The sequence below is a fragment of the Sphingorhabdus sp. genome (genome assembly GCF_044338195.1).
Lineage (GTDB): Bacteria > Pseudomonadota > Alphaproteobacteria > Sphingomonadales > Sphingomonadaceae > Sphingorhabdus_B.
This window is the reverse complement of record NZ_JBIIMC010000017.1, coordinates 1-44,211: the sequence shown is the minus strand read 5'-3', so window position 1 is coordinate 44,211 and position 44,211 is coordinate 1. Positions and strand designations below refer to the sequence as shown.

Below are 44,211 nucleotides of genomic sequence, written 5' to 3'. Positions count from 1 at the left end.
TAAGGCGCTCAGGCTGATCATACCCGCCACCTCGGCAGGTGAAGGCGTGTCTTTACGCGATGACAAGCTCGTCGCGCTCATCGCCGAATCTAGAGCAATCATGGCTCAAATTGTTAAAAACCCTGATAAATCAGTGCCGACCCTTGCAGCCGAACAAGGTCGCTGCCGTGTTCGAATGATGAAGGTTGCAAAGCTTGTTTGCCTAGACCCCTTTATCGTTACTGCAATTGTGGAAGGGCGACAGCCTCTAAAGCTAACCCCAAGCAGACTTCTTGCCGCCGATTTACCGCTGGCATGGGCGGATCAGAGGCAGCTCCTCGGGTTCGGCTAATACCTGCGATATGTTAGAAGAAGTCTGTTTTTGGGGCCCGTGAGACGGGCCCTATTTTTTGGCTAAACGGTCTCACAACAGAGACAAGTTTGGCTTCTGCACGAATTTAGGAACCGGCAAGGCCCGCAAAACTCCGCCGTTCATAGCACCCGACGACAGAAGTCTCTGGAAAGGTGTGATTTTGTGGACTGCGTGGCGCGCCCTACAGGAGTCGAACCTGTGGCCTCAAGATTAGAAGTCTCGCGCTCTATCCAGCTGAGCTAAGGGCGCGCGCTGAAAGGCGCAATAACGGCTTTGCCTGCGAACGCAAAGCTGCTTATGTCATTTTATGCAAGATGCTCCTGTTGTAACCGAAAGCGCAAGTGCCGTCGCCGGACGCCAGTTCCGCTATTATGATTTCGTCATGGCCGCATTCGTGGCCATTTTGCTGCTGTCCAACATCATTGGCGCGGCAAAGCCCGCTGCCGTGACCATAAGCGGGGAGCAATGGATATTCGGGGCAGGGATATTATTTTTTCCGCTTGGCTACGTCATCGGCGACGTCCTGACCGAAGTGTATGGCTATGCCCGCGCACGGCGCGTCATATGGGCTGGCTTTGCTGCCCTGTTGTTTATGGCGTTCATGAGCTGGGTTGTCGTTGCCTTGCCACCAGCCCCGGGCTGGGAGGACCAAGCCGCCTATGAAAGCGTATTCGGGCAAGTATGGCGGATCGTGATTGCGTCCATCACCGCTTTTTGGGCGGGTGAGTTTGTGAACAGCTATGTTATGGCGCGCATGAAAATATGGACAGGCGGCAAGCATCTGTGGTCGCGCACGATTGGATCGACCGTGGTGGGGCAGGGTGTCGATAGCATCATATTTTACCCGCTCGCCTTTTGGGGTGAATGGAGCCAAGAGCAGGTGATCAGCGTTATGATTACCAACTGGCTGCTGAAAGTGGGCTGGGAAGTTGTGCTGACGCCGGTAACATATATCGTCGTGGGCTGGTTAAAGCGCAAAGAGGGCGTCGATATTTTCGACGAGGGCACGAATTTTTCGCCCTTCAAAACCAAAGTTTAGGACGTCATGCAGGATTATGTGCAGCAGTTGGCCGAATATTGGATCGGCCATAAAATCCGTTTGCTTGACGCGGTCGGTCTCACCAACGATGCCATGCACATCCATGGTTCATTGTTGATATTATTTGGTTCAGCAATGATTTTGCGCCGCAGGCCCGACAGTCTTTGGTGTTGGTTGATCGTGCTCGTCGCCGAATTGTTCAACGAATATGCTGATTTACACGGTCAGGGGCCGGGCAAAGCGACAATCAACGCGGCGATGCATGACCTTTACAACACCATGTTTTGGCCGACGATAATCCTGCTGTTGGGTCGGTTTATGTTTCCGCGCGCCAAAGAATCTGACGCAAAAACCGACAGATCAGGCGATTTCGCGGATCAGCCCTTCAAACAATCTGCGGCCGTCTGAACCACCCTGCATGGCCTCAATCATCCGTTCGGGATGCGGCATCATGCCGAGAACATTGCCTGCGTCATTGAGAACACCCGCAATATTGCGCGCTGAACCATTGACGGGTTCGGCATAGCGAAACGCAACGCGGCCTTCGCCTTCCAAGCGATCAAGCGTCGCATCATCCGCAAAGAAATTGCCGTCATGATGGGCCACCGGGATGTGGATTTTTTCACCGGCTGAATAACCGCTGGTGAACATGGATTGGCTGTTTTCGACCGTCAGATCGACCGTGCGGCAGACGAAACGGATTCCCGCATTGCGCATCAATGCGCCGGGCAACAGGCCTGCTTCAGTCAAGATCTGGAAGCCATTGCAGACGCCGAGCACCGGGACGCCGCGACCAGCAGCAGCAATGACCGCCTGCATCACGGGTGAACGCGCCGCCATCGCGCCTGAACGCAGATAATCCCCATAAGAAAAACCACCGGGGATTGCGATCAGGTCTAGTCCGGATGGCAGCTCGCTCTCGCGGTGCCATATGAGGCTTGTATCCGCGCCGGTGATGTCACGAATGGCAACCGCCATGTCACGGTCGCAATTCGATCCGGGAAATTGAATGACGGCAGCGCGCATCATGCTTGCTCGATTTCGAAATTCTCAATGACCATATTGGCCAACAATTTCGTGCACATGGATTCCAGATCAGCCTTGGACAGACCAGGCTCATGTTCGATCTCAATCAGGCGGCCCGCCCGCACATCATGAACGCCCGAAAACCCAAGGCCTTCGATCGCGTGGTGAATGGCTTTCCCTTGCGGATCGAGCACGCCGTTCTTCAGGGTGACAAAAATACGGGTTTTCATGTGGGCCCTATCTGCTTGGTTGTTCGCCTTTCTTATAGAAGGCGCGCCGCGCGATTCAAGGGTAAGCTCGCGCCCAACAGGATTTTACACGCGTTCCGTACGGCGCTTTTACGGATTGGAGGGCGCCATGATGGGTTTGGCAATTGCCGCGTCAGGTAAGGCGCGGAATGTGAACTGTGCGGGTTTGCTGAGATACTGCTTGGCCAGTGCCCATAAATCCTGCGCAGTGATCGAATTGAACATTTTTTCGCTCTGCCGGAACCGGTTCAGCTTGTCGGGATTGGTTTGCGCTTCTGCCGCAACACCCAGCCATGTCGGGTTGCGCTTTTTCCAGTCGGCATAGCTTTCGAGCACAGGTTTGCGTGCGCGTTCAAACAGGTCGTTGTCAATGGGCGCTTTCACGATTTCGGCCATGACCTGGTCAACCGTATTTTCGATGGCGGCGAGGTCCTTGGGATCGCCTGCTGTCGAAATCGAAAATGCACCACGGTCGCGATAGAACTCCGCCATTTCTGATCCTGCCTGCACGCCATATGTCGCGCCCAGCTTTTCCCGCAATTCGTCGGTAAGGCGAAGGGTTACGACACGTGCCAACAGATCCATCGACTGCGTCCGCTTCTGATCGCTGTCACCCGTGGTGGGCCAAACCCGGCGCCATCCCAACTGATTGGCTTCACCCTTGTGCGGAATATCGAAATTCCCGCTCGCGGTGCTCCAGCGTGCGTCCTGAGGTGTCATATCTGCCGCGCCGGTTCGGGTGGGCATAGCACCAAAAGTGCGGGCAACAGCAGCAATCGTAGCGGTTTCATCGAGATCGCCGACGATTGCGATTTCCAACCTGTTTTGGGTCAAGGCATCACCCAACGCAGATTTCAGTTGCGAAAAATCGGCCGCTTGAATGTCTTCAAGCGGTGCCAGCGCAAAGCGGGGGTCATTGTCGGTCATGATTCTGGCCATGGCGACGCTCAATGCCGAACCCGGAGTTGCGTCCAGCCGCGCGAAGATTTCGGGCAATGGGCGGCGGAACAAGCGAAGGGCACTGTCGGCATAGCCGGGATATTTGGTGTACGCCGCCATCACCTGCAACTGGCGCTCCAAGTCCACAGGCGCGACAGCGCCAGTGCCGCCGAAATGGTCTTCAGCTATCCCGAGCGCGGGTGTGACGGTTGTCCCGGCAAGCAAGGAGCGCAGGTCTTCAAAATCATGCGCCGCAAGACCACCGGAAACATAAGCCCCGTACATCAGCCAAGCCAATACCGCCTCATCCTTCGCAAAAAAATGCAATTGTCCGCCATCGATCCGCAGGGAATAGCGGACGCGATTATCCTCAAAATCGGTTTTTTTGAGGTTCAGCAAAACGCCATTGGCAAAGCGGATCGTGCGAATGCCAAGGTCGGGGATGACTGTATCTGCAACGACGGTGCCGGCGGGGCCAAAGTCCGTGTAGGCAAATACGGTCGTTGCGCGCGCAACGGGTGCCGCCACCGCAACGGCGCGGCTTGCGGCATAGGCGGCCAAGATATCATCGGAAGACGTCCCTGACGTCTGCTTCGTGGACAGAAAAATTTGCGGGGCCGTCATCTGGCCAAACCATTTTGCGAATTCCGCATTGACGGCAGCTTTCGTCATGAACGGCCGCAATTGGCGCCATAGCAGCAACCGGTAGGCGTCTGAATTATAGACGTCATCGTCAAGTCCGACCAATGCGTTGGCGATCGAAGCGCTTTGCTCTGTGCCCTCTGCCTTGGCGTTATTTTCATAAGAGGTGTCGAGGCGCTTTATCTGCTCGGCAACTTCGGTGTCGTCAAAACCATGTTGCAGGGCTTGCCGGACTGCCTGTTCTGTAAATGGCAGCAATGCCCGCCAACTGCCGTCTTTGCCGGCTGCGGCAAAGCTGACTGCGGCATAATTGTCGCAGATGCCTAAGGTAAAGTTTACACCACCACCCAGAAAGGGGATGTCCTCTGAACGCGACCGGCGGCTTATCCGCTGGGAAATGATGGCCGATGCAATTTGCATCTTGAGTTCAATCATCGCCCGTTCGACGGTGTCGGGCCGGGGTTTGTCCTTGAAAAACTGTTGAACGGCAATGACTTCATTGATTTCAGGATGGGTAAAACTTGCGGCAGACACGCCACGTGTCGTATCGAGTTCACAGCGGTCAAGGTTGCCCAATGGCGGCGCTGTGACTTGCCAATCGGCGAATTTGTTCGCCAATTCGCGTTCAATCGCGACAGGGTCCACTGGCCCGACAATGATGATTTTGATCCGGTCTGGCCGATAATATGTGCGATACAGCGCCTTCAACCGTTCCGCAGTTGCGGTTTCGATAATCTCGGATAGCCCAATCGGGTAGCGCGTCGAAAAATAGGTGTTGGGGTAATAGAGATTGTTGGCAGCCCGGCCACTTTGAAACGCGAAATTTTCGCGCTCGCGTCGTTCAGCCAATATGATCCCACGCTCACGATCAACCGATGCCGGATTAAACGAGATATTACTCGCGGTCTCGCGCATCAGGAACAAGGCGCGCTCAATCAGGTGCGGGTCGGCTTTCGGCAAATCAAGCTTATATTGGGTCTGCGTATAGCCCGTTGACGCGTTCGTATCGGCGCCAAAGGATAGGCCAAGCCGCTCAAGCATTTTGACCATCTCGCCCTCGGGCACATTGGTGGTGCCGTTAAAGGCCATATGCTCGATGAAATGCGCGAGACCCTGCTCGTCATCAGCCTCTGCTGCCGACCCGAAGTCGATGGCCATGCGCACAAGCACCTGATTCTGGGGGCGCTGGTTCGGGCGAATGGCATAGCGCAGACCATTGGCCAGCCGCCCGTAAATGATACTGGCGTCCGGTTCGAGGTCAGATGTCTCGGCATTCCACGGTGCGGTGCGTTCCGTACCGTGGACTTTCGTTCTCTCTTGCGGCGCTGCGGACAAAGCGGTTGTGCCTACAAAACAGGCAGCCGCCGCCAATACAACTAAAAGTCTCTTGTTCATCGATGGACTTTGTCCAGAGAAAGCGACCGTTAGCAAGATGCAAAGATGTAAATTCTTGTGTTACTTGCCTTTACGTAGCCTGTGGCTAACCATATCGAGCACCGCGCCTTCGCTTTCATCTGGCATCAGGCCCAGACGACGCGCCACTTCTTGATAGGCTTCGGCTTCACCACCCAAATCACGGCGGAAACGATCCTTATCAAGCTTTTCGCCGGTTTCGATGTCCCAAAGGCGGCATCCATCCGGGCTGATTTCGTCCGCCAAAATGATGCGCGAAAAATCGCCGTCAAACAGTCGGCCAAACTCCAGTTTGAAGTCCACCAATCGAATGCCAATCGCCGCGAACATGCCGCACAAGAAATCGTTGATGCGGATCGCCATCGCAGAAATGTCCTGCATTTCCTCCTGCGTGGCCCAGCCAAAACATGCAATATGCTCTTCGGCGACAAGCGGATCGCCCAAGCTGTCGTCTTTGTAGCAATATTCCAGCAATGTGTGGGGCAGGGGTGTGCCTTCTTCGATGCCAAGCCGTTTGGACAATGTGCCCGCAGCGACATTGCGCACAATCACTTCGATCGGCACGATTTCAACTTGCCGGATGAGCTGTTCACGCATGTTCAGACGGCGGATGAAGTGGGTGGGAATGCCAATATGGCTCAGGCGCGTAAAGACATGCTCTGACACGCGATTGTTAATGACGCCCTTGCCAGAAATCGTTCCCTTTTTCTGGGCGTTAAAGGCGGTCGCATCATCCTTGAAATATTGGATCAAGGTGCCGGGTTCAGGGCCTTCATACAGAATCTTGGCCTTGCCTTCGTATATTTTGCGGCGGCGGGTCATATGCGGTCCCTGACTTTGCTTAAAATGACGTGCCCCGGCGGGACCGGTCGTAAAGTGACCAGACGCTGCCGGGGCATTTAGATCGCTATAATCCATTGCATGCGGCGGCGCAATTCGAGATAGGCCCCTTGAAGGACAGGAAAGGACAGATTTTTGCCCATCGATCTGGATTTGCTGCTGCAGGCCTACGCCAACGGCATATTTCCGATGTCCGACGCCCGTGATGACCCCGATACTTTTTGGATTGAACCGGAATATCGCGCGATTTTGCCGCTGGAGGGGTTTCGGCTGTCCAAATCATTGGCGAAAACCATCCGGCAGGGGCGGTTTACAGTCACGGCGGATACCGCCTTTGCCCAAATTATCGCAACATGCGCCGAGTCGCAGGATGATCGACGCGAGACGTGGATAAACCCCGATATCGAAGAATCCTTTTGCCAGCTGCATGCACAAGGCCGCGCGCACAGTGTGGAATGTTGGCTCGACGGCCGATTGGTCGGCGGGCTTTACGGGCTCGCCATGGGCCGCGCATTCTTTGGCGAAAGCATGTTCTCGCGGGAGACCGATGCGTCAAAGGTGGCACTGGCATGGCTTGTCGCGCGTCTTAAAATTGGTGGCTTCGAACTGCTGGATTGTCAGTTCATGACGGACCATCTGGCCAGCCTTGGCGCCATTGAAATCACCCAAGGCGCCTATCTGAAATTACTCGAATCGGCGTTGAGGACGACTGGTCAGCCTTCGTCGGGCTTAACGCCTTCCGTTGACGGAGGGGCAGGCTCGGCAGGCGCAGTCTGGGGTGCACTGGGCGATGCGTTATCGGCAGGCGCTGCTGCTTCTTCCGATGGTTTTTCTTCGACCGGTGTCTCTTCGCCGGGGAAGCTCATCCTGCAGCTTTTGACCCAGACATCGTAAACCGGGTGTTCAACAACATTTGCGGCCGGGTTTTCTTTGAAAAGCCAGCCTGAAAACACGCTGCGCCATTTTTCAGCATCGTTTGTGCCCGGCGGGCGTTCCTGCACCAGCAGTTGAACAAAGGCACCTTCATCGGGGTAATTTTCCCATGGCGCTGTTTTCTCGCAGGCACGCAATCTTACGACAACTTTGCCAAAGCGAATGGCTTCGCCGGGTTTGAGTTCAATGTCGCGCGTCTGTCCGTTGCGCTTGTTCAACAGGCCCAGAACGGCAACACGTTCGGCCATGGGTGTGCCAAGTGAATTGTCAGAACCCGCAACAATCCGGTCTCCGGTCGCTTGGGCTTTGCCGGATTTTTCGGGTGCCAGCTTTTCTTCGTCAGTGGGTCCGCACGCCGCGAGCGTTGCCAGCAACGGCAGCAGCATCAGGCTGTGCCGGCGAATCATGATGCGTCGGGACTCCACGCCTCATAATCACCAGTGGCGCGGGCACGATGGCCGCCACGCTGTATCGATCCTGCTGGCCGATAGGCACGGTCCGTGCCCGTCAAATTGGCCTCGGGCAGTGTTTCATAGCCACGTACGGGCGGCAAATAGCTCTCCGGGTCGCCGTCATGGGTGCCATGCAGCCATCCGTGCCAGTCGGGCGCAACGCGGCTTGCATCGTTCGCGCCATTGTAGATGACCCAGCGACGCTTACCGTCGGACGACTGGTAATATTTATTTCCCTCGGCATCGCTGCCCACAGCTTTGCCCTTTCGCCAGCTGTAGATCGCCGTACCGATGGTGGCACCGTCCCACCAAGTGAAGATTTTACCGAGAATACCCATGGACCCGCGATTAGGAGCAAGCACGTTTCGGTGCAATCCCTATTTGCCTTACTTTGCGGTCCATTTAACGGTGTCACCCGCTGAAATACCCAACTCGGCGGATAACCCCCCGCGCAGTTCCAATACCGCTCCAACGGGTTCACCCGATTCAACCGGTATTGTGGAGTACGGAATTGCGTTTTCGGCGATGCTCTCAATCGTGCCGTCTGTCCGAACAAAGATGATGTCGAGCGGGATCACCGTGTTCTTCATCCAAAAGCTTGCCATGCGGGGTTCAGGAAAGGGGAAGACCATGCCGGCATTGTCCGCAAGCGCGGTACGGAACATCATTCCCCTAGCCTGCTCCATCGGCGTCTGCGCAAGTTCGACAGTGAACGCCCGCGTTTTTGCGCCACTGGTGACGCACAATGTCACTTGTTCAAGCCCGGCGGCAGACCGACCTGCCCCCGTTCCGGGTTTGCACCCTGCGGTTTGGTTTCCGCCATTGGCAGGCATTGTGCACGCGGCCAGCGAAAGGGCAGTGGCGTAAAGACCCATTTTGCCAAGCTTACTTAAGTTCATTTAGGCGATCCTTTTTCGATTCTGGCACAGTTTATAGCGGCACTGCCGGCCTGTTTCACAAAACAACTGCCGTTTCCACCTACATGGATCGATCCGGTTCCGCGATTGAAGATATTGGCCGCTTCGTCGACATGCACGCGGGATTCCCCATTGCCGATATGTTCGAGCCGTAAATTGCGCATGGGTACATTGGCTGCGTCAAAATGACCGGTGCCATTCAATGTGACGCGCCCGTCACGGACTTTGCCGGCCTTTATATCAATCCGTCCGTTTCCGTCGATATCGGCCGAAAATTGGTCGGTGAGTAGCCGGTCCACCGCAATGGAGCCATTGCCCGCCAATAGCATGCGGGCGGCGTCTTGTTGCTTCACCTCGGAAATGTGCAGGCTTCCATTGCCGCTGACCGTCATGTCTTTAATCTCCTGGGTCGATAGCATAACCTCAAGCGGCTGCGTCATCGGGACGCCCTTTTCGTTGTTCACAGCACCCTGAAGACGCACACGCAAGGTCATCCCGACCCGCTCAAGTTTCAGGGCGTCGAGCACCCTTTTGTCGCCTTTGGCTATGGCAGATGGCGCTTTGCCCGTTTGCACCTGTACTTTGATGTCGCCGATGACTTGAATATTTTCAAAGCTGGCGACGAGGATTTTGCGTTCGTCGGCCATCGCAGGCCGCCCAGCAAAAAATCCGACGGACAGCGCGATGGCAACAATTAATGTGCCAATGTCGCCTCGCCCCATTCCACCCAGCCAAGCCATTTTGGTGTCCTTTTCATATAATGACCCTGCGGCGCATCACACGCAAAGCCAGCATTCGATATGGCCCCAGTTACGGGTCGGGTCAAATGGCATCCGCCTGCAATATGCTTCCAAACAGGCTCAATCCGATTTTGCCATATGGCCGCAGCAGGGTCTGGCGCTTTGCCATGCTCCAAAAATATCAGCCGCCCGCCAGGACGCAGGACGCGCCGGACTTCCGACAGCGCGGCGGTGGGATCTTGAACCGAACATAATGTGAAAGTGGTGACGACTGAGTCAAAGCTGTTGTTTTCAAAGGGCAGCGCCTCTGCAATGCCGTTTGCGAAGTTTGCGCTTCGGCCTGATTGCAAGAGCGCATCTTGCGCGCGGCCAAGCAACTCCGGCGATGGATCAACGCCCGATAGGGAGCGCACCTGCGACCAATCGTAAAACTGCAGATTGGTTCCGCCGCCGCAGCCCAGTTCCAGAATGTCCCCCGATGCACGCGGAACGACCTTTGCGCGATCGCGCATCACCGCAGGTTGCGTGCAGGCGCAACCAATGAGGCGGGGCATGACGTGCCGGTCCCACCAACCGTTCATGTGATGGGGCTCTGCAATTTTAAGAACAATTGATGCTTCCCGAGCCCATGGATTTTGAGACGCAGTTGGCGCCGCCTGTAACATTGATATCGCCGCTGCCCGCAACCTTTGCTTCGACCTTGCCGGTTGCATTAATGCTCACGTCGCCCGAACCTGCGATCGACAGCTCGGCATTTGTTGCATTGAGTTTTTGGCCATTGATGCTGCCTGAACCAAGAACCGAAAATTCGGCACTTTCAGTCGTACCGGCAATAATAGCATCGCCCGATCCGGCAATTTTTGTTTCCAATGTTTTGGCGGCGACTTGGGCGACTTTTAGGCTGCCTGAGCCTGCGATTTTGACCTTAACAGTATCGCCCTCCATTGTGTCCGCAGTGAAATCGCCAGAGCCAGCCAGCGACGCGGCCGATAATCTGGGAGCCGTGATCGTTATGGTTACAGCCTTGCCTTCGTCTCCGAACCAATTGCCCTTGGCCCTGCCAAGTTTGATGGTGCCGCCGTCCAATTTGTAACGCAGGGTAGCGACTGCCTTCGCATTGCCCTCAGCCTTAATGGTAAAAGAGTCGCCAGTTATGAAGATGATATTGTCCGGGCCAAGTGCCTTGACCATCGTGAACGCTTCAGTCGTTTCTGCGGTTGAAGAAATAGTCTTGCCATCTTCAAATGCGCTCGTATCTGAACTTCTAACTTCATCGATTGCGTCCGAAACGGAATATCCACACGCGGGGAGGGCGAGCGCGGCCAGCGGCAGGAAGAATGTGATTTTCAGCATAGGTCAATCTCCTTGTGTATTGTTGTTATAATACACTTGGGGAATGCAACTCAAGAGCAAATCGCAAGCCGTCCTAAGAAACCATTTCACCCAAAATCTTCGGGATTTTTTCTTTGAAGGGAAAAAAGCCCTTGGTCGCATGTGGCCAGAATTTCTCGTCCCAGCTTCGGCGGATTTGGACGAGCGGTATGCCTTCTTGTTCCAGACGCGGAGCGATTTCGGCGAAAAGGTCCGCAACCGGACCCACCGGCGCATAAGCGGTGATAATCTGTTCGGCGCCCGCTTGCTTTGCCTGTGTGATCAAGGTTTCGATATCGAGTGTATTGAGAATATCTGCGGGACATTGAAACGCAGTGCTGACCCGTTCAGCTGCGTCACGTGAAGCGCTTGCGACGAAACCACGCGCATTGTCGCCCCATAAGGTGGTGGCATCGGCGGCGACAAATGCCGCCTTGATTGACGTCGAAGGCGTAAAGAGCGACTCTGGGTTCAGGTCATCCGGCGTTACCAACAACAATGCCGGCTTTTGCCTGTCCCATTGCGCTGCGAACGGCACAGGCCGGGGATTTGCGACGGTCAAATTGGGTGGGATTATAGCCGTCGTTGCCAGCCCTTTTGGTGCAAATCGCGCATTGGTATAGCGTGCAATATTGTCCGTCGTCGCAAGGTAGGTTTTGCCAGCGGTTTGCAATCCAGCCACCCAACGCCATGATAATGTGTTGCTCGCTGCGTCGGCGTCAACCAAATGGCGCAGGAAGAAGTCGGCGCCCAACGCCCATGGCAGGCGCAGCGTGAAAATCCAGATTGAGGCAAACCACATTCTCGCGTGATTGTGCAGATAGCCGGTTTCCACCAGCTCGCGTGCCCAATCGTCAAAGCCTTCGATGCCGGTCTGCCCAGCCTCAGCGTTGTAGATTGCGCGCGCGTTCGGGAAACTATCGCGCTGCCGGTCGCGCTCTTCTTGAAACTGCGTCCACACCGACGGGCGCATTTCCAGCCACCCCTTCCAATAAGTGCGCCACAATATTTCCTGAATGAACTTTTCGGCTGCTGCTAGGCTGTGCTGCTCCAAAACAGCTTGGACGACTTCCTGCTCTGTAATCATCCGATAGCGCAGATAAGGCGACAGTTTCGATACGGCGCTGGGCTGCGCTGGCCCCGGATCCGTGTTGCGGCCAAAGGCATAGTTCTGCCCTGCGCCGGGTATGAACTCGGCAAGGCGTGCGCGCGCGGCGTTCCGCGAGGCGGGAAAAATAATGTTCATCATCGTTATGCCAGCCACTTTTGCAAATAAGGGCGGATGTTCAGGAAGCGGATATAAAGCCGCTCGAATATGTCCAGAATAACCGGATTTCGCGCAAGCCAGCCAAGCGGCTTAAGCAGGGGAATATGCCGCCACATCGCCGCAAATGCCGCCGCACCCGATAGCATCACGCCATTTTCGCAGGCGTGAAGACGGTCAAGCATCAGCTGCCGGTCTAGCGGGCATATGGCCGTTTCTGGCGCGATATCTTGGAAGTCGATTTTGCGCTGCCAATCGAGACGCCGCATCAGCGCGATTTCACGCACACACAGCGGACATGCGCCGTCATACCAGATGATGAGATTGAACATGCCTTTGTTTAGACGTGCCACAAGACGACGTCAGGCTGGGCATAACATGGTATAAAAATGCCAAAAAAAGGGCGCCGTTGCCAGCGCCCTTCTGAATTTCCGGTAAGGAAAGGGGTTATTCCGCTTTTTCGTAATATTGCGGTGCCGCTTCATTCAAAATAGCCAAAATCTTCTGGAGAGCCGCTTTTTCGTCGGTCTTTTCCATTGCCGCGAGCTCGCGCGCCAAACGGCTTGATGCCGCTTCAAAAATCTGACGCTCCGAATAGCTCTGCTCTGGCTGGTCATCGGGGCGGAACAGGTCGCGGGTCACTTCGGCGATCGAAACCAGGTCGCCCGAGTTGATCTTCGCTTCATATTCCTGCGCACGGCGCGACCACATGGTGCGCTTTACCTTAGGCTTTCCAGTGAGCGTATGCATGGCTTCTTTGAGCGTTTTGTCGCTCGACAGTTTACGCATACCGACGCCTTCGGCCTTGTTGAAAGGCACGCGAAGCGTCATTTTTTCTTTTTCAAAGCGCAGCACATAAAGCTGAAGCTGCATCCCTGCGATTTCGGAATCCTGAAGCTCAATTACGCGACCAACCCCATGCTTGGGATACACCACATAATCGCCTACATCAAACATCGCCGCGTTGGACGTCATATTACGACCTTTCTGATTATTCGGGAGAATAAGCTGGCTGACGACATAATGTCGTCCATAAGACAGTTGGCATTCGTCCCTTACGTCATCATCCGCTCAAACCCAGAGTAGGAAGGCGGCTATCGGCCATTTTTGGCCTGTCGACGCGGAGTGTAACAGATTCGCCACAAAAGTTCAATGCTGCTGTACAGAGCCGCAATAATGCGACTTAAATTGCGCTTAGTTTTCGCACGCGATCATCATGTTCGGCAAACACGGCATTGCTAATCGGCTTGATATCCGCTGAATTCATCCAGCACAGGTCCATATGGCCCAGAACGCGGTCATCATGGCTTCTTATCGTGACCGGCAGGATGGGTTGATGATGCAGCTCATCGACCAATACCGGATTGGAAGGCACGCCTGTTCCCCATTTTTCGCCCCATTGGCGCAGTGCGATCATTGTAGGCAGCAAATCCAACCCTTTTTCGGTCAGGCGATATTCGACTTTACGGCGGTCATCAGGGCAGGGCGTACGATGCAATATGCCGCTTTCGCTCAATCGGCTTAAACGGTTGGCCAAAATGTTACGCGCAATACTGATTTCCGTGAGGAAATCTTCAAAATGGCGGATACCATTGAAGGCCGCGCGCAGGATCATGAACGACCATCGTTCGCCCATCGCTTCCAGCGCTGTCGGTAGCCCACACTCGGTAATATCCTGTAGTGACTCGCGCAATTCGCCCATATATTTATCCCCCGACACATAGCGTGAGCCGACCCGAAAAATTTTGCAACCCCATTTAAGTTTTAAGTTGCAACTAAAAACCTAATCTAATAAGTAGCGATTCGCAACTGGTTTTCCGGAAGCGCAAAACGAAGGTTAGGGATCAATAGCATCGGCCATCGTTGTGCTCGTTTAGCAAAGCTAAAAGGATAAGATTATGACTGTCTCCCAAGTTTCGGCCCGTTTGGGCGCACTCGCTGCCGCATCTGTGATCAGCGCCACACTTCTTCTTGGTGTTCCAACGCAGGCGCAAGCTGCAAGCAACGGCACATATTACAAAATCGAACTGGCGCAGCCAGCTACTTCGAAGCAAGAATTGCTGCGTAGCGTAGTTGTAAAGTGCGAAGGCACTGCATGCCGCGCGCCAATGGCTTCGACTGCAGCAAAGAATATGTGCATCAGTGTTGCCCGCAAATTGGGTAAGGTTTCCGCATTCACCGCTGGTGAGCGCGTCTTTACAGCCGACGAACTCGCGGCCTGTAACGCTGGCGCTTAACTGGCCAAACTCTCAATAAGCACATTCGGCTCTTCTCTCCTCCCATTAACTTGCGGCAATTTATTGACGCTTTGAGCCGAAACAACTGCACCGGAATATGGCATACGCGCAACGTCGCGGACACCATGTTCCGGTGCATTTTTTATTGGAGCAGGCGTTCTCACATGCGCCATGCACAAGCAGCCAGCGCACAAATCGTTGCTAAATTTACGATATTTTTAAGTTTCTTGTTGCAACGCAGCGCAAAAGCCACATCTTGGAGCTTATGATGCGGCAATATGAATTGGTTGAACGGGTGCGGGCCTATATCCCGGATGTCGATGAGGATCGGCTTAACCGTGCCTATGTCTTTACGGTTCAGATGCATGGTGCACAGAAACGGGCATCAGGCGACCCGTATTTCAGCCATCCGGTCGAAGTCGCAGGGTTAATGACGGACCTCAAAATGGATGAGGACACGATCATTACCGCGCTGCTCCACGACACGGTGGAAGACACGCTGACCTCCATCGAAGATGTGGAAGGTCGCTTCGGCTCCGAAGTCGCCCGCTTGGTTGATGGCGTTACCAAGCTTTCGAAAATCGAGGCGCAAACCGAAAATGAACGCGCTGCGGAGAATTTGCGCAAGTTCCTGCTCGCTATTTCCGATGATATCCGCGTTCTTTTGGTTAAGCTTGCGGATCGCCTGCACAATATGCGGACGCTGCATTTCATCAAAAGCCCCGAAAAGCGTCGCCGTATCGCCAAAGAAACGATGGATATCTATGCCCCGCTGGCCGAGCGGATTGGCATGTATGAATATATGCGCGAAATGCAGCTGCTCGCGTTCGAACAGCTGGAACCCGAAGCCTATCAGACGATTACGGGTCGTCTGAAACAAATCCGCGAAAAGGCCGATGTTGAAATCGACCAGATTAATCAAACCATTGCTTGGGAAATGGAGCAGGCGGGGCTGAAGATCAAAATATCCGGCCGCGAAAAGCATCCTTACTCGATCTGGAAAAAGATGCAGGAACGCCATGTTGCGTTCGAGCAGCTGACCGATATCAATGCCTTTCGCGTGATAACCGAGACCACCGAAGACTGCTATCGCGCTTTGGGCGTGCTGCATCGGCGTTGGCAGATGGTGCCGGGGCGGTTCAAGGATTTCGTCTCGACGCCAAAGCGCAACGGATATAAATCGCTGCACACAACAATCATGTTCGCCAAAAACATGCGCGTCGAAGTGCAAATTCGCAGCGCCGAAATGCACCGAAGTTCGGAACATGGTTTGGCCGCACACTGGGCCTATAAGCAAGCCGATAAGCCCGATGGCCAGGCTGCGTGGTTACGCGATCTCCTCGAAATTCTTGAAACCAGTCAAGATGCTGAGGACATCCTCGAAAACACCCGCATGGCGATGTATCAGGACCGTATATTCGCCTTCACCCCAAAGGGTGCGCTGCATCAGCTGCCCAAGGGCTCAACCGTCGTTGATTTTGCGTACGCCGTGCATACCGATCTTGGCGACAAGACCGTTGGCGCGAAAGTGAATGGGCGTCATGTCCCGTTGCGTGCGCAGCTGAACAATGGCGATATGGTCGAGATCCTGAAATCCAAAGCGCAGGAACCGCAGCAGACTTGGCTTAACTTCGTGACGACAGGTAAGGCGCGCGCCGCGATCCGGCGGCATGTGCGGCACCGCGAACGCGATGAGCTGGTCGCGATTGGGCGCAAGCTTTACGACGAAGTTGCTGCGCGCATGCCCGGTAAAATTGGCAAGAAAGCCTTAACGGCTGCGGTGAGCCGGCTAAAGCTTGAGGACGAGGAAGAGCTGATGCATCGCATTGGCCTGGGCAAGATCAATGACCACGCGCTGATGGAGGCGCTGGTACCTGGCTTTGACGCCGATGGCATCGCGCTTGATTTTCCAAGTCAAGAACGCGCCATCTCCATACGCGGACTTACGCCGGGCGTCGGTTACCACCTTGCGGATTGCTGCCACCCCATTCCCGGTGACCGGATTGTCGGGCTGAGGTTGCCGGACCAACCGGTCGAAGTGCACACGATCGAATGTGATCGTCTCGCTAACGGAGCCGACGCCGATTGGGTCGACTTGAGTTGGGGGCAGGGTAGCGATGGCGCTTCGGCGCGATTGCGTACGATCATTCACAATCGTCCCGGCACATTGGGTGAAATTGCGGGCATTTTCGGCTATCACAAGGCGAATATCATCAATTTGCGTTTGACCGCGCGCGACGCCGAGTTTCACACCTTTGAAATAGATTTGGAGGTGCATGATTTGCAGCACCTTATGCGCATCATATCTGCGCTTCGTGCATCCGAGGCGGTGGCGACGGCAGACCGCGTCTACGATTAAATCCAGTCGCCGATTTCGTCGCCGGGTTCAGCATAAACAAAACGTTTGGCCAGTTCAAAACTGTGTCCAGCGCGCAAGAAGGCATGGAGTTGCTTATTGCGTTTCTCCGGCGTTGCCGCTTCTTGTGCAAATGGACCGATACGTTTGCGCCGCGCAAAGTTTTCGGCGGCGCTTAACGTGCTTTCTTCCATATGCGTTTTTGCCGGGATGGCATCCGCGTCGCCTATACCACTCGCGCGCAAATCCTCGTTTAAGCGCCGTTCGCCATAGCCACGGCGCACAAATGACCGGCTTCGTGCCTCAGCAAATTGGGCGTCGTTTATATAACCGAGTGCGGCAAATTGTTCGACCAGCATGGCGATGTCCGCGCTGCGTTCCCCGTCCCACCCGCGCTCGCGAATTTTGCGGTTCAAATAGGTCGCGAGTTTTGCCTGCGTGGTCGCATATTTGCCAACATAATGCAGCGCTAGCTGTCTCAGTCTCTCGTCATTTAACGGCGGAGCGGGTTTTTTGGCGGCACGTGGGCTGTTCACGCCCTATTCTTGCCACAGTCGGGTCGAAATTTGAACTGGTATCGACGCGTAATGGCGTAGGCTAACAATAAAATTATCGGGCACCGCCCTATTTGCTATGGGAAAAATTATGAGCGAGCGCGCATCCACGCCAACGCAGGACAGTTTGCCACGTCGTTTTTCTGACTTTGCGACCTTAGGCGAGGCATTGGATTATGCCGCCCAAGGGCAGCGTGGTCTTAATTTCCACGACATGCGCGGCAAATTGGCGCGCCCTTATCCCTACAGCGAAATGCGCGAAGACGCGCTGAACATGGCGTATCGCTTGATCAGCCATGGTGTCCGCAAAGACGACCGCATTGCCTTGGTCGCAGAGACCGGCCCGGATTTTGCGGCGTTGTTCTTTGGCTGCGTATATGCCGGCGCATGGCCCGTGCCACTGCCGCTGCCAACGTCGTTTGGCGGTAAAGAAAGCTATGTGGACCAATTGTCCGTGCAGTTGAAAAGCTGTGACCCCAAGATACTGTTCTTTCCAGCGGAACTCGCCGAAATGGCCAATGACGCAGCAAGCGCATGCAATGTTGAAGGCATTGATTGGGAAAGCTTCAGCGATCGCGACGCGTTAAAGTCAGAGCTGCCTTCGGCGCAGACCGACGAAATCTGCTATTTGCAATATTCCAGCGGCTCGACCCGTTTCCCGCATGGCGTCGCGGTTACCCACAATGCCCTGCTCAACAATCTGTCGGCGCATTCGCATGGCATGGAAGTGACGGAAAATGATCGCTGCGTGTCGTGGTTGCCCTGGTATCATGATATGGGCCTTGTTGGGTGTTTCCTGTCGCCCGTCGCAAACCAAGTTTCGACGGATTATATGAAAACCGAAGATTTCGCGCGTCGCCCGTTGGCGTGGCTTGATGTTATTAGCGCCGCGGATGGCACGGTCATCAGCTACTCGCCGACATTTGGCTATGACATTTGCGCGCGGCGGGTTTCCAGCCAGACGCATGTGAGCGACCGCTTTGACCTCGCCAAATGGCGCCTTGCAGGCAATGGTGCGGATATGATCCGTCCCGACGTGATGCAGGCTTTTGTCGATGCATTTGGCGATGCGGGTTTCAAGGCCTCCTCCTTCCTCCCAAGCTATGGCTTGGCGGAAACAACGCTGGCTGTGTCCATCATGCCACCGGGCGAAGGTATTCAAGTTGAGCTTGTCGAAGAGACGGAACTAACGGGCCATCCCGGTGCGCCGGATCGGCCAATCCGTTATCGCGCCATCGTTAACTGCGGCCGCGCAGTAAAAGACATGACCATCGAAATCCGCGACGAAAACCGCAAACCGCTTGCGGATAAGACGATCGGTAAAGTGTGGTGCACAGGACCTTCGTTGATGAAGGAATATTTCCGCGACAAGGAATCAACCGACGCATGTCTGGTCGACGGTTGGCTGGATACGGGCGACATGGGTTATTTGTCGAACGGCTACATTTATATTGTGGGCCGCGCCAAAGACATGATCATCATCAATGGTAAGAACCATTGGCCACAGGACATTGAATGGGCGGTAGAACAACTGCCCGGGTTTAAGGCTGGTGACATCGCGGCGTTTTCCGTGACAACGCCGGGCGGCGAGGAAACACCTGCTGTGCTGGTCCAATGCCGCACTACCGACGAAGCCGAGCGGGTAAAGCTGCGTGAGCAGATCCGCGACAAGGTTCGGTCGGTAACGGGAATGAATTGTGTCGTCGAATTGGTGCCGCCGCGGACATTGCCGCGGACCAGCTCAGGCAAAATGAGCCGGGCGAAAGCGCGTAACCTGTATCTGTCCGGCGAAATTCAGCCCTACGCAATCGCGGCTTAATCGCCTGCAGATATCGAAGCGATTGCGGGATAGCTGCGTGAGGTGGCTTGAGAAGCCTTACAGCAGTTCGAGCACCTTTTCCTGCGGTCGGCATAGCCGAACACCTTTATCGGTCTCCACAAATGGCCGTTCGACGAGGATGGGGTGTTCAACCATACAATCCAATATGCGATCGGCCGACGCGCCATCGATCAAACCCAATTCTTCAGCGGGTGAACCACGGGTTCGCAGCGCTTCGCGTGGCGTAAGGCCCGCATCCTTGAAAAGTTGCTCAAGCTTTGCGCGGGTGAAGGGTTGCTTGCGATATTCGATAATCTCGACCGTCACACCCGGCGCTTCTTGAAGGAGCGCGAGCGTCTTGCGCGACGTCCCGCAATCGGGGTTATGCCAGATTGTTGCGTTCATGATTATGGTCGTCCCCGATATGTCGTTTGCGTCGCCATGTACCTAAATCGGTGACCCGCAAAAGCAAATGCGCTTTTTCCCATTTTTAAATTGCATATGATAACGATTCGCAATAGTGCGCCAAAATCGAATTGCGAGTCATTTGCAATAACCATAAAAAGGCCGAAAATGCTGCGTCTCTCCTCTTCCGTTTTCGCCTTTATTTCTATGGCAGTAAGCGCACCTTATGCGTTCGCCGAAGATGTGGCGTTTGATGACGGGGCAAGTGATGACAGCCGGACGATCATTGTGACGGGTGTCAGCGACGGGTACCTCGCATCCAATTCAGTGACGGCGACAAAAACCGACACGCCGCTCATCAATATTCCGCAGACCATCAATGTCGTGACCCGCGAACAATTGGATGATCAGGCGCATCACTCGCTGGCGGACATATTGCGCTATGTTCCCGGAACCACCGTGGGCCAAGGCGAAGGCAATCGCGACCAAATTACTCTGCGCGGGCAAAACACAACGGCCGACTTTTTCTTGGACGGCGTGCGCGACGATGTTCAATATTATCGCGGCCTCTACAATATTGAGCGGGTCGAAATTCTGAAGGGTCCTTATGCGCTGATCTTTGGCCGCGGCGGCGGCGGCGGCATCATCAACCGGGTTCAGAAGGCTCCGTTGAGTGACGATTTCATTTACGAAGGACAAGCCAGCGTCAACAGTTTCGGGGCCTACGACGTCTCGGCTGATTTGAACGCCCCGTTAAGTGCATCCACTGCTGTGCGCATGAACGCGGTGTACGAAAGCCTGAACAGCCATCGTGATTTCGTCGGCGGCGAACGTTATGCATGGAACCCCTATGTCGCCTTCAGGCTGAACGATGATTGGAAGCTGGGCCTTTCGTATGAATATGTAAATGACGACCGCACGACGGACCGGGGTGTTCCATCAATAGCAACCGGTGCGGGCGCACCCAATCTTCCCTTAGCGGGCTTTCGGGATCAGTTTTTCGGTGTAGCCGGTGTCAATCGCACGCGACTTGAGGCGCACATTGCCAAGATCCGGCTGAATGGCCAGTTGGCATCAAATCTCAGTTTCAGCGGCACCATGCTTTATGGCGATTATAACAAAATCTATGTGAACGTCTTCGCAAATGGCGCGGCGACGGCACAAAATGGAACGGTTGCTCTTGCGGCCTATAGTGACCCCACCCAACGCAAAAACTTCATCGCCCAAGCAAATGTCGTCTGGGATGTCGAAACGGGCGCGCTTGCGCACAAAATTCTCGTCGGCACTGAATATGGCGATCAGCAATCGGCCAACAGTCGGCTCAACGGTACGCTTTCAAATGCGACATTGAACCTTTCGAACCCGGTTTTTCCGACCGTCACTTTTAACGCACTGGCACGTGACAGCGTTTCGGATGTGAAGTTCTTCTCCGTTTATGTGCAGGACCAGATGAGCTTTGGCGAACATATCGATGTCGTCGCCGGCCTTCGGTACGACAGCTTTGATATCAGCGGTGCAGATTTGCTGCCAGCAATCGACCGGCCTTTTGCGCGTAAGGATGAAAAGCTTAGCCCGCGTCTTGGGCTGATTTTCAAACCGCAGGAAAGCATGTCGTTGTACGGCAGCTATAGCCAATCATTCCTGCCGCGGTCGGGTGACCAGTTTCTGGCGCTGACGGTTACGCAGCAAAACCTGGCTCCTGAGAAATTCACCAACTTTGAAATCGGCGCCAAATGGGATGTGCAGCCAAATTTAAACCTGACCCTTGCAGTGTTTCAGCTTGATCGCAGCAATGCGACGACGCCGGACCCCGCCAACCCGCTTGCCAGCATCAATATCGGCAAAACGCGAACTCAGGGCATTGAGCTGGCTGCGACAGGGCGCGTGACGTCGCAATGGCAAGTACATGGCGGCTACAGCTATCAGGACGCTGTTTTGGCGGGCAGTGATGTTGTGCGGCTGGCGCAAGTGCCGAAGCATCAAGCAAGCCTATGGAACCGGTATGAATTTTCTGACGCGTTTGCGGCAGGTGTCGGCATCATCCACCAATCGAGCCAATATGCGGCCATCCGTACATCCGCAACGACAACCAAATTGCCTGCATTCACACGGGTCGACGCGGCTCTATATTATGATGTGAGTGACAGGTTGCAGCTTCAGCTAAACGTCGAAAACCTGTTCGACACCGCATATTATTCGGACGCGCACAACAATAATAACATCTCGACCGGCGCGCCGATCAATGGTCGTTTTACCATTAGAGCGAAGTTTTAAGCTTCAGCAACCGCAGCAGCGTGAAGCTTGGCGTTGGTGACATAATGCGCAACGCCGATCCGCATCCCCATAACGGCCGCATCGTCGAGATCGCGAACAAAACGCGCTGGCGACCCTGCCCATAATTGCCGGGCTGCAATGCGTTTGCCTTGGGTCAGCATTGCCCCTGCCGCAAGCATGGCATCGCCCTCAATCACGGCACCGTTCATGACCGTTGACGACAGCCCGACAAACGCACGGTCGTGAAGGGTGCAACCGTGCAGCATGACATTGTGGCCAACGAGTACGTCATCGCCTATAATGGTCGGAAAACCATCTTCAACGCCCGGCATTGGGCCGTCGCAATGCACGACACTGCCGTCTTGAATGTTGGTTCGGGCGCCAATCACAACACGATTTACTTCAGCGCGGATGACGCAATTGTACCAGATGCTAGCCTCCGGTCCGATGGTGACATCACCGATAATGCGACAGCCCGGCGCAATGAATGCGCTGTCATGAATCTGTGGGGTCTTGCCATTGACAGTGACAATGCTGATGTCGGTACGGTTATTGATCATCGGATTTTCCATAGTGAAAGATGTGGCAAAACCGATGCATAATCATCGGTCCACGCATATGTGCCGCTGGATGCTTCAGCGCCGTTCATGTTTTACCCGTTCAGCAAACGCGCGGCCAGTGCGGCATGATATGTCAAAATGCCTGAGCAACCGGCGCGTTTGAATGCCATCAGTGTTTCCAGAACCAACGCGTCCCGGTCACCAGCGCCAGCAGCAGCGGCGGCCTCAATCATCGCATATTCACCGGACACTTGGTACGCGAATACGGGCACGTCGAATTGGTCACGCACGCGGCGGACAATATCGAGATAGGGCAGGCCGGGCTTGACCATGACGCTGTCGGCACCTTCGGCAATGTCCATCGCGACTTCGCGCATGGCTTCATCGCTGTTCGAGGGATCCATCTGATAAGTTTTCTTGTTACCTTTCAGCAGGCCGCTTGAGCCAACGGCGTCACGGAACGGGCCGTAGAACGCGCTGGCATATTTTGCGGCGTAGGACATGATCTGGACGTTGGGATGGCCATTCATTTCGAGTGCCTTGCGAATGGCACCAATGCGTCCGTCCATCATGTCGCTTGGCGCAATGATATCCGCGCCGGCATTGGCCTGATTTATCGCCTGATCGACAAGCACGGCCACAGTTTCGTCGTTCAGCACATAACCGGAATCGTCGATTAAGCCATCCTGTCCATGCGACGTGTAAGGGTCGAGCGCGACATCGGTCAAAATGCCGATTGCATCGCCATGTGCCTGTTTGATGGCGCGGATGGCGCGGCACATGAGGTTGTCGGGGTTAAGCGCCTCTTCACCGTCCTCGCTGCGCCGCTCTGGCTGCGTATTTGGGAATAATGCGATGCAGGGAATGCCAAGATCGATAGCTTCCGCGGCGCGCACAACGATCTGGTCAACGGACCAGCGCGATACGCCAGGCAGAGACAAAATCGGATCTTCGACCGCCTCTCCCTCGGTGACGAACAATGGCCATATAAGATCTGCAGGCGACAGCATGGTCTCACGGACCATGGCTCTGCTCCATTGGGTGGCGCGCGTGCGGCGCAGACGGGTGTTCGGGAAAAAGGATGTGTTGCTCATGAAGGACAGGTAGCGGTGTTGGGCCGCATCCTCAATGGCTTATCCGTTGGTCCGCGAATGGTCGATTTGAAGGGTTAGTCGGTCGATTTCGCGTTTGGGTTTATCCGTGCTTGTCGGCTGCGCGCGCAATGGTGCGAGCGCTGCACCGGCCTTGACCGATTTTAGGCGCTGAAGCGTAGCTTTAAAGCGCGCAAGGTCACTGCCCCCAAGTTGCGCACGCTGGGTAAACTTGATCGAATTCGGGTTCACCGCACGTCCGTTGCGATATAATTCATAGTGCAAATGCGGACCCGTCGACAAACCCGTTGATCCCACATAGCCGATGATTTGACCGCGCCGCACGCGGCTTCCGGGACGTGCGGCGATGCGGCTCATATGGCCATAACCACTGGCAAGGCCGCCGCCATGGTTCAGCTGGACAAAGTTGCCGTAACCGCCCTTGCGTCCGGCATAGGCAACGACGCCATCGGTCACGGCAAAAATGGGTTGGCCGTAGCTCGCTTTAAAATCGAGGCCGCTATGCATGCGCATATAGCCTAAAATCGGGTGACGTCTGCCGCCAAAGCCCGATGTCACAGCGCCGTTAACTGGGCGGCTGAGTGCGCCTTTTGATTCACCGACGCCGGAGGCTTCGAACCATTGGCTGCTGTCGCCATTGGTCCATTTGAGCATCTGAACGCGCGATTTTCCGTCGCGGTCGACGCCGGCATATAACAGATTGCCGACCTTAACTTCACCGGTTTCAGCGCGCTTATAATCAACGATGATATCAAATTCATCGGTCGCGCGGATTGTCGACAAGGGCATGCGACCCGAGATGACTTTTAGATAATCCTGAATGGCGCTGGCAGGTGCACCCGCTGCGCGCGCCGACCGGTAAATGCCCTGGCTGCCGACTGTGCCGCGGATGCGCAACGGCGTGTCATCAACGATAATCGGTTTGCGGGTTACCCTAAGGGCACCAGCTTCGCGGTTGATAGCGAGATTAAGGTCAAATCGTGCGCGAAAGGCAACCGATTCCAAAGGCCGTGGCTGATTTTGCGCAGAGCGTTTACCGAGTACTATATTGATTGGGGTGCCGGGTTCAATATCCGATAGCGACGTGACGCCTGAAACCATGTTGGCGACTTCACTGGCCTCGCTTCCACCCACGCCAGCGCGCTGCAGGACGCGTGCAAAGCTATCACCGCGGCCCAATGTTGCAGTCAATTCGATGCGGGGGCGCTCCGGGCTTCCGGCAAGGGCAATAACCGCGTCGGTGGCCGCCATGCGTTTGCCGCTGTCGCTGCCATAGGCAATCGGCATGATCATTTGCGCGCGCGCTTCTTCGAATTCCGCTTCAGTCGCAATGGACGGTTGTGGGCCGTAAATAGGTCCAAAATCGGGAAGAAGGGCCAGTGCGGATACGCTTAATAATGTTAGCGTTCCGAGGCCGCGAAACCAGCGGATGGAGCCAATGTCTTCGCCAAGGTCGGGGACGAGGTCGAGTTGGGCAATGCGTTCGCGCCAAGATGCTTCGGTGGTCTGGCGCAGGGGTGCGACCATGGCATCGGCAAGCATCACGCTTCCGTTCCCGGCTGCCGCGGCAAAGTGTGTATCTTTGCCTTCAAACATTCAGAACCATATCCACGACCCTGTCCTTATCCACCCGGACATTCTTATCTGCCCACATCCCTGTGACGGCATATGGTTAAAGTCAATTTAAGACAGCAGACGATTGGTCCGTGATGCGGCGAATGGTGTATATTCACCGACCAGTCCGGGAACATAATGACAAGTGGCAATCGGGCATTTAATCGCTTCATTAAATGTTCGGCAATGCTAAAGCAGGATGCAATATCGGGAGGGTCGAATGCACAGCGATCGGGTTGAATTTTTCTACGATCTTTCAAGTCCATGGACCTATTTGGCGTTCACGAACATTATGGGCGTGCTCGACCGCACAGGGACGACAATGACGTTGCGGCCTATATTGGTCGGCGGCGTGTTCAATGCGGTCAATCCGGCTGTCTATGCGGCTCGTGAAGCATCAGACAATCCAAAGCTGCTGCACAGTTGGAAAACACTCCGCGATTGGGCCGCGTTAGCCGGCGTCGCACTGAACTTCCCAAGCCAATATCACCCCGCCAAGAGCGTCAATGCAATGCGCATGGCCTGTGGTCTTGCCGATGACCCAGCGGCACTGCTCGCGTTTACGAAAGCGGCGTTCGAAAGCTATTTTGGCGCGCAGGAAAATCTTGATGATCCCGACGTGCTGGTTGCGGTGGCCAATAGTGTTGGTCTGGATGGAGACGCCTTGCGCGCGCGTGCGCAATCAGACGACGTAAAGGCATTGCTGCGTGCAAATACGGACGAAGTCATTGCGCGCGGTGGCTATGGCTCGCCCACGATTTTTGTCGACAAAAAATATATGTATTTTGGTAATGACCAACTGCCTTTGGTAGAATTTGCGTTGAATAGGAGCGCCGCATGAACGACCGCGTTAGCATAACCGTTGAAAACCACGTGGCCGATGTGCGGCTCACGCGCGCCGACAAAATGAATGCGCTCGACCCGGCGATGTTTCAGGGGATCATATCCGCTGGAGAAGAGCTTGCTGCGATGAAAGGCGTGCGCGCCGTTGTGCTGTCGGGCGAGGGACGCAGCTTTTGTGCAGGGCTTGATATGGCCAGCATGGCGAGCGGCGGTGCAAGCGCGAACAGCGGCATGGGCAGCCTCACAGACCGTACGCACGGCAATGCCAATACATTCCAGCAAGTCGCGATGCTTTGGCGTAAGCTGCCGATGCCCGTCATTGCCGCAGTCCACGGGGTGTGCTTTGGCGGCGGCCTGCAAATTGCCAGTGGTGCGGACATTCGCGTGATTGCGCCTGACGCCAGGCTTGCGGTGATGGAAATGAAATGGGGGCTCATCCCTGACATGGGCGGCTATGCCTTATGGCGCGGTATGGTGCGCGAAGACATGCTGCGCGAGTTGACCTACACCAACCGCGAGTTTTCAGGGGCGGAGGCGCTGGGCTTGGGCTTTGCGACGTTCGTGGATGAAAACCCCCACGCCCGCGCCATGGCCATTGCCCGCGAAATCGCGGACCGCAATCCGGGCGCGATGCGCGAGGCCAAGGCGCTGTTTAACGAATATGTCGATATGGACGAAGACGCGATCTTGATGGCCGAAAGCGTCCGCCAAGCGCGCGTGATCCGAACACCCAACCAGATTGAAGCGGTCATGGCGGGAATGCAGAAGCGCGCAGCTACGTTTGTTGATTAAGCTGCGTTAACGCGCAGCCGTTCGAACTCTTCTCTGAGGTCATCAGGGATCGGCGCTGACCCGTCCGCATTCGTGAGCACGATTGTTGTGACACAGGTGGCCTTGCATTCGCCGCCTTGAAAGGCTGCGGATGCGATATCCCAGCTGCTGTTGCCAATCCGCGATATGCCGCTGGTGATGTCGACATGCTCTGGGAAATGCGCCTCGGCAATATAGTCCAGATTGACGCTGGCGATCAGCCATCTTTGGCCCGGCGCACGGCGCTGGACCTCAATGGCGTGGTTGAACATGCCACGGCCATGCTCGAACAGTCCAGCCATTGAAACATTGTTGATATGGCCAAGGACATCCATGTCTGCAAACCGCGTTTCGGTGCGATGGCTGAATGGATAGCTGGCAGGGTTAAGCTGCCACGCCTGAGGTTTGGGCATGAGGTGGTTCCATATTCTACGCTCGTCATGCTGAACTTGTTTCAGCATCTTACTGCCCACAGCAGGGATATTAAGACCCTGAAACACGTTCAGGGTGACGAGCCTGGCTTATTTTCTGTCTCTTACAGACCCCGACCGATGAGTTCTTTCATGATCTCGTTGGTACCGCCGAAAATGCGCGTCACACGGGCTGCGCGCCACATGCGGGCGATGGGATATTCATTCATATATCCAGCGCCGCCATGGAGTTGCAGACAGGCATCGACAACTTCCCACTGCAGGTCAGTGTGCCACAGCTTTGCAGCAGCGCCTTCCTCGGCGGTCAGCTCTTTCTTGTAATGGCGGTTCAAAGCCCAATCGAGATGCGCCCAGCCAATTTGCAGCTTTGCCTTGATATCGGCCAGCACAAAACGGGTGTTTTGGAAATCCAGCAATGGCTTGCCGAATACAATACGCTCGCGGCAGAACGCGACGGTTTCATCAAAAGCCTTCTGCGTGCTGGCCATTGACGATACCGCAATCGAGAGGCGCTCCTGCGGCAGTTCGCTCATCAGATAGATGAAGCCCTTGCCTTCTTCGCCCAAGCAGTTGGTCATCGGCACGCGGACATCTTCGAAGAACAGTTCCGACGTATCGGCTTCATCCATGCCGATTTTGTCGAGGTTGCGGCCGCGCTTGAAGCCTTCACGATCAGCCTCAACAAGGACGATCGACATGCCCTTATAGGCTGGCTGGATCTCAGTGTCTGTTTTCACGCAGACCAAGATCAGGTCGGCATTCTGGCCATTGGTGATGTAGGTTTTGCTGCCGTTGATGACATAATGGTTGCCGTCTTTTCGCGCGGTTGTCTTCATACCCTGAAGATCGCTTCCGGTGCCGGGCTCCGTCATGGCAATGGCGGTGATGACCTCGCCCGAGATCATCTTGGGCAACCAATGCTTCTTCTGCTCTTCGCTGCCGTAGCTGGTGATATAGTTTACGACGATATCTGACTGAAGCGAAAAGCCAGTGGCGACGCCGCCATAATAAGCCGACTCTTCGTCGACGATCGCGTTGTAGCCAAAGTCGAGGCCAAGGCCGCCATATTCAACAGGTGCGGTGGGGCAGAGCATGCCGACTGCGCCAGCCTTGGGCCAGATCGACTTTGGCACGATACCATCTTCTTGCCACTGCTTTGCGTGGGGCGCGACTTCCTTTTGAAGGAACTGGCGTACCGACTGGCGGAACGCTTCATGATCTTCAGTATAGGCGGTGCGTGGAATGGTATCGAGCGACATGGTGAATCCCCTGCAAGAAGTTACTGCAAAATATGCACCATCAATGGCAGCAAGTTGACGCGGACGTCAAGCCGAATTTAATCGTTTGATTAAACTGGCTCACCTGCGTCACGAGCGCGCTCGACGATGGTACGTTCCGCCTTGGGCACGGTGCGATAAGCGGCGATCAGCAAGCCCAACGCGATTGGCGCGACGGCGATGAGCGAGAGAATGCCAACGCGTAAGTTGCCCACCAGCTTCCCGTCGACCATTGTTCCGGCAAGATCGGAAATCTGCCCGACCATATAAGGCCCAAAGGACAGCCCGACGAGCGTCGTGCCCAAGAAGAACGCAGCCGTTGCCGTGCCCCGCATGCGTGGCAGCACAAGGTCCTGTGTGGTTGCGGCAGCCGCACCAAGCGCTGTCGCGCCCAGCATTCCGGCAAGGAAGTTCATCACGTAAAACAGGGTCGCATTATCGGTTGTATGGCCAATGCCGATTGGAACAATTGGTCCCAACACGCCAAGGATAACGACCAGGATGCGGCCTGCAGGATTTTTGGTGCGCAAATAATCCGCGACGCGGCCGCCAATGATGACACCTAAAAATCCGCTGACTGCACCATTTGCGCCAAGAATGAATGCGAGCTCTTTTTTCGGCAGACCAAGGACTGTTTCAGCATAAGGTGCTGACCAGAATGCGAGTGCATAAGCCGCCAGCGCGACCAAGCCATAGCCAATGGTGGTGCAGATGAACGCAGGCGTTCCCCAGATGAGCTTAAATGTCGCCGGATCCTTCGCCCGCAAGGTCGATGCCCATGAGAAGACGGCATAATAGCCAAAGCCAACCGCCGACCATTGTGGAAAATTGCCGGTCAGTTGGATCATCGTATAAGCAAAAGCGGCAATTGCAGCCGCCGTTACCATGTTTATTACAAGCGCTGCTGGGCTACGTTGCCATGCGCCCCACAAAGTAAACGGGGGAACGATCATCGAAAGATCGCTCGCAAATGCGCGGAAAGGGGCAGGGTGAGCCGGCGTAACCAACCCATCCATCGCGCCGCGCACGGGCTCACGCAATGTTGCGACCCACAGCCCAACGAGCACACCCGGAATACCGACGGCCACAAATGCCGCATGCCAGCCAACCAAGCCGAGCGGGCCACCTTGCGGGTAAGCTGCGTCCCAGCTTTGTACAATGAGTGCGCCCAAAAACAACGAAACGCCGCCGCCAATATACAGACCGGACGAGTAAATCGCGAGCGCGGTCGCGCGCTGCCGCTTCGGGAAATAATCGGAAATCAGTGAATACGCCGTGGGGCTGGCGGTTGCTTCGCCAACGCCAACGCCCATGCGCGCCAAAGTCAGTTCCACCTGGTTACGCGCAAAGCCCGACAAAGCGGTCATGATCGACCATAAGGCAAGGCCAATCGATAGAAGCTTTACGCGGCTCCAATTATCGGCAAGTCGCCCAAGCGGAATACCGAATAAAGCATAAAAAACCGCGAAAGCTGCCCCACCCAAAAAGCCCATGTCGGCATCGGTCAGGCCAAGGTCTGCTTTGATATCGACAGCCAAAATGCTGAGGATTTGGCGATCGATGAAGTTAAGTATGTAGACGATGACAAGGACAAAGAGGACATACCAGCTGTAGCTGCTGGCCTCAGGCGATTTAACCTCTGCTTGCGGGGAAATAGCGCCCTTGTTTTCGCCTTCGACCGTCACACTCACCTTGCTCTCCCTCAATCGCGGTTGTCGCCTTCTGCTGCTATGGCTAGCAGAACAGGCAGTCTGCGCAACGATAATTCCCTTTCAATGCGTCGCACAGAAGGCGCGGACCTCATTTGGCGGAATAATGCGGGCACCCAAACCACATTACTCAAAGCCAATACCGAGCAGCAGCAATGAAAAAATCGCAATGTGGTGTGTCGTGTTTCGCTTGAATCTGGAACGAATTCCTCCAATATACTGTTCCAGCGGCTATGTTGCCGTGTTTTGAGGAGAATTAAGTCATGGCACAGTGGTCCGATCCACGGGTAACCGGGACCCAGTCAAGTCTTGCAGGTACGCGCGCAGGCGACGTTGCTGTCGACGCTGGTCTGCGTTCGCATATGCTCAAGGTTTATAATTACATGGCGTCAGGCGTCTTGCTGACAGGTATCGTTGCGATGCTGTTTGCACAGACCGAACTGGCACGAAATCTTATGGTGAACCCAAGCCTGATGAGCTGGGTAATCATTTTATCGCCACTGGTCGTCGTAATGGCGATGAGCTTTGGCCAAGGTAAGTTTTCCGCCGCCACGCTTCAGGCGATGTTCTGGGGTTTTGCGGTGTTGATGGGCCTATCGCTGGCACGCATCTTCATGATGTTCACCGGTGAGTCCATCGCGCAGACTTTCTTTGCAACGTCAGCGGCTTTCGCTGGATTGAGCCTGTGGGCTTACACAACCAAGAAAGATATCAGCGGCTGGGGAAGCTTTCTGGTGATGGGTATGGTCGGTTTGATTGTTGCGTCGATCGTCAACATCTTCCTCGGCTCCGACACTTTGGGTTGGGTTATCAGCTGCGCAGGTGTGCTCATCTTCGCTGGTCTGACAGCTTATGATACGCAACGTATCAAAAGCGAGTATTTCTACCTTCAGGGTACAGAAATGATCGGCAAGGCTGCAGTCATGGGCGCACTGACGCTGTATCTGGACTTCATCAACATGTTCCAGTTTTTGCTGAGCTTCCTCGGTAATCGCGAATAAGCCATCGGCTATTCAGCTTGAACGACACAATATGGCCCGGTGGGAAACCACTGGGCCATTTTCTTTGGGATTTTGTCGAACGGGGCTTTTCATTCGAACGAAAATCCTGTTGGAATCAGGAATAGCAAATCGGAGAGAGCAAATGCGTCGGGGCATGAAAAATCTAGCTGCCATCATGATGGTGACTGCGGTTGCAGCTTGCGCCCCAGCGCCAGTAAAAGTCGTACCTACACCCATTCCACTTCCTGCGCCGCCGCCGCCCGCAATGCCATTGCCACCGGGTGGCGCGGCGCTGTCGATGACGATCCCGCCTGTCGGGCTTGATGGCGTTCGCGCTACGCCCAACCGTGGTTTAAGCCGTGATGAACAAATCTGGCATTTTCGGTCGGCTTTGAACGTGGCGGCATTAAATTGCCAAGGGCCTATATGGGGGCAGATCGCGACCGAGTATAACAAGTTCATCGTCACTCATAAGGTGGTCTTGTCGAAAACCAGCAAAGCGGTCGACCGTGAATATGTCGCCCGCTACCCCGGACAAAATGGGTTGCGGGTGCGCGATACGCGTATGACCGATTTGTATAACTATTTCGCCCTGCCGCCCGTCCGCGCCCAATATTGCGACATGGCGCTGCGCAAAGTGACTGAGGCCAATACCGTGCCCACAGATGCATTGCCGGAATATGCCATTGGCGGCCTCGCCGACATTGATGGCGTGTTTGTCAGTTTTTACGATGCATATGTGAAATATGAACGCGATTTGGCCGACTGGAATATGAAGTACGCGCCGAAACCCGCTTATGCCCCAATTCCGGCAGGACCATTGACATCGCCTGCCAATCCCGGCTAAATTTTCCGATTAACCGGCGGAGTCAGGCTGCGGCTCGCGCAAGTGATTGTCAGGCCATGCTGATATAATCGCGCATTGCGGCGGCTTCGGCCTCAATTTTGTCGATACGGTGCTTCACCAAATCGCCAATGGAGACAAAGCCGACAAGGTCATCGCCGTGGATTACCGGAAGGTGGCGAATGCGCCGTTTCGTCATTAGCGATAAAGCCGACAGGACTGCCGTATTGGGCCCAACCGTGATGGCTGGTGCCGTCATTGTGTCCGCCACTGTCTTGGTCAGGAAAGCGGAACCATGACGCGCGACTCCGTAGACAATGTCGCGTTCGGAAAAAATGCCGACAACGGCTTTGCCATCGACAACGGGCAGGGCACCAATCCGGTTTTCGGCAAGCCGTGCGACCACATCACCGACACTTTCGTGCGGCGCAGCCGTGAACACATTGCCTTGATGGTTGGCCAATATCGCAGAAATCGTCATCGACTCTCTCCTTATGTCCTTGCCCCTGATGGAACTTATAGCATAAGGCGACCTTATCAAGCTATGACCCGCCCCTCCCGCCTCGATGATCCCGAATATGCCAACTTCGCATGGCGCCGCTATTGGCGGCTTATGCGGTGGATGTTTGGCGTGACATTGATCGTTACCGTGGGTGCCCTCGGAACATTCTGGTGGCAGAACGGGATGGTCTCCATCCACTTCTTCATTGCCACGGCTGGTGCAATAACCGGCGCAATCATGCTGACCGCCGCGTTGATGGGGCTTGTTTTCCTGTCCAGCGGGTCTGGCCATGATGAATCCATCGATGACCCTTTTGAAGACGAAGCCGACCGGTGACCGAGGCTGTTCGTAACCTTCCAAAACGCCATGACCCGGTTTTGCGGGTTGTTCCGGGCCCTGCCGATATCAATGCCAATGGCCATATCTTTGGCGGTTGGGTATTGGGGATGATGGATCAGGCCGGTGGTATCTTGGCGGGACGAATTGCCCAGGGCGCGTGTGCTACGGTGGCCATTGAGAAAATGGAATTCATCGCGCCCATATTGTTACGCGACATTATCTCTGTCTACGCAACGCTCGAACGGCGTGGCCGCACATCCATGGGCATCCGCGTTGAAGTTATCGCGACCCGTGCGCGTGGCCAACAAGAGGTTAAAGTGACCGAAGGGCTGTTTACCTTTGTTGCCCTAGATGACGATCACAAGCCTCGGGCACTGCCCGAAAGCTAACCATTTCGCGACTATCGTAAGTGATTAACGGCGGAGCGTTGGATTATTCCGCCGCTGTCGCGACTTCATCATCACCGGCTGGCTTAACGCGACGGGCGCGTGGTTTGCGTGCTGGCCTTTCCATATCCGCGTCATTGTCGTCCGACGAAATCGCGATGGACGGCGGCAATACGGCGAGATCAAGACCTGCGGGTGCATCGTCTTGTTCTTCGCTGTGGTGACGGCGTGGGCCGCGATTTGTGGACCGATTATTGTCCAAACGATCATTACGGTCGGCCCGTTCCGGACGACGTGGGCGGCTTTCGCGCTGTTGCTCACGTGGAGCGCGCTCTTCGGTTTCGCCATCATCTTGCGAAACGGAATCGGCGTCCATTCCGTCGGATGAACCTTGTTCGTCATAATTTTGCGAACGATCATCATTCTGCCAATCGTCGCGGTCTTCGCGATTATCTTCGCGGGGACGACGTTCGCCTTGCTGTTCCTGACGCGCTTCTTGGCGGCCGCGGAAATCGGCGAGTACGCGGAAATAATGGTCAGCAAATTGCAGGTGATATTCGGCGTTTACGCGGTCACCGTTAAATTGGGCGTCTTGCGCTAGCTTTTTGTATTTTTCCAGCATCTGCGCTGCGTTGCCGCGCGCACGATTGTCGATCTGGTTCTGATAGTCGAAACCGCTGCGGTTGTTATTTTGCTGGCGATTATTGTTGTTGCGACCGCGGCGACGATTGTTGTTCTGCTGCTGCCTGTTGTTGATATTCATCAGGGCTGACCCGTCCTCTTTTAGCATTTTAACATTGCAGGAAGCCCCAAAACCCAGTCTTTGGGTTACGCCAAGGTCGACCGAGACCTTGAAAAAATTTCCAACTGCGCTGGGGGCGGCTTCGCGCTTATCTCCGCAATTTACGGGTTTTGCTGCGATGCTGTTTAGCGTTAGCGGTTCGGTTGCGCGATTCCAAGCGAAAAGCGCAAGGCGCGTGGATTGCCGGAAAGATCGTGGGTTAATTCGGAAGTGAAGCCTGCCTCGGTGCCCAATTTTGCGACGGATTTTGACTGGTTGAATCCGATTTCGAAGACTGCGATTCCGGTGGTTTTTAGCAGTTTTTCGACGGTTTTTAGAAGTATGCGATAGTCGCGCAGACCGTCGGGGCCGGCGAAGAGGGCGCTGTGGGGTTCGTGGCGGGCGACCATGGGGGCAAGCGGTGTTGCGTCCTCAATATAAGGGGGGTTGCATAAGATGAGGTCGAATTGCCCCAGACCGTCGGCCCACCCATCCAAAGTCCAATCGCGGCGTTCGAAGTATGCGCGCCCGTCCAGCCCAAGCCGCGACGCGTTGCCCGATGCGACCGCAAGAGCCGCGGCGCTGGCATCAATACCCACAGCTTCCGCATCCCCAAACACCGACAAAGCCGCCAGCAACAATGCGCCAGACCCCGTGCCAAGGTCCAAGATCCGCGCCGGCGCATCCCGCCCGGCAAAAGCCGCCATCGCGACCTCAATCACCGTTTCGCTGTCCGCACGCGGGATCAGCACATCGGGCGTCACATGCAGGTCAAGGTCCCAAAACGCCTGCATTCCCGTGATATAGGCCACCGGTTCATCCGCCACCCGCCGCGCAAGCATCGCCGCAAAACCCGCAGGCACCGCAAGGTCATGCATCCGCAACAACATCGCCGAGCGGTCGATTCCCAAGGCATGCGCCATCAACAATTCGGCGTCGAGACGCGGGGTCGCGCTGACGGGCGTCAGGGCATCGGTCGCATCGCGCAGCGTTGAAGAAAGGCCGTTCATACCCCGCCCGTAAACCCAAGCCGCCCGAAAGCAAAGCGGTCCAACGCGCGTACATCCGCGTTCAACGCATTTATTTCACCGCGCACGCACCCATTTGCGGACTTTGCACGTTATTGCCAACTGAAGCGTTCATTTGGAAGGAATCGCAGTATGAAGTTTTTGAAAAGCACGTTGATTTCGGGCCTGTCCGCACTGGCATTGACCGCGTGCTCGGGCAGCGGCACCGTTCACATGGTCGACACCGTCGCCATGCCATAAGATTTCGGGTTGCTAACGCGATCCGAAAGCCAGTCCTCAAATTCCCCGCTAGCAGGTGAAGAGGACTAAATTGACCCCGTCCGGATCCCTCCCCCGGGCGGGGTCTTTATATATCTGCCTTACTTAAAACCGCCTCACTTAAACCCAAGGGCCGCGCGCATGATTTGGAATATCGTGTGCTGTTCAATCGTGCCCTTGAACAAATGCGCCTTTGGCCCTGCGGCACGCGCGACGACATCTTCGCCGCTGTGCGTTTCAGAACCGGTGGGGATCAACGCCTGCTGCCGATAATTCAGCGCCTGCGTATCTTCTTTCAACGGGTCGGGGCGTGGCAGTGTCGTGACCGCGCCGGGGCCGTTGATATAGCCCAAGGTTGTGTAACCCTTGCCATCAAAGGCCAAGGTTGATTTGCCTTTCTGATCAACCACGGGGCCAAGGATCGGGTTACCGCGTTCGGGATAGCCCGCCATGGTGAAGGTGTGGCTATGGTCCGATGTGACGACGATCAGGGTGTCGCGCAGGTCGACAGTGTCCATCGCGGCTTTCAACGCATCATTCAGCGCCACCGTGTCCTGCAACGCGCGATAGGCGTTGCCGCCATGGTGGCCATGGTCAATCTTGCCCGCTTCGACCATCAGGACATAGCCCTTGCGGTTTTTGGACAGCATCGCGATCGCCTTCGTCGTCATTTCGGCGAGCGAGGGTTCTTTTGATCCGGTCGCGGTGCGGTCCGCGTCAAATTGCATATGCGATTGTTCGAACAGGCCAAGCAGCTTGTCGGTCTTTTTCGCGTCCACCGCGGCAAAGCCTTCGCTGTTCCAGACATAGGCGCTTTTGGGGTTGGCGGCCAGCCAGCTGGCGATCAGGTCCTTGCCATCGGCGCGCTTGCCCTTCTTCGTCGGATATTCGGGGTCAGCTGCGGTGTTGGGCATGAAATGCTGGCGTCCACCGCCCAACATAACCTCAAATCCATCGCCATGCGGCCATTCGACCATTTGGCGGGCAATGTCGGTGCAGCCTTCGGCCTTCGCCGCGGCTGGCATATTGGCGTCCACTTCCCAATCGCGTTGCGCGACATGGGCATAGGTCGATGCGGGCGTGGCGTGGGTGATGGTCGCGGTGGACACGATGCCGGTGGCATATCCCTTGTCCTCGGCCATTTCGAACAAAGATTTGACCTTATAGGGTTCGGTCGCCTTGCAATTGTCCTCAACCGCTTGCGGACCAACGCCCAGAACGCCGTTCAGCGTTTTGACGCCGGAGACGATGGCGGTGGCGGTCGGCGCGCTGTCGGGCACTTGGCCATCATGCGAATAGGTTTTGACCAAGGCGGTGTGCGGCAGGCGGTCCATTTGCGCGACATAGGATTCGCCATCGACGCCCTTTTGCTGCCCTTCAAAAATGCGCGCGGCGGTCAATGTGGTGATGCTCATGCCGTCGCCGATGAAGATGATGACATTGCGCGCCGTGCGGTTGTTGGGCGTATCCGCCTCCAACCGTGCAAGCTCGGCTGCGCCAGCCTTTAAATAGCCCTCGCTGGTGGTCAGCGGCGGCGTGCCAATGGGCCGCGCAGGGGGCAGGGGAGCCGCCGCCGACGCCGCAGCAGGATCCGGCGTCGCCGCATATTGCGCGACAACCGGCGCGCCGATCAGACAGGACGCCACCGCCAAAGACACAGGCAGGCCAGAGGACACAAACGGCGACACTTTACGCATTTTACTCTCCAAAAATGTTTCGGACCCACACATCGCAGACGATGATGACTGGCGCAAGACAGTGGCGGTTTAGAGAGGTGATTTTGGCGAGGGGGAGTGGTGGTCGGTTGGGAGGAATTTTGGGAGACAAAAAATAACAGGCCTTACGATCTGCACCTTGTGGGTTCTAAATTAGGTTTATAAAAGAATGGTATGACATTAAATGACCTACTCAACCTTCAGGGCATCGATCCTGCGAATGTGATCGTGCTACGCCACACACTCCAAGGTCCGCTCAGCACGGATTTGTTAGGTCGGCTTGTGGATGTTCGCCCTGCTGCGTTTGAATTATATCAAAGCATACAAGGCGGACCTACGGCAGCGGCAATCAGCAGCCTAGCTGGGCGCGGCTACATCGCATCATTTATCGGGCAGCGTGCGGCGAAAGCCACCTTTGTCGGCCTTTACAAAATTGAGGGTTTTTCGAACGTTACCCCTCAAGATTTGGCCGCCATGCCGGAATGGGCAGCGTTGGCCGATTTGGGCTTCACTCTCCCTGTTATGTTCGGGGCTGACCTCAACGCTAGCCGCATGTTTGATTTGAAAGAGACGCCGGTACTTCAAAGCTGGTCGGGCAAGCTGATCATTGATTGGCCTCCTCCAGCTATCTCTTGGTGGAGGTGGGCGCATCAAAATACTATGCCAGTTTGCGCAATCATCGAGCAATCCAACTTCGTACCACCAATGCCAGATTGGCGAGACTTGATTGTCAAATGGCATGAGATTTCCACGCTGCCGCCGAGTTGGCGCGTTGCACTGTCGTACTGGCGCGGCATCTACTTCATCCACGACCGCAGTGACGGCAAGGGCTATGTTGGTTCGGCTTACGGCCAAGACAACTTAATCGGGCGTTGGGATTACTATGCGCAAACAGGCCATGGAGATGTCGTCGGCTTGCAAGGTAGAAATCCAGCAAACCTTACATTCAGCATATTGGAACGGGTCGCACCTGGCGCCGATGTCGCGGAAGTCGTTGCTATCGAGAATTCATGGAAAAAACGGCTCCACACCTATGTTCCAGATGGAATGAATCTCAATTGATTGCGCGCATAATTCGATATTTCTCGATTCTGCGGGCATGAGCTTCGGCCTTAGTCTTTTTCTTGATCGCTCTTTCTTCGGCAACCCGATTGGGGTCACAACGGTTACGATGAATTTCGCGCTTCTTCTCAACAATAAGATGGGCTTGCCACATCAGGCCGTAATGCAAGCCCGCAGGACTGTTGCCTAAAATTGCGCTCGTCCGCTCGGGCCCCAATGCTTTGGATACAATCAACAGCAACGCTTCCGCGGAACCGCCATGACTAATAGCCTTTAGTGCCGCCATCAAGCCAGCTAGCCGCTCCATGTCAGCCTCGGGATAGGTTGGATATGATTTTTCACAGCCGAGCAGCTTTTCCAATCCTCGCCTGAGGTAAGATGCGGCACATGTTCCGCAGTGCCAATTAGTGCACCAGTCCATGCGATCAGCAATCTCTATTAACGCTGAAACGGAGTCTGTGTTGGACATCGATTAATCATGCCTCATGGCATATAGTGCTGCAGCCTTGTCCTCGATAAGCTCTCTGCGCACGAGTGCATTTAGCCATCTTTCGGGAATAGCATTCACGCCATATTTCGCTCCAGCAATCTGTCCTGCAACTGCTCCGACCGTATCGGCATCATGTCCGAGGTTCACAGCTTTAATGAGTGCGTCCTCGAAACTCGCTGTTGTCCCGACTGCCCAAATTGCAGCTTCAAGCGTATGGACGACATAGCCAGTCGAATGGATTTCATCTTTGGTCTTGGTTGCCCAACATGATTGACCAATCGCCTGTATCTCCTCGGGCCACGTGTCGTTCCAAACGGCACTCAATGCGCGCTGCCAATCTGTGCCAGTAATCAAAGCGCCAATTAGCCACCCAAGCATTTCTGACGCTGCCGACGACAGTTGTGAGCAGTGTGTGGCTTGGCTTTGTTCAATAGCTATCCGCCTTAAAATGTCAGTGTTTCGAAAGTGCATACACGCCACTGGTGCTAAGCGCATAATTGCACCATTACCATCCGAGCGCCCGTTAACCGGTGGCGCGACCAGGGCACCTGTTCGACTATAGTTGCCAAGAACTGCAAGAGTGTTCTGGCCAACCCCGATGCAGCGATCTGTGCTAGTATTTTCGTGTTCATTTAGCCACCGCAAGAAGCGATCAAGCAGGTCGGAAACATCCAGATGCGGGTGTGCAATGAGGCTGTCCGCAAGGCATAAGGCCATCGCTGTATCATCTGTCCACGCCCCAGCTGGTAACCGAAAATAGCCGCCACTCTGCATCTCCGTTACATGCGAAAATGTACCTCGGTCCTTAAATTCCACGGGTGCGCCGAGAGCGTCGCCAACGGCGAGACCGATCAATGCTCCTGATGCTCTATCTTTGGCGGTCACTCGAATCGTTCCAAACGAGCACTAACTTGGAATGCCCAATAAAGGTTAAAACTCATTTCGCACAACAACAGTGGGGCGGCAATGGACAAGTTGCCCATTCGAACTACGTATCGCGATGACCAGTCGGGCTGACCCTTCTTCGTGCCTTCGTGCCTTTGTGCGAGATACATTGGCGCAGCTTCTGGCTTTGGCGGGGCGGTGCGCCTGCGCGCTATGGGTGAGGGCCCGCCCTTAGCCCAGTGGAGCCTCTCGGATCAGTCCGGGGGACTGTTCCCTCCACCCGCCTGCGGGAGGGGAATTTTGGCGCGGCTTCGCTGTTGCAGGCCCCTCCGTCAGCCGTTCCGGCTGCCACCTCCCCATCGTAAATCGATAGGGAGGATTTGGGGTGGTTCTCCCACTCTTCGTCATCCTGAACTTGGTTGTGCGATGCACGCCTTCGGCTCCAGGATAACATGCGACGGTTGTTCGTTATCCTGAAACAAGTTCAGGATGACGAGAGAGGTGTTGGGATGACGAGATGGGTGTTGGGACGACGGGGCAGTGTCGGGATGAGGGCGGATGCCAAGTATCTTCTTCGCTTCCCAACATTTGCCCCCAAGCCCAAAGCCATCTAACACCACCCCGTCTGCACGGCATGTGCAATGGCTCGGGGGGGCATCATATGAATGGGTTTGAATATATCTTTACGTTGTTCGGGCTGCTGCTCGGGCTGGCGCTGGCGGAGGGGTTGGGCGGGCTTGCCCGTGCGTTAAAGGCGCGGCATCATGTTCATGTCGGCTGGCCCACCGCGTTGTTGGGGCTGTTTGTGTCCTGCGACCTTGTGACATTCTGGCTATATGGATGGGAATTGCGCGACGTGATGCCGGTGACATGGCCGGCGATTTTTGGCGGCTTTGTGGTCACCGCCATTTATTATCTCGCGGCCTCGCTCATCTTTCCCGATGGCGATTTTGATGATTTGGATGCGCATTTTGAACGCCATTATCGCACGGTGTTGGCCGGGGTTTTTGTGTGCAATGCCGCGTTTTTCGCCACGTTGGTGGCGCTCACGGATATTCCCGGCCTGTTCACCCTGCGCTTTACGGTGGTCGGATGGTCAGCGTTCCCGACCTTGCTGCTGGCGATATACACCCGCGACCGCCGCGTGGTGATGGGCTGTCTGGTCTATCTGATTTCGCTTTACCCGTTGTCGGTGGTGTGGGCTTAGATTAGCTCAGCTCGCCTGATGCCCACTCGGCTCTCTTACTCTTCGTCATCCTGAACTTGTTTGTGCGATGCACGCCTTCGGCTCCAGGATCTTACTATTTCGACGTGGGAAGTAAGATGCTGAAACGAGTTCAGCATGACGGGGGGGATGACGGTGGGGGTTGTCAGGGATCGGAGCGAACTCAGCTTGCCTTTTCCAACATCGGTTTCAGATAATGGCCGGTGTAGCTCGCGGCGACCTTGACTACATCTTCCGGCGTGCCTTCGGCGACAATCTCGCCGCCTTTCACGCCGCCTTCGGGGCCGAGGTCGATGATCCAGTCCGCGGTCTTAATGACGTCGAGATTATGTTCGATGACCACCACGCTGTTGCCCTGTTCCACCAAACGGTGGAGCACTTCGAGGAGTTTGCGGACATCCTCAAAATGCAGGCCGGTGGTGGGCTCGTCCAGGATATACAGCGTCTGGCCGGTGGAACGGCGGCTGAGTTCCTTGGCGAGTTTGACGCGTTGCGCTTCGCCGCCGGATAGGGTCGTGGCCTGTTGCCCGACCTTGACATAGCCAAGCCCAACCTCCGCCAGCATCGCCATTTTGTCGCGGATCGGGGGGACGGCCTTGAACACCTCCACCGCGTCCTCCACCGTCATGTCGAGCACGTCGGCGATCGACAGGCCCTTCCATTTGACCTCCAACGTTTCGCGGTTGTAGCGTTTGCCGTTGCATTCCTCGCACGTCACATAGACGTCGGGCAGGAAGTGCATTTCGATCTTGATCAGGCCATCGCCGCTGCATGTTTCGCAGCGTCCGCCCTTGACGTTGAAGCTGAAACGCCCCGGCTTATACCCGCGCGCGGCGCTTTCGGGCAATTGGGCGAACCAGTCGCGGATGTTGGTGAACGCGCCGGTATAGGTCGCGGGGTTCGAACGCGGGGTGCGGCCAATGGGGGATTGGTCGATGTCGATCACCTTGTCGCAATGTTCAAGGCCAGTGACCTTGTCATGTGCGCCCGCGATGACGCGCGCGCCATTCAGGCTACGCGCTGCAGAGGCATAGAGCGTGTCGATGGTGAAACTCGACTTGCCCGAGCCGGATACGCCGGTGATGCAGGTGAATGTGCCCAGCGGGATGCTGGCGGTGACGTTCTTGAGGTTATTCGCGCGGGCATTGTGGACGGTCAGCTTCTTCTTATTGCCCTTGCGCCTTGTCTTGGGCACCGCAATCTCGCGCGTGCCGTTGAGGTACGCGGCGGTCAGGCTGTCTTTCGACTTCAGAATTTGCTTCAACGTGCCTTCGGCCATGACGGTGCCGCCATGGACACCCGCGCCGGGGCCAAGATCGACCACCCAGTCGGCGGTGCGGATCGCGTCTTCGTCATGTTCGACCACGATGACGGTGTTACCCAAATCGCGCAGGCGGCGCAGCGTGGCGAGCAGGCGGTCATTGTCTTTCTGGTGCAAGCCGATGCTGGGCTCATCAAGCACATAAAGCACGCCCGACAGGCCCGAGCCAATTTGGCTGGCGAGGCGGATGCGCTGGCTCTCCCCGCCGGACAAGGTGCCGCTGGTCCGGTCGAGGTTGAGATAATCGAGCCCGACATTGTTGAGGAAGCCCAACCGTTCGTTGATTTCCTTAAGGATCGCCTTGGCAATCTGCTGCTGCTGGTTGGTCAGCCTTTGGTCCACGCTGCCGAACCACTCGAGCGCGTCGCCGACGCTCATCTTCGTCGGGGTGGCGATGTCGACGCCCGCGATCTTGACCGAAAGCGCCTCGGGCTTCAGGCGCGCGCCGTGGCAGGTTTCGCACGGTTGCGACGTCTGATATTTGGATAGCTCTTCGCGCATCCACGCGCTGTCGGTTTGCAGCAAGCGGCGGTTGAGATTGCCGATGACGCCCTCAAACGCCTTGCGCACCGTATATTCCTTGCGCCCGTCCTTGAACGTCAGCTCCACCGCCATGCCGCCGGTGCCGTGCAGGATGATGAGCTTCTGTTCGGGGAGCAGATCTTCCCACGCGGTATCGAGGCTGAACCCATACGCCTTCGCCAGGCTGGAGAGCACTTGCATATAATATGGGCTGGGCGGGTTCGATTTCGCCCAAGGCACAATCGCGCCTTTCTTTAACGACAGATGTTCGTTCGGCACCACCAGCTGCGGGTCAAACTCCTGCCGCTCGCCAAGGCCATCGCAATCGGGACACGCGCCTTGCGGGGCGTTGAACGAGAACAGGCGCGGCGCGATTTCGGCGATGGTGAAGCCGCTGACGGGGCAAGCGAATTTCTCCGAAAAGACGATGCGGTTCGCGGGCAGGCCCGTGCCCTTCATCTTGGCTTTGGCTGAACCGCCATCCCCTTCAACCGTAAGCCCTGAGCCTGTCGAAGGGCGGCTCTCGGCATTGCCGGTTTGCAATTCTGCCACCGTGGTGTCGGCCAAATCCACAAAGGCCAAGCCATCCGCCAGCTTCAACGCCGCTTCAAAGCTTTCGGCCAAACGTTGCTGAATGCCGTCCTTCACGACGATACGGTCCACCACGACCTCAATGTCATGCTTGTATTTCTTGTCGAGCGCGGGCGCGTCTTCGATGGCATACATTTCGCCATCGATGCGGACGCGGGTGTAGCCGGAACGCTGCCACTCGGCGAGTTCCTTGCGATATTCGCCCTTGCGGCCTTGCACCACGGGGGCGAGCAGGAACGCGCGCGTGCCTTCTGGCAAGGCCATGACGCGGTCGACCATCTGGCTGACCGTCTGCGCCGTAATCGGCAGGCCCGTCGCGGGCGAATAAGGCACGCCGACACGCGCCCATAACAGCCGCATATAATCGTAAATCTCGGTCACCGTCGCGACGGTCGAGCGCGGGTTGCGCGACGTCGTCTTCTGCTCGATGGAGATCGCGGGCGACAGCCCCTCAATATGTTCGACATCGGGCTTTTGCATCATCTCCAGAAACTGGCGCGCATAAGCCGACAGCGATTCGACATAACGCCGCTGCCCCTCGGCATAGATGGTGTCGAACGCTAGGCTGGATTTGCCCGAACCGGAAAGCCCGGTGATGACGATCAGCTTGTCGCGTGGAAGGTCGATATCGACGCCCTTGAGATTATGCTCGCGCGCACCGCGCACCTTAATATGGGTGAGTGACATGAAGTAGCTTGTTCCAGATTTGTTCTAAAAGCGCAAGTGCGCGAGTCTCATCCCGAAATGGGCCGAAGATTAACCAAATTCAAGGCAGGTTTTCACCTCATCTTGCATTCGCATAACACGCGCGGGCGAAGGGGCCCCTGCAATGTTTTGATAGAGTTTAACCGCAAGGGTCAGGACCTATTACATGCACCATCGCGGCGTCAAAATGGCAAAGATATCGAAGTAAAATGTCCGCCGCAGGCAGTTATTCTGCCTGCAAGGGCATTTTGATTTGAGATCGAAGCCATTTTGGCGTCCTTCGGATTTGACCCATATTGTCCATTGCTGCGTTGGCAAGCTTGGACTTAGAACCACTAAGTCCGGCGCTTACCGCCTTGCACTGAACAATATGGCCTCA

General features: G+C 55.7%; 44 protein-coding genes, 1 tRNA gene and 1 pseudogene. 16 read left to right on the top strand and 30 right to left on the bottom strand.

The features are described 5' to 3' along the window. Positions 1-331: hypothetical protein (locus ACIQZK_RS06650; RefSeq protein WP_397575435.1), on the top strand; the 331-nt coding region annotated here is incomplete at its 5' end. A gap of 193 nt (positions 332-524) precedes the next feature. Here the strand turns inward: ACIQZK_RS06650 and ACIQZK_RS06645 are convergent. Then, positions 525-601: transfer RNA gene (locus ACIQZK_RS06645), tRNA-Arg, on the bottom strand. Positions 602-659: 58 nt separating this feature from the next. Here ACIQZK_RS06645 and ACIQZK_RS06640 point away from each other — a divergent pair. Next, on the top strand, positions 660-1,391 hold the full coding sequence (locus ACIQZK_RS06640; protein ID WP_397575434.1) for a queuosine precursor transporter: 732 nt from the start codon (positions 660-662) through the stop codon (positions 1,389-1,391). A gap of 6 nt (positions 1,392-1,397) precedes the next feature. Continuing rightward, on the top strand, positions 1,398-1,799 hold the full coding sequence (locus ACIQZK_RS06635) for a hypothetical protein (protein WP_395635650.1): 402 nt from the start codon (positions 1,398-1,400) through the stop codon (positions 1,797-1,799). Here the strand turns inward: ACIQZK_RS06635 and purQ are convergent. The 4 genes from purQ to purC form a co-directional block, all read right to left on the bottom strand. Further along, positions 1,752-2,417 carry a phosphoribosylformylglycinamidine synthase subunit PurQ gene (purQ, locus tag ACIQZK_RS06630; RefSeq protein ID WP_397575438.1) on the bottom strand — a complete coding sequence of 222 codons (666 nt, stop codon included), beginning with the start codon at positions 2,415-2,417 and terminating at the stop codon, positions 1,752-1,754. The two genes, ACIQZK_RS06635 and purQ, sit on opposite strands and share 48 nt — an antisense overlap. Continuing rightward, positions 2,417-2,647, bottom strand: a complete 231-nt coding sequence (gene purS / locus ACIQZK_RS06625) for a phosphoribosylformylglycinamidine synthase subunit PurS (protein WP_183941822.1) — start codon at positions 2,645-2,647, stop codon at positions 2,417-2,419. The genes purQ and purS overlap by 1 nt, the downstream gene beginning before the upstream one ends. 108 nt (positions 2,648-2,755) lie before the next feature. Further along, entirely contained in the window at positions 2,756-5,641 is a 2,886-nt protein-coding gene (locus ACIQZK_RS06620) for a M16 family metallopeptidase (RefSeq protein WP_395635649.1), read from the bottom strand. 60 nt (positions 5,642-5,701) lie between these two features. Continuing rightward, positions 5,702-6,481: a phosphoribosylaminoimidazolesuccinocarboxamide synthase gene (gene purC, locus ACIQZK_RS06615; RefSeq protein ID WP_395635648.1), complete on the bottom strand. Its 780-nt coding sequence runs from the start codon at positions 6,479-6,481 to the stop codon at positions 5,702-5,704. Positions 6,482-6,634: 153 nt separating this feature from the next. Here purC and aat point away from each other — a divergent pair, with 153 nt between their 5' ends. Beyond that, the gene (aat, locus tag ACIQZK_RS06610) at positions 6,635-7,393 is read left to right on the top strand and encodes a leucyl/phenylalanyl-tRNA--protein transferase (protein WP_395635647.1); all 759 of its coding nucleotides are present in this window, start codon (positions 6,635-6,637) and stop codon (positions 7,391-7,393) included. 35 nt (positions 7,394-7,428) lie between these two features. Here aat and ACIQZK_RS06605 read toward each other — a convergent pair. The 10 genes and pseudogenes from ACIQZK_RS06605 to ACIQZK_RS06560 form a co-directional block, all read right to left on the bottom strand. After that, a pseudogene (locus tag ACIQZK_RS06605) lies at positions 7,429-7,680 on the bottom strand (DUF2155 domain-containing protein); the annotation flags it as partial. A 155-nt stretch (positions 7,681-7,835) separates the two neighbouring features. Next, positions 7,836-8,222, bottom strand: a complete 387-nt coding sequence (locus ACIQZK_RS06600; protein ID WP_324477949.1) for an NADH:ubiquinone oxidoreductase subunit NDUFA12 — start codon at positions 8,220-8,222, stop codon at positions 7,836-7,838. Between the two features lie 48 nt (positions 8,223-8,270). After that, a complete protein-coding gene (locus tag ACIQZK_RS06595; protein ID WP_397575433.1) occupies positions 8,271-8,783 on the bottom strand; it encodes a DUF192 domain-containing protein in 513 nt (170 codons plus the stop codon). Then, positions 8,780-9,541, bottom strand: coding sequence for a GIN domain-containing protein (locus tag ACIQZK_RS06590; RefSeq protein ID WP_397575432.1), 762 nt, complete (start codon positions 9,539-9,541; stop codon positions 8,780-8,782). The genes ACIQZK_RS06595 and ACIQZK_RS06590 overlap by 4 nt, the downstream gene beginning before the upstream one ends. Next, entirely contained in the window at positions 9,496-10,122 is a 627-nt protein-coding gene (locus ACIQZK_RS06585; RefSeq protein ID WP_397575431.1) for a class I SAM-dependent methyltransferase, read from the bottom strand. The genes ACIQZK_RS06590 and ACIQZK_RS06585 overlap by 46 nt, the downstream gene beginning before the upstream one ends. A 19-nt stretch (positions 10,123-10,141) precedes the next feature. Next, the gene (locus tag ACIQZK_RS06580) at positions 10,142-10,894 is read right to left on the bottom strand and encodes a head GIN domain-containing protein (protein ID WP_397575430.1); all 753 of its coding nucleotides are present in this window, start codon (positions 10,892-10,894) and stop codon (positions 10,142-10,144) included. Between the two features lie 73 nt (positions 10,895-10,967). Beyond that, the gene (locus ACIQZK_RS06575; RefSeq protein WP_397575429.1) at positions 10,968-12,161 is read right to left on the bottom strand and encodes an FAD-binding domain-containing protein; all 1,194 of its coding nucleotides are present in this window, start codon (positions 12,159-12,161) and stop codon (positions 10,968-10,970) included. 2 nt (positions 12,162-12,163) lie between these two features. Then, positions 12,164-12,529 carry a DUF393 domain-containing protein gene (locus ACIQZK_RS06570; RefSeq protein ID WP_397575428.1) on the bottom strand — a complete coding sequence of 122 codons (366 nt, stop codon included), beginning with the start codon at positions 12,527-12,529 and terminating at the stop codon, positions 12,164-12,166. 94 nt (positions 12,530-12,623) lie between these two features. Then, a complete protein-coding gene (locus ACIQZK_RS06565) occupies positions 12,624-13,151 on the bottom strand; it encodes a CarD family transcriptional regulator (protein WP_306062043.1) in 528 nt (175 codons plus the stop codon). A 208-nt stretch (positions 13,152-13,359) separates the two neighbouring features. Further along, positions 13,360-13,878 carry a winged helix-turn-helix transcriptional regulator gene (locus tag ACIQZK_RS06560; RefSeq protein WP_395635641.1) on the bottom strand — a complete coding sequence of 173 codons (519 nt, stop codon included), beginning with the start codon at positions 13,876-13,878 and terminating at the stop codon, positions 13,360-13,362. 196 nt (positions 13,879-14,074) lie between these two features. Between ACIQZK_RS06560 and ACIQZK_RS06555 the strand changes: the two genes are divergently transcribed. Together ACIQZK_RS06555 and ACIQZK_RS06550 are read left to right on the top strand one after the other, a co-directional pair. Continuing rightward, entirely contained in the window at positions 14,075-14,413 is a 339-nt protein-coding gene (locus ACIQZK_RS06555; RefSeq protein ID WP_397575427.1) for a CC_3452 family protein, read from the top strand. 265 nt (positions 14,414-14,678) lie between these two features. Continuing rightward, complete coding sequence (locus ACIQZK_RS06550; protein ID WP_397575426.1) at positions 14,679-16,772, top strand: RelA/SpoT family protein; 2,094 nt, start codon at positions 14,679-14,681, stop codon at positions 16,770-16,772. On the opposite strand, the gene ACIQZK_RS06545 is transcribed toward ACIQZK_RS06550, so the two are convergent. Continuing rightward, positions 16,769-17,305: a regulatory protein RecX gene (locus tag ACIQZK_RS06545; protein WP_397575425.1), complete on the bottom strand. Its 537-nt coding sequence runs from the start codon at positions 17,303-17,305 to the stop codon at positions 16,769-16,771. The genes ACIQZK_RS06550 and ACIQZK_RS06545 overlap by 4 nt on opposite strands. 109 nt (positions 17,306-17,414) lie before the next feature. On the opposite strand from ACIQZK_RS06545, the gene ACIQZK_RS06540 reads away from it, so the two are divergent. Further along, complete coding sequence (locus ACIQZK_RS06540; RefSeq protein WP_397575424.1) at positions 17,415-19,142, top strand: fatty acyl-AMP ligase; 1,728 nt, start codon at positions 17,415-17,417, stop codon at positions 19,140-19,142. Between the two features lie 57 nt (positions 19,143-19,199). On the opposite strand, the gene arsC is transcribed toward ACIQZK_RS06540, so the two are convergent. Continuing rightward, positions 19,200-19,547 (bottom strand): arsenate reductase (glutaredoxin), encoded by a 348-nt coding sequence (gene arsC, locus ACIQZK_RS06535; protein WP_397575423.1) that lies wholly within the window; start codon positions 19,545-19,547, stop codon positions 19,200-19,202. Positions 19,548-19,754: 207 nt separating this feature from the next. Between arsC and ACIQZK_RS06530 the strand changes: the two genes are divergently transcribed. Continuing rightward, positions 19,755-21,821, top strand: coding sequence for a TonB-dependent receptor (locus tag ACIQZK_RS06530; protein WP_397575422.1), 2,067 nt, complete (start codon positions 19,755-19,757; stop codon positions 21,819-21,821). On the opposite strand, the gene ACIQZK_RS06525 is transcribed toward ACIQZK_RS06530, so the two are convergent. The 3 genes from ACIQZK_RS06525 to ACIQZK_RS06515 form a co-directional block, all read right to left on the bottom strand. Continuing rightward, positions 21,818-22,393, bottom strand: a complete 576-nt coding sequence (locus ACIQZK_RS06525) for a gamma carbonic anhydrase family protein (protein ID WP_397575421.1) — start codon at positions 22,391-22,393, stop codon at positions 21,818-21,820. The genes ACIQZK_RS06530 and ACIQZK_RS06525 overlap by 4 nt on opposite strands. An 80-nt stretch (positions 22,394-22,473) precedes the next feature. Beyond that, positions 22,474-23,475, bottom strand: a complete 1,002-nt coding sequence (gene hemB / locus ACIQZK_RS06520) for a porphobilinogen synthase (RefSeq protein ID WP_397575420.1) — start codon at positions 23,473-23,475, stop codon at positions 22,474-22,476. A gap of 39 nt (positions 23,476-23,514) precedes the next feature. Continuing rightward, on the bottom strand, positions 23,515-25,035 hold the full coding sequence (locus tag ACIQZK_RS06515) for a M23 family metallopeptidase (RefSeq protein ID WP_397575437.1): 1,521 nt from the start codon (positions 25,033-25,035) through the stop codon (positions 23,515-23,517). A 292-nt stretch (positions 25,036-25,327) separates the two neighbouring features. Here ACIQZK_RS06515 and ACIQZK_RS06510 point away from each other — a divergent pair, with 292 nt between their 5' ends. Both ACIQZK_RS06510 and ACIQZK_RS06505 read left to right on the top strand, forming a co-directional pair. Then, positions 25,328-25,948, top strand: coding sequence for a 2-hydroxychromene-2-carboxylate isomerase (locus ACIQZK_RS06510; protein WP_397575419.1), 621 nt, complete (start codon positions 25,328-25,330; stop codon positions 25,946-25,948). Continuing rightward, positions 25,945-26,742: a crotonase/enoyl-CoA hydratase family protein gene (locus tag ACIQZK_RS06505; RefSeq protein WP_397575418.1), complete on the top strand. Its 798-nt coding sequence runs from the start codon at positions 25,945-25,947 to the stop codon at positions 26,740-26,742. Before ACIQZK_RS06510 ends, ACIQZK_RS06505 begins: the two co-directional genes overlap by 4 nt. Here the strand turns inward: ACIQZK_RS06505 and ACIQZK_RS06500 are convergent. From ACIQZK_RS06500 to ACIQZK_RS06490, 3 genes are all read right to left on the bottom strand, one after another. Then, a complete protein-coding gene (locus ACIQZK_RS06500) occupies positions 26,739-27,173 on the bottom strand; it encodes an acyl-CoA thioesterase (RefSeq protein ID WP_397575417.1) in 435 nt (144 codons plus the stop codon). The two genes, ACIQZK_RS06505 and ACIQZK_RS06500, sit on opposite strands and share 4 nt — an antisense overlap. A gap of 122 nt (positions 27,174-27,295) precedes the next feature. Next, a complete protein-coding gene (locus tag ACIQZK_RS06495) occupies positions 27,296-28,450 on the bottom strand; it encodes an acyl-CoA dehydrogenase family protein (protein WP_397575416.1) in 1,155 nt (384 codons plus the stop codon). An 89-nt stretch (positions 28,451-28,539) separates the two neighbouring features. Beyond that, on the bottom strand, positions 28,540-30,153 hold the full coding sequence (locus ACIQZK_RS06490; RefSeq protein WP_397575436.1) for a spinster family MFS transporter: 1,614 nt from the start codon (positions 30,151-30,153) through the stop codon (positions 28,540-28,542). 287 nt (positions 30,154-30,440) lie between these two features. Here ACIQZK_RS06490 and ACIQZK_RS06485 point away from each other — a divergent pair, with 287 nt between their 5' ends. Both ACIQZK_RS06485 and ACIQZK_RS06480 read left to right on the top strand, forming a co-directional pair. Beyond that, positions 30,441-31,178, top strand: a complete 738-nt coding sequence (locus ACIQZK_RS06485) for a Bax inhibitor-1 family protein (protein WP_395635628.1) — start codon at positions 30,441-30,443, stop codon at positions 31,176-31,178. Positions 31,179-31,332: 154 nt separating this feature from the next. After that, a complete protein-coding gene (locus ACIQZK_RS06480) occupies positions 31,333-32,025 on the top strand; it encodes a hypothetical protein (protein WP_397575415.1) in 693 nt (230 codons plus the stop codon). Between the two features lie 49 nt (positions 32,026-32,074). Here ACIQZK_RS06480 and ACIQZK_RS06475 read toward each other — a convergent pair whose 3' ends face one another. Further along, a complete protein-coding gene (locus ACIQZK_RS06475; protein WP_397575414.1) occupies positions 32,075-32,503 on the bottom strand; it encodes a CBS domain-containing protein in 429 nt (142 codons plus the stop codon). A gap of 63 nt (positions 32,504-32,566) precedes the next feature. On the opposite strand from ACIQZK_RS06475, the gene ACIQZK_RS06470 reads away from it, so the two are divergent. Continuing rightward, a complete protein-coding gene (locus tag ACIQZK_RS06470; RefSeq protein ID WP_183941794.1) occupies positions 32,567-32,860 on the top strand; it encodes a hypothetical protein in 294 nt (97 codons plus the stop codon). Then, positions 32,857-33,252, top strand: coding sequence for an acyl-CoA thioesterase (locus ACIQZK_RS06465; protein WP_397575413.1), 396 nt, complete (start codon positions 32,857-32,859; stop codon positions 33,250-33,252). Before ACIQZK_RS06470 ends, ACIQZK_RS06465 begins: the two co-directional genes overlap by 4 nt. A gap of 43 nt (positions 33,253-33,295) precedes the next feature. Here the strand turns inward: ACIQZK_RS06465 and ACIQZK_RS06460 are convergent, their stop codons facing one another. From ACIQZK_RS06460 to ACIQZK_RS06450, 3 genes are all read right to left on the bottom strand, one after another. Beyond that, entirely contained in the window at positions 33,296-34,012 is a 717-nt protein-coding gene (locus ACIQZK_RS06460; protein WP_397575412.1) for a DUF4167 domain-containing protein, read from the bottom strand. Positions 34,013-34,182: 170 nt separating this feature from the next. Further along, positions 34,183-35,040, bottom strand: a complete 858-nt coding sequence (prmC, locus tag ACIQZK_RS06455; protein WP_397575411.1) for a peptide chain release factor N(5)-glutamine methyltransferase — start codon at positions 35,038-35,040, stop codon at positions 34,183-34,185. A 392-nt stretch (positions 35,041-35,432) separates the two neighbouring features. Next, on the bottom strand, positions 35,433-37,013 hold the full coding sequence (locus ACIQZK_RS06450) for an alkaline phosphatase (RefSeq protein ID WP_397575410.1): 1,581 nt from the start codon (positions 37,011-37,013) through the stop codon (positions 35,433-35,435). 192 nt (positions 37,014-37,205) lie between these two features. Here ACIQZK_RS06450 and ACIQZK_RS06445 point away from each other — a divergent pair, with 192 nt between their 5' ends. Continuing rightward, positions 37,206-38,093: a GIY-YIG nuclease family protein gene (locus ACIQZK_RS06445; RefSeq protein ID WP_395629688.1), complete on the top strand. Its 888-nt coding sequence runs from the start codon at positions 37,206-37,208 to the stop codon at positions 38,091-38,093. Here ACIQZK_RS06445 and ACIQZK_RS06440 read toward each other — a convergent pair. Both ACIQZK_RS06440 and ACIQZK_RS06435 read right to left on the bottom strand, forming a co-directional pair. Beyond that, complete coding sequence (locus tag ACIQZK_RS06440; protein WP_395629687.1) at positions 38,086-38,454, bottom strand: hypothetical protein; 369 nt, start codon at positions 38,452-38,454, stop codon at positions 38,086-38,088. The two genes, ACIQZK_RS06445 and ACIQZK_RS06440, sit on opposite strands and share 8 nt — an antisense overlap. A gap of 111 nt (positions 38,455-38,565) precedes the next feature. Next, positions 38,566-39,468, bottom strand: coding sequence for an ADP-ribosylglycohydrolase family protein (locus ACIQZK_RS06435; RefSeq protein WP_397575409.1), 903 nt, complete (start codon positions 39,466-39,468; stop codon positions 38,566-38,568). A 661-nt stretch (positions 39,469-40,129) separates the two neighbouring features. On the opposite strand from ACIQZK_RS06435, the gene ACIQZK_RS06430 reads away from it, so the two are divergent. Then, positions 40,130-40,675: a hypothetical protein gene (locus ACIQZK_RS06430; RefSeq protein WP_397575408.1), complete on the top strand. Its 546-nt coding sequence runs from the start codon at positions 40,130-40,132 to the stop codon at positions 40,673-40,675. A gap of 181 nt (positions 40,676-40,856) precedes the next feature. Here the strand turns inward: ACIQZK_RS06430 and uvrA are convergent, their stop codons facing one another. Further along, positions 40,857-43,814, bottom strand: coding sequence for an excinuclease ABC subunit UvrA (uvrA, locus tag ACIQZK_RS06425; RefSeq protein ID WP_397575407.1), 2,958 nt, complete (start codon positions 43,812-43,814; stop codon positions 40,857-40,859). Positions 43,815-44,211 lie beyond the last annotated feature (397 nt).

What these genes read in the sequence shown, in the direction of transcription:
- ACIQZK_RS06640 (WP_397575434.1), top strand. Translation starts at nt 660, where the DNA reads ATGCAAGATGCTCCTGTTGTAACCGAAAGCGCAAGTGCCGTCGCCGGA.
- ACIQZK_RS06635 (WP_395635650.1), top strand. Translation starts at nt 1,398, where the DNA reads ATGCAGGATTATGTGCAGCAGTTGGCCGAATATTGGATCGGCCATAAA.
- purQ (WP_397575438.1), bottom strand. Translation starts at nt 2,417, where the DNA reads ATGCGCGCTGCCGTCATTCAATTTCCCGGATCGAATTGCGACCGTGAC.
- purS (WP_183941822.1), bottom strand. Translation starts at nt 2,647, where the DNA reads ATGAAAACCCGTATTTTTGTCACCCTGAAGAACGGCGTGCTCGATCCG.
- ACIQZK_RS06620 (WP_395635649.1), bottom strand. Translation starts at nt 5,641, where the DNA reads ATGAACAAGAGACTTTTAGTTGTATTGGCGGCGGCTGCCTGTTTTGTA.
- purC (WP_395635648.1), bottom strand. Translation starts at nt 6,481, where the DNA reads ATGACCCGCCGCCGCAAAATATACGAAGGCAAGGCCAAGATTCTGTAT.
- ACIQZK_RS06600 (WP_324477949.1), bottom strand. Translation starts at nt 8,222, where the DNA reads ATGGGTATTCTCGGTAAAATCTTCACTTGGTGGGACGGTGCCACCATC.
- ACIQZK_RS06595 (WP_397575433.1), bottom strand. Translation starts at nt 8,783, where the DNA reads ATGAACTTAAGTAAGCTTGGCAAAATGGGTCTTTACGCCACTGCCCTT.
- ACIQZK_RS06590 (WP_397575432.1), bottom strand. Translation starts at nt 9,541, where the DNA reads ATGGCTTGGCTGGGTGGAATGGGGCGAGGCGACATTGGCACATTAATT.
- ACIQZK_RS06585 (WP_397575431.1), bottom strand. Translation starts at nt 10,122, where the DNA reads ATGAACGGTTGGTGGGACCGGCACGTCATGCCCCGCCTCATTGGTTGC.
- ACIQZK_RS06580 (WP_397575430.1), bottom strand. Translation starts at nt 10,894, where the DNA reads ATGCTGAAAATCACATTCTTCCTGCCGCTGGCCGCGCTCGCCCTCCCC.
- ACIQZK_RS06575 (WP_397575429.1), bottom strand. Translation starts at nt 12,161, where the DNA reads ATGATGAACATTATTTTTCCCGCCTCGCGGAACGCCGCGCGCGCACGC.
- ACIQZK_RS06565 (WP_306062043.1), bottom strand. Translation starts at nt 13,151, where the DNA reads ATGACGTCCAACGCGGCGATGTTTGATGTAGGCGATTATGTGGTGTAT.
- ACIQZK_RS06560 (WP_395635641.1), bottom strand. Translation starts at nt 13,878, where the DNA reads ATGGGCGAATTGCGCGAGTCACTACAGGATATTACCGAGTGTGGGCTA.
- ACIQZK_RS06555 (WP_397575427.1), top strand. Translation starts at nt 14,075, where the DNA reads ATGACTGTCTCCCAAGTTTCGGCCCGTTTGGGCGCACTCGCTGCCGCA.
- ACIQZK_RS06550 (WP_397575426.1), top strand. Translation starts at nt 14,679, where the DNA reads ATGATGCGGCAATATGAATTGGTTGAACGGGTGCGGGCCTATATCCCG.
- ACIQZK_RS06540 (WP_397575424.1), top strand. Translation starts at nt 17,415, where the DNA reads ATGAGCGAGCGCGCATCCACGCCAACGCAGGACAGTTTGCCACGTCGT.
- arsC (WP_397575423.1), bottom strand. Translation starts at nt 19,547, where the DNA reads ATGAACGCAACAATCTGGCATAACCCCGATTGCGGGACGTCGCGCAAG.
- ACIQZK_RS06530 (WP_397575422.1), top strand. Translation starts at nt 19,755, where the DNA reads ATGGCAGTAAGCGCACCTTATGCGTTCGCCGAAGATGTGGCGTTTGAT.
- ACIQZK_RS06525 (WP_397575421.1), bottom strand. Translation starts at nt 22,393, where the DNA reads ATGGAAAATCCGATGATCAATAACCGTACCGACATCAGCATTGTCACT.
- hemB (WP_397575420.1), bottom strand. Translation starts at nt 23,475, where the DNA reads ATGAGCAACACATCCTTTTTCCCGAACACCCGTCTGCGCCGCACGCGC.
- ACIQZK_RS06515 (WP_397575437.1), bottom strand. Translation starts at nt 25,035, where the DNA reads ATGCTTGCCGATGCCATGGTCGCACCCCTGCGCCAGACCACCGAAGCA.
- ACIQZK_RS06510 (WP_397575419.1), top strand. Translation starts at nt 25,328, where the DNA reads ATGCACAGCGATCGGGTTGAATTTTTCTACGATCTTTCAAGTCCATGG.
- ACIQZK_RS06505 (WP_397575418.1), top strand. Translation starts at nt 25,945, where the DNA reads ATGAACGACCGCGTTAGCATAACCGTTGAAAACCACGTGGCCGATGTG.
- ACIQZK_RS06500 (WP_397575417.1), bottom strand. Translation starts at nt 27,173, where the DNA reads ATGCCCAAACCTCAGGCGTGGCAGCTTAACCCTGCCAGCTATCCATTC.
- ACIQZK_RS06495 (WP_397575416.1), bottom strand. Translation starts at nt 28,450, where the DNA reads ATGTCGCTCGATACCATTCCACGCACCGCCTATACTGAAGATCATGAA.
- ACIQZK_RS06485 (WP_395635628.1), top strand. Translation starts at nt 30,441, where the DNA reads ATGGCACAGTGGTCCGATCCACGGGTAACCGGGACCCAGTCAAGTCTT.
- ACIQZK_RS06480 (WP_397575415.1), top strand. Translation starts at nt 31,333, where the DNA reads ATGAAAAATCTAGCTGCCATCATGATGGTGACTGCGGTTGCAGCTTGC.
- ACIQZK_RS06475 (WP_397575414.1), bottom strand. Translation starts at nt 32,503, where the DNA reads ATGACGATTTCTGCGATATTGGCCAACCATCAAGGCAATGTGTTCACG.
- ACIQZK_RS06470 (WP_183941794.1), top strand. Translation starts at nt 32,567, where the DNA reads ATGACCCGCCCCTCCCGCCTCGATGATCCCGAATATGCCAACTTCGCA.
- ACIQZK_RS06460 (WP_397575412.1), bottom strand. Translation starts at nt 34,012, where the DNA reads ATGAATATCAACAACAGGCAGCAGCAGAACAACAATCGTCGCCGCGGT.
- prmC (WP_397575411.1), bottom strand. Translation starts at nt 35,040, where the DNA reads ATGAACGGCCTTTCTTCAACGCTGCGCGATGCGACCGATGCCCTGACG.
- ACIQZK_RS06450 (WP_397575410.1), bottom strand. Translation starts at nt 37,013, where the DNA reads ATGCGTAAAGTGTCGCCGTTTGTGTCCTCTGGCCTGCCTGTGTCTTTG.
- ACIQZK_RS06445 (WP_395629688.1), top strand. Translation starts at nt 37,206, where the DNA reads ATGACATTAAATGACCTACTCAACCTTCAGGGCATCGATCCTGCGAAT.
- ACIQZK_RS06430 (WP_397575408.1), top strand. Translation starts at nt 40,130, where the DNA reads ATGAATGGGTTTGAATATATCTTTACGTTGTTCGGGCTGCTGCTCGGG.
- uvrA (WP_397575407.1), bottom strand. Translation starts at nt 43,814, where the DNA reads ATGTCACTCACCCATATTAAGGTGCGCGGTGCGCGCGAGCATAATCTC.